We start from the raw sequence: 57,671 nt of genomic DNA, 5'->3' as shown, positions 1-57,671 counted from the left end.
TGTTTAGCTGCTTGAGCAGCAATACGTCCGAAATCTTTTGGTGTAACTTTCACTTCAATAACATCGCCTAATTCATAATTCGGATCAATTGATTGTGCTTCTTCAAGAGTCACTTCTTGTTGTTCATCCTCTACTTCTTCTACAACAGTTTTGCGAGAAAATATTTGCATAGTGCCCTTTTCCTCATCTAATTCTACGCGTACATTTGTTGCTGATTTAAAATTTTTCTTATATGCAGAAATCAATGCGGCTTCTAATGCTTCTAATAAAGTTTCCTTTTCAATTCCTTTTTCTTTTGCTAACGCATCGATTGCATCAAACAGTTGACTATTCACTCGTTTATTCCCCCTTAAAATACAACTGCTAATCTCGCTTGAGCGATTTTATTAAATGGTATGTCAACTTTTTTTGTTCTCGTCATCACTTTATATTCCAGTGTGACTATATCATCTTCAAAATGTGTTAATATACCTTCATACTCTTTTTCCCCTTCTATCGGTGCATATAAAGAGACAAAAATATTTTTATTTATATGTTTCTTAAAATCAGCCTTAGTCTTTAATGGGCGTTCTGCACCTGGTGAAGAGACTTCTAAAAAATAGGCACTTTTAATTGGATCATGTTTATCTAATTGTTCACTGAGCTGTTCGGATACGAGTTCACATTCGTTCAATCCGACACCGCCTTCTTTATCGATATAAACACGGAGAAAGAAATCTTTTCCTTCCCTGACATATTCAATATCAACTAATTCTAATTTTTCTTCTTCTAAAATAGGCATAACAATGTCTTGTGTCATATTAATAATGTCTTGATGGCGCAATGGTCTTCCTCCTTCTACAATATAGTTGTTTGTATTATTATGTACGATTCCAATTCTTCTACACGAATCACATTTAAATCATTCAATATAAAACCCTTGCCTGTTGAAGAGTGGCAAGGGAAGCTGATGTAAGCACATTGTATGAAGAAAGAGTGGGATTTCCCCACTCTTTTCACGAAAACTCCTTAGCTACAAAGGAATTATAACATAGTATAAATAAACATGCAAATATCGTCACCATATGACCCACTTAAAATAACGATAATTGATTTTGGTCTGGCATCCCTTCCAAACATCCATGTTGATCGAGATATTCTAAAACAGTCTTTGAAATCTTGCTTCTTTCACGTAAATCCTCTTTTGAAAGGAATTCTCCTTCTTCTCTTGCTTTTACGATATTCAGTGCTGCATTTGTCCCTAGTCCATCAACTGCATTAAACGGAGGGATAAGTGAATGGCCATCAACGATAAAATCTGTTGCACTTGACCGATACAAATCAACTTTACTGAAAGAAAAACCACGCTCGCACATCTCAAGTGCAACTTCTAATACAGTTAGTAAGTTTTTTTCTTTTGGAGAAGCATCATTTCCTTTTTGGTCTATTTCAATCACACGTTGTCTAATGGCATCTGCTCCCTTTATCATTGTATCTAAATCAAAGTCATTCGCACGTACTGAAAAATAAGCCGCATAAAAATAAATAGGGTAATGAACTTTGAAATAAGCAATGCGTACCGCCATTAATACATAAGCAGCAGCATGTGCTTTAGGGAACATATATTTAATCTTTTTACATGATTCAATATACCAATCTGGAACACCGTGTTTTTTCATTTCTTCAATCCATTCATCTGTTAGACCTCGTCCTTTTCGAACCGATTCCATAATCTTAAAAGCTGTCGATGCTTCTAAGCCTTTCTGCATCAAATAGACCATAATATCATCACGACAACCGATAACGTCAGGCAACTCACAAATGCCTTCATTAATTAGTTCTTGAGCATTACCTAACCACACATCTGTTCCATGTGATAAACCAGAAATAATTACAAGTTCAGAAAAAGTCGTTGGCTTTGTGTCTTCTAACATTTGCCGAACAAATCTTGTTCCAAATTCTGGAACACCAAGCGTTCCTGTATGGCAATTATTTATCTGTTCAGGCGTAACTCCGAGAGGTTCAGGGCCTGAAAATATCTTCATGACTTCCGGATCATCCACCGGAATTGTTTTCGGATTAATTCCTGATAAATCTTGAAGCATACGAATAACTGTCGGATCATCATGACCAAGAATATCGAGCTTTAATAAATTATCTTCGATTGAATGGAAATCAAAATGTGTTGTTCGCCATTCACTTGTTCTATCATCGGCTGGATATTGTATCGGTGTAAAATCAAAAATTTCTTTATCATCAGGTACAACAATGATGCCACCCGGATGTTGACCGGTTGTTCGCTTCACACCTGCACAACCTTGCACGAGTCGATCAATTTCTGCTCCTTTTAAAACAAGTGAATGATCTGAAGCATATCCTTTTACATATCCATAAGCTGTTTTTTCAGCTATCGTACCAATTGTTCCAGCTCGATAGACATTATCTTCTCCAAATAATACTTTTGTATAATTATGAGCTTTTGGCTGATATTCTCCTGAAAAATTAAGATCGATATCTGGTACTTTATCTCCTTTAAAGCCTAAAAATGTCTCAAACGGAATATCTTGCCCATCTTTTTTCAATTCAGCTCCACAATTCGGGCAAGCTTTATCTGGTAAATCAAACCCACTACCGTAGGAACCGTCTGTAATGAATTCGTTATAATGACACGACAAACAAACATAATGTGGTGGTAAAGGGTTAACTTCAGTTATTTCTGTCATTGTAGCAACTAATGATGAGCCAACTGACCCCCGTGATCCTACAAGATACCCGTCATCAAGTGATTTTTTTACTAATTTATGGGAAATTAAATAGATAACGGCAAAACCATGATTAATAATGCTCCACAACTCTTTTTCTAATCGTTTTTCTACTATTTCTGGTAACGGATCACCATAAATAGATTTAGCTCTTGTATAACATAAATCACGTATTTCCTGATCTGCTCCTTCAATAGTTGGTGTATAGAGATCTTCCTTAATTGGCGAAATATGATCTATCATACTAGAAATGATATGAGTATTCTCAACGACAATTTTTTGTGCTAATGTATCTCCAAGAAAATGAAATTCAGTAAGCATCTCGTCAGTCGTACGGAATGGTGTATCTGGTAAACGATGTCGATTTAACGGATTCCCAGCTTGTGAAGCAATTAATATTTGTCTGTATTGTTTCTCATGTTCTTCAATATAATGGACATTTCCTGTTGCAACGACCGGTTTATTTATTTTTTCACCTAATTCGACGAGTTTACGAATAATATCTAATATTTGTGCCTCATTTTGAACCAATTCCTTTTCTATGAGATGTACGTAATTGCTAGGTGGTTGAACTTCAATATAATCATAAAACTCAGCTACACGTTCAGCATCGTCAAGCGACTGTTGCATCATCGTTTCAAATACTTCACCTTGATCACAAGCTGAACCAATTAATAGACCTTCACGGTGTTTTTCAAGTAAAGAACGTGGTATCCTTGGCACTCGATAAAAGTAATCAATATGTGAGTATGATACAAGTTTATAAAGATTCTTTAATCCTGTTTCATTTTTAGCGAGAATGGTACAGTGAAATGGTCGAGAGCGTTTATAAGCATCCCCCTTACCCATATGGTTATTCAGTTGATTATGGTTTACAATCTCCAATTCTAATAATTTTTCAACGAATTTCCACAATAAATAGCCAGTTGCTTCAGCGTCATATATCGCACGATGATGTTGGGTAAGTTCAATATTTAAATGTTTACACAACGTGTTTAAGCGATGGTTTCTTAATTCTGGAAATAGAAAACGTGCTAATTCTAACGTATCAATAACTGGCTGGGTAATTTTATCATAGTTGATCCGTTTATATCCTTGATTTATAAAACCAATATCAAAACTCGCATTATGAGCAACAAGGATGCTATCGCCAACCCAAGCATGGAAATCTTTTAAAACTTCATCTATTTCTGGTGCATCCTTCACCATATCGTCTGTTATGCCAGTCAAATCAATAGTTGTTTGTGATAACGGATGATGTGGATTAGCAAACGATTCAAAGCGATCAATGATTTCTCCACGATGTATTTTTACACCAGCAAGCTCGATAATTGTATCGTAAACAGCTGATAACCCTGTTGTTTCAACATCAAATACAACATATGTTGCATTTTGAAGGTCTATATCTTTCTCATTATAAGCAATCGGGATGCCGTCATCGACAAGGTTCGCTTCAACACCGTAAATGACTTTAATATGATGTTCTTCACTTGCATGATGTGCTTCTGGAAACCCTTGTACTGCAGCGTGATCTGTTATTGCAATTGCTGGGTGTCCCCATTTTGCCGCTTGTTCAATCAGGCGACTAGGAGACACAACTGCATCTAATTGACTCATTGTCGTATGTGCATGTAATTCGACTCTTTTTTTATCTTTCGGTGCTGTATCGACTCGAGCGGCTACCTTAATCTCATTCATATCATTAGCCATCATCGTTAATTCATTCGTATACATATCTGTTTGAATACTTCCACGTGCTTTAATCCAAATACCTTTTTTTAATTGTTTGAAATTCTCAGCATCTTCATCTCCTCTAGAAAACATTTTGATCGTTAATGAATCTGTATAATCGGTTGCTTTAACAATGAGTAAACTACGTCCTGAACGTAATTTTCGAATATCGACTGCAAAAACGTATCCTTGTACAGTAACTCGCCGTTCCTCTTCGGTAATATTTTCCATTTGTATCGGTTCATCGTTAATCTGATAACCAATCGTAAACATACGATTTTTCTCTAAATTTTGTTTATCTTTTTCACGTTTTTCTTTTTGACGAATCGTTTTAAGCACGATTTCTTGATCCTGTAATGCTTGTTCTTCTTTAAATTTACGAATATTCAAATCTTGATTAGCAACTTGTACATCTAAAGAAAAAATTGGTGCACCAATTTTTTTACAAAACGTCTGAAATTCATTTTCAAGTCTTTTTTTAATTGCTACCGCTTCAGCTTTATTTCGAGCTTGAATTGTAATTTTTTGATTTTCTATTCTTGGTCTTTGATGTAGAATAAGTTCTCTGTAAGCAGGAGATAAGGCTGTCTGTTGTGTGAAATGTTTCCAATATTCCTTTATTTGTTCGACGTCGAACTGATTTGATTTAGTGTAAAAGGTAAATGTAACTTGTGTAAAGCTTTGAAATGACTTTTTAATAGCAGATGAAAAAGTTTCATATATATGAAATGGTAATAGACGCTCTATTTCAATGTGAAAATGCCAAAGCTTTTTTTGTTTAAATACATCGAGTCGTTTTAGTTTAGAATGTTTAAAGTATGTTTGTTCTAAATGAGACAAGTCGATTTGCTCTAATAGAATTTTCATTTTATCATTATTCGATATACTCATGTTTTTTCCCCCTGTGCTTTAAATAGGTGAACCCTTGTCTTCTAATTGACAAGGGTGTCCTAAACACATGAACATTATAAAAATAATCTTTGAATATCATTCCATGTTACGATAATCATCAATAACATAAGCATAGCAAAGCCTATGAAATGAACAAGTCCCTCTTTTTGAGGATCGATTGGTTTTCCTCTAACAGCTTCAATAGCAATAAAAAGTAGCCTACCACCATCCAAAGCTGGAAGTGGTACGAGATTAATAATTCCTAAATTAATACTTAAAATAGCCGTCCACATAAAAAAGTTAGATATACCTGATTTAACGACTTGATCTGTTGCATCATAGATGCCGACAGGTCCTGACAACATATCAATAGAATATTGCCCTGTAATTAACTTTCCCAAGTTCGTTAAGATTAATGTTGTTATTTCATATGTTTTTGTAAAGCCATATTTAACGGTGCCGACAGCAGATTTATGAAATGCTTGATAAACGCCAATCTGTCCGAATTCTTCATCAATTTCTTCAATATAGACAGCGTTAGGAGTAACAGATAGTTCAATTTGTTCATCGTCTCGTTGAACAGTCATCGCTAATTCTGTTTCTGGATTTTCACGTACAATGATTTGAAATTCGGTAAAGCTTTCAATTGTTGTACCGTTGATTTTAATTATTTCATCACCATTTTTAAATCCGGCTTGTTCAGCTGGACTCCCTGGCTGTATTTGGTCTATCTTTGCTTGTTCTACAGGTACACCTTGTGTAAAACCTAGAACGAAGAAAATGACAATTGCTAAAAGGAAGTTCATCATTGGACCTGCAAATAGTTGCATAGCACGTTGTCCAACTGTTTTTGATGCGAATTGTCGATCATATGGTGCAATTTGTGTTTCATTTTCATCCATGATAAAAAATGCTTTCTCATCTACTGAAAATACATGTTTTTCTTCATGATCATCTAATTCATAGCCTTCAATGACTAGGCGATGATCTAAATCAACATGTTCAACTTCAATCACGCGAGCATTCGGATGTTTTTCTTTATGATTAACAATTATTTTATTTACTTTACCTTCATGATTAAATTCTAGCCCGATATGATGACCAGGCTTTAATTCGATAATTTCTGGATCTTCTCCTGCAACTCTTACATATCCTCCCATTGGAAGAAGACGAATTGTATAGACGGTTTCATTTTTTTTAAAGGAAAATATTTTTGGCCCAAACCCTATCGCAAATTCACGTACAAGCATTCCTGCACGTTTTGCAAAAATCATATGGCCAAACTCATGAATAAAAACGAGTAGACCAAACATGAAAATAAAAGCCAATATCGTTTTCAATGCCGGCACCTTCCTTTTGCAATCATTGATATTTAATACATCTTTTGTTTGAATTATCGAGAACACATTATTGTTCAACGATAATCTCTTACTATTTTACAGCAAAACATAAATAATATGAAATATAGGAAACACAAATAATAAACTATCCATTCGGTCAAGAATTCCTCCATGACCTGGTAGTAATTTTCCTGAATCTTTTACATCATAATGCCTTTTATAAGCTGAAGCAACTAAATCACCAATTTGGCCTGCCATAGATAAAAATACTGTTGCAGTTAACATCAAATGTTTCGGTATAGGTAATGGGTGAATAACTTGGAAAATATAACCAAACACACAAGCAAATAGGATACCACCTATAGCACCTGCAACTGTTTTATTTGGACTAATATCTGGCCACAGTTTACGCTTACCTAAAGCACGTCCGGTAAAATATGCTCCTGTATCCGTTGACCATACAACAATCAATAGATAAAAAACGTAAGCTAGACTTTGTAAACGGGTTTCCATAAAAAAGAAAAAGCCAATTGTCAAGTAAAGCATCGCTATTAATGTAAAGCCCACTTCATCGAATGTAAAGCGATTCTTAGAAAGAACCGTGTAAAACAGCATAATAATAATATATACAATAACAATATCTATTTTAGTTAAGTGTAATTCGACCGTATTTGGCAACAATAAAAACCATAAAAAAACTAAAGTTATAATCGCTGGAAATGTACCTAGCGATATGTTACGCATCCGTAGTAATTCATACAAACCAATAGATGCCATCAAATAGGTCAAAATGATAAAAGGAAGCTTTCCGTAAATTAATATTGGGACGAATATAAGTAATGCAATAATCGCTGTAATAATCCGTTTTTTCATCTTTATGACACAACCTTAAATTCCGCCGTAGCGCCTTTTTCTTTTTTGATAATCAAGCAATGCATTGTAAAATACCTCTTCTGTAAAATCAGGCCATAATACATCTGTAAAATAAAACTCTGAATATGCACACTGCCATAGTAAAAAGTTACTTAATCGCTGTTCTCCACTTGTACGTATAAGTAAGTCTGGATCATTCAATCCATTTGTATACAAATATTTGGAAAATATATCTTCATCTAAATCAGCTATTTTGTTCATCATATCGTTATCTTGATAATCTTTGACTAATTGTTTTACGGCACGCACGATTTCCAATCGTGAACCATAATTTATTGCAAAATTAAGTAACATGCCATCATTATCTTTTGATTGTTCTTTAGCACTTTCAACTGCTTCTCGTGTATGTTTTGGTAAATGAGCTAAATCACCAATTGTATCAATACGAACATTCTTTTCCAGTAACTCAGGTAAATATATATGTAAATATTCTTTAGGGAGACGCATTAAAAAATCCACTTCAGAAGTCGGTCGTTTCCAATTCTCCGTTGAAAATGCAAATAATGTTAAAATCTTAACGTTAAATTTCGTCGCTGCACGCACTGCACGCTGTGTCGCCTCCATACCTTCTTTATGTCCTGCGACTCGGGGAAATCCCCGTCTTTTTGCCCATCTCCCATTTCCGTCCATAATAATAGCAACATGGAAAGGGATATTTTTAAGTTGATCCACTTTATATAATTGTTCTCTATCTTTCTTTTTTAAAAAAGGAAGTCTAATTGACATAATTTGTCCTCCGATTATTATTGAATTAAATGCGGAATACATCTTATAACATTTGATATGATTTAATGAATCGTTATATACATCTTATTATAGTACATTACGAATTAAGTTTGTATGATAAATTTGTAATTAAATGATATCATCTATTTGTTTTAATCTCCGCTAGCCAATAATAACACAAAAGCCCCCTTATACAAAGAGGGCTCTATTAAAAACAGAAGATATTCAAATTAAACTTCCATAATATCTGCTTCTTTTTCTTTCAATAATTCATCGATTTTAGCAATGTATTTGTCTGTCTCTTTTTGAACATCATCTTGATAAGTTCGTAATTCGTCTTCAGTAATATCGCCGCTCTTTTCTAATTTTTTCAATTCGTCATTCGCTTCTCGGCGGAAATTACGGATTTGAATACGACTTTCTTCTGCGTACTTTCCTACAATCTTAACCAATTCTTTTCTACGTTCCTCTGTTAATGCGGGAATATTAATGCGAATAACATGACCGTCACTAGATGGTGATAAGCCTAGGTCGGCTTTTTGAATCGCTTTTTCTATGTCGCTGATAACAGATTTATCATAGGGTGTAATAGATAAAAGTCTTGCTTCAGGCGTCGAAATCGTTGCTAATTGATTAAGAGGCGTGGCTGCTCCATAATAATCAACAAGGACATTATCAAGAATACTTGGATTAGCTCTTCCGGTACGTACAGTAGCAATGTTTCTTGTAAATGCTTGAATCGCTTGCTCCATTTTTTCACGCATTGATTTAAAAATTTCCGAACTCATTTTAATTCCCCCTTATCGTTGTTCCAATTGTTTCGCCTTGAACGACACGTTTAATATTCCCTTCTTCTGTAATCGAAAAGACAATTAAAGGTATATCATTATCCATACAAAGCGTAGACGCTGTTGAATCCATGACACCTAATCCTTCATTCAACATGTCTAAATATGATAAGTTATCGTATTTCTGTGCGTTTTTATTGGTTTTTGGATCATCAGTATAGACACCATCAACATTATTTTTAGCCATTAAAATAACTTCTGCTTCGATCTCCGCCGCTCGTAATGCAGCTGTCGTATCTGTAGAAAAATATGGGTTTCCAGTACCTGCAGCGAATATGACAACACGCTTTTTTTCTAAGTGACGTATAGCTTTTCTTCTTATATATGGTTCAGCTACTTGACGCATTTCAATAGATGTCTGAACACGTGTTGGAATACCGATCTTTTCCAATGCATCTTGTAAAGCTAAAGAATTCATAACAGTAGCAAGCATTCCCATATAATCCGCAGTAGCACGATCCATCCCCATTTCACTACCGACTTTTCCACGCCAAATATTTCCACCGCCCACGACGATGGCAACTTCAACACCTAAATCAGCCACTTCTTTAACTTGATTGGCGATTGATTGAATCACTTTTGGCTCAATTCCATATCCTTGATTGCCACTTAGGGCTTCTCCACTTAATTTCAATACAATTCTGCGGTAACAAGCTGTTGTCATAATAACCTCCATAGCAATATTATAATAGATGTAATACAAGAATAGGGAACATCGTGTTCCCTATAACTTATTTTTTAATTTGACTCATAACCTCTTCGGCAAAGTTTTCTTCACGTTTCTCCATACCTTCACCAACTTCATAGCGAACAAATGCTTTTACAGTTCCGCCATGATTGGCAACATGCTTCTTAACTTTAACATCAGGATCTTTAACAAATGGTTGATCAAGAACACAAATTTCTTCAAAAAATTTACCTAGACGGCCTTCAACCATTTTTTCTACAATATGCTCTGGTTTACCTTCGTTTAATGCTTGTGTTTTTAAAATTTCACGTTCGTGGTTCACTTCTTCTTCTGGAACATCATCACGAGATACGTAACGTGGGTTAGAAGCTGCTACATGCATAGCGATATCTTTCGCAACTTCATCATCTTTAGTACCTTCAATAAGCGTTAATACACCAATACGTCCTCCCATATGGAGATATGAACCAAATACATCGTTATCTGTTTTGTTCATAATTTCAAAGCGACGAAGAGAAATTTTCTCACCAATTGTTGCAATCATTGAGTTGATATACGTCTCAACCGTATCCCCTTCACCGTGAAGTTTTTGCTGTAAAGCCTCTTCAACAGTTGCTGGCTTTTGGGAAACGATATGTTTTCCGAGTTCTGCTAGTAGTTTTTGGAATTGATCATTTTTTGTAACGAAATCTGTCTCACAGTTTACTTCTAATAGTGCAGCTGTATTGTTATCAACTTCCACATATGTAGCCCCTTCAGCAGCAATACGATCTGCTTTCTTTGCTGCCTTTGCGATACCTTTCTCACGTAGATAATCAACAGCAGCATCAATATTTCCGTCTGTCTCAACAAGTGCTTTTTTGCAGTCCATCATACCTGCACCTGTTTTTTCACGTAATTCTTTAACCATTTTAGCTGTTATTGCCATTTGTTAAATCCTCCCTTGTTATTATCCTGTTCCATTTTTTAAAAAGGAATCATATCTTTAAAAAAAGTGATAAAAGGTATTCCCCCTTATCACCTTTCATCATTACTCTTGTGTTGTTTCTACTTTTTCTTCTGTATTAACTACTTCTTCAACTACTTCTTCCTCAGTAGTTTTAGCTTCCACTTCATCTAATTCTTCGCCCTGTTTCACTTCAAGAATAGCATCTGCCATCTTAGATGTTAATAATTTAACAGCACGAATTGCATCATCGTTTGCTGGGATAACGTAATCCACTTCGTCAGGATCACAGTTTGTATCAACAATACCGATAATCGGGATATTTAGCTTGCGTGCTTCCGCTATGGCGATACGCTCTTTACGTGTATCAATGACAAAAATAGCATCTGGAAGTTTTTTCATATCTTTAATGCCGCCGAGAAATTTCTCAAGACGTGCTTTTTCTTTTAATAAATCAACAACTTCTTTCTTAGGTAGAACATCAAACGTGCCGTCTTCTTCCATTCGTTCAATTGATTTTAAGCGATTAATGCTTTTGCGGATTGTTTTAAAGTTTGTTAAAGTACCACCTAACCAACGTTGGTTAACATAGTACATTCCAGAACGAATCGCTTCTTCTTTGACAGTATTTTGTGCTTGCTTTTTTGTACCGACAAATAAGACTGTACCTCCATTAGCTGCAATATCTTTAACAAAGTTATACGCCTGTTCTACTTTTTTGACTGTTTTTTGTAAGTCAATAATGTAAATACCATTACGTTCAGTGAAAATATACTTCTTCATTTTCGGATTCCAACGGCGTGTTTGGTGTCCGAAATGAACGCCAGCTTCTAACAGCTGTTTCATTGAAATAATTGACATTGTAATCCTCCTAATTGGTTTTATTCCTCCGTCTACATCCTGTTTGTTAACCGACCAGTTACCTGGCACCGAGTAACAAATCCGTAAACGTGTGTATTTATAAATGTCTATGAAAGATACTAGACATTGCGTTACACCAAAAATACTATACCATAACAAATGACGTCAAGCAAGCATTAAATCGTCATTAACTATAAAACTTAATAATTAATTCTGCCTCTGTCTTACCACAATTCAATTTTTTAGCAATCTCTTCAACATCCATACCACTTTGATAGAGCGCCAATACTTTTGCATGTATTGAAGTTTCTACTGAATCATTCGTTTTATTATTATTTATTAAATCAGTTAAATGATTTGAGTCTGTTTTAGGTTGTAACAGATGATTACTTTTATACGTTAACTGTTCCTGTTCTTTGTTAGCTTCAACAGTCTCACCTTGACGTTCTTTGTGATATGATAAAAGTCGATTATTTTCATCTTTTATTTCTTGTAAGTAAGTATCAAATACTTGAGTAATTTTATTATAATCTTTATGTTCCTTTTGTTTATTTGTTACATATAGATGGTAGATTAAATAAAACGAAATCACATGTAACAAAAAACTAATCGTTAACAGAAAAAAGGTCATTGTCTTCTCCTTACTTCATTAAATCGATCTTGTTTCCCAAATAGGGATGCTTAGTAAATGATTGTTTTAGACGTTTGAGATGTTGCTTTTTTGACGATTGTTTGTCTTTTGGATTCTGCTTTTCTTCATCTTTTGTGACCGGATTACGAACTTTACTAGAGGTTTGTACTTGTTTTTGCTTTAACTTTTCTTTTTTTAGTTGACTTTGTGCTAATGTGTCTTGAAATTGTTGGTGTTGCTTTTGCATATGATCTAATGATTTTCCTGCGTTTTGAGTACGTGGTAAAGCGACTTGCATCTCAATCGATTTTAAACTCATTTCAATCACACCCTTTATAAAGGTTGGAATTTAAATTCGTTATGATCCCACGTTACTTTCACATGTTCATAATTTTTATCAACGGTATGCCTGTATTTTCCGTAAATTAACATCGTATTTGCGTAAAGCTTATTTCTTACAATAACTTCTTTGTTAATGGTATCTTCTGTTGGTGTTAATTCAACTATTTTCTTATTCATATCATCTATCTGTTGTTTCGTTTTTTTAAGTGAATGTTGTTGTTTGCTTAACATGAGTTTAAGCTGTTTAGGATTCATTTGATCTTTTGACTGAATGATCTTTTGACCTATCAGCTCGAGTTGTTTAACGGTCGCTTCTGCTTTTTTTCGCTTAGATAATAATGTCTTTAAATCTAATTCCGATGTCTGTGGTCCTAAATATATAACAGTCTTAGTATTCATTCGATTTCCGACATCATTTACTTCTATTTTTCGCTCAGCACTGACATGACCACCTATAATGTTTCCTTGTTTACAATAAACAGTATTTTTAGCTAAACAATGGCTATGTAGAATAGAATTTTCAACAAATAAATCTCGCCCACATTTAACTTGTCCTTGATTAACATATCCAATATGAACATCCTCTGCTGCTTCGATCTTTCCAGTTTTGAGTCCGGCTATGCCTTCTGAAATATAAATTGAGCCACCGCTAACAATCTCTGCTGCTTCAACCATACCGTATATTTTAATATCACCTGCCGCTCGAACTGTATAGCCTGATGGGACATCACCATGTATAATAATAGAACCATTAAAATCAAGATTACCAATTTTCATTGATAATGATTCGTGTACTTCGTATACTTCATGAACATGGATTGAGTTACTCGCTACATTAACTTGTCCGGAAGCAGTTGCATAAAAAGATAGATTTTCTTCATTAAAGGTAACGTTTTTCCCAGCGCGACATAAAACAGGCTTACCCATTTTTGCTGGAACGAGATTACCAAATATATCCATACCATTTTTCCCTTTTGTAGGTAGCGTTATAACAGCTAATTGATCACCCTTTTTAACCATTGGAATTTGCATCACATCGCGAAAGTTCCATTCATCACGTTCCTTGATTTGTTCTGTTGTCGGACATGTATAGGTAATTGTTCCATCTTTTCCATGTTCAGGATACGTTCCTTTTGCAATTAATATAGGAAAGTTGATGCTAGATATGTCTTCAATGAGTTGTTTCACATGTTTTTCAATCACACCATGTTTGATTTGATTTTTATTTAGAAACTGCATTAATTCAGTTTCAGTTATTCGCTTAGGATGGTTTGTAAAATCTTGTTTACAATGGAGTTCAGCTTGCATGCGGTCACGTGTATATTTAATAAAGAAATGAGATTTCATATCCTCCATGCCATTTTGCTCCTTTATAATAATGTGTTAACCGTGTTCAATTACTTTTAAAAGGACTTTATTTAATTTAAAAATCGCTTTCTTATGGATTTGGGAAATACGTGACGTCGTTAAATCTAATATTTTACCTATCTCAGTAAACGTCAATTCATGATGATAAAAGAGATTAATAATTAATTGCTCATTTTTATTTAATGTTTGCAAAGCTTTTTCAAGGTCATCAAGTAACTCATCCATTAAGAGCTTTTCTTCTGGTTGAATGACTTTGTTATCAGGTATTGCATATCCAATACCTTCTTTTTGATCCGTATAATGATCATTTGGTTGTTCATCAATCGACATGATATTAGAAAAGAGTGTATCACGCATGACCGTTTCAACTTCATCAACGGTCATGTTGACCTCTTTAGCTATTTCTTCTGCGGTTGGCTCTCTCTCATATTTTTGCTCTAATATGCGTGATGTCTCATCGATTTTTTTCATTTTTTCTCGCATAGATCGTGGAACCCAGTCCTCTTTTCGCAATCCATCAATAATAGCTCCTCTGATCCGGAAAGAAGCATATGTATCAAATTTTAAGCCACGCTTACGTTCAAATTTCTTAATCGCATCATATAAACCAACCATTCCATAACTGATTAAATCATCTTTTAAAACGTTAGGTGGTAAATGAGTTGCAATTCTCTCTACGTGAAAATGGACGAGATACATATAATTATCTATTAACCGACTTGCTGCATCGCCATTCTTATTTGCTAAGAAATTATCCCACAGTTTTTCCTCTAGAGAAGATAAATGAGTTGACACGATAATGATACTCCTCTCTATATATAGAACTTATATAAAAGTTTCACCTTTATTTACCGTTCGTATTTTCAATTGCTTCGTTTCTGGATCAAATTCAATTGTTCTACCACTACTACCGCCAACATCAGCAGCTATAATTGGTATTCGATACTTGGCTAATGTTTGTTTTACAGCTTCAATATTTCTTGGACCAATTCGCATCATGTCATTTCCATTATTAAACTTAAACATCTGCGCTCCACCAGCGATCTTAGCTCGTAATCTATACGGCATTGCTCCCTGTAAAACCATTTTTTCAACTAGTATCTTAATGGCTGTATCGGCATACTTATAATTGTTTTTATTTACCAATTTCGCTTGCTGTGAATCTGGCAACATGATGTGAGCTAGCCCACCAAGCTTCATTTTTTCATCGTAAATGACAACTCCTACACATGATCCTAATCCAGAGGTGCGAATTTTATCCGGAGCTTTAACGATATTTAAATCGGCTATACCGACTTTAATAATTTGCTGGTACTTACTCATACTCGTTAATCCCCAATGATGTAAAGAGCTTATTAAATGAGTCAGCATCTGGAATAAAGAAAAACTGTCCCTTAATCCCATTAGTCGGTTCATGACTGCTTATTTTCGTGTCAATAATTAATGCATAGTCAATAACGTGAGATAATTCTAATAAGCCGTCAACTATTACCGCGCCAGCCATATCAATGCCTAAGTAAGGAATTGATGGACGCATATCAAGTCTAGTAAAGTCAGATAACGCCGAAAGATACGCACCAGTTAAAATATTTCCAATTTCTTTTAATACCGAGATAGCCATTTCATTTTGTCGCATCGTTTCAGGATCAAAAATTGCTATATCATCTTGTAATATTTCATGGACTAAATTTTCCGCTTCTTTTAATGCCATGATGAAATAAACGGTACCAGGAGCATCTCCTTCTACTCGAAAGACCGTGGCAGCAATAATTTGTTCAGGTCCACCTATCTGTTCAATCAGTTCGTTAAGTGCAACAATCCGAATTGATGGCACTTCCATATCTATTTTCTTTCGCAATAGTTGTGACAAAGAAGTTGCTGCATTACCCGCTCCTATATTACCAATTTCACGTAATATATCTTCTTGAATCGAAGTTAAAAATGTATCCATATTTCTAACCTTCCATCCGAGATATTTGTTGCGTTCTTTCGATATCTTGTTCTGTCAAGATTTTTTCTAAATCTAATAAGATTAGTAAACGTTCATTTAGATTGGCAACACCTCGAATATAATCATATACTTCTGTTCCAATAACGTCTGGAGATGGTTCGATCGCTTCATCTGGTAAATCAATCACATCATTTGCACCATCGACAATAAAGCCTACTTCTATTTCATTCACATGAACAATGATGATTCTAGTAGCTTCATTATATTGAATAGATTCCATACCGAAGCGAGTCCTTAAATCAATAATCGGTGTAACAACCCCACGTAAATTAATAACGCCTTTAATATAGTTGGCTGTTCCTGGTACTCTAGTAATAGGATGCAAACGCTCAATTCCACCAACATGGCGTACCGGTATGACATATTCTTCTTCACCTAACTGGAAGACGATAACTTTTCTATCTTCTAACTCTGTATACTCCATCAACAATATCTCCTCTCACGATTTATTTTACTAAAGCATTCGTATCAATTATGAGTGCTACTTGACCATCACCTAATATCGTTGCTCCTGAAATAGCAAAGACATCTTGTAAATATTTTCCTAATGATTTTAATACGATTTCTTGTTGTCCAATAAAAGAATCAACGACAAGAGCTGCCATTTTATCACCTTTTTTGACAATGACAATAGATTCATACTCATCTTCTTCATAATCAGAGTATTTTGGTACATTAAAAATGTCCTTTAAAAATACGAGTGGGACAACATTACCCCGAAAATCAATCACTTTCTTATGATGAGCAGATAAAATCTGTTTTTTCTCAATGATTGCTGTTTCAATAATTGAAGATAATGGAATGGCGTATGTTTCATTTTCTATTTCTATTAATAAAACAGACATAATAGATAAAGTTAATGGAAGTTGGATTGAAAAAATGGATCCTTTATCTTGCTCTGAATCTATTGATACGCGACCACCTAACGATTCTATTTTAGTCCTAACGACATCTAGACCGACACCACGTCCAGATACATCTGATACAACTTCAGCCGTTGAAAAGCCACTAGCTAAAATTAATTCATATACTTCTTGGTCTTTTAAAGAATGTGCTTGGCTTTCATGTATGATGCCATTCTCTATCGCTTTCTTTAATACTTTCTCTCGGTTAATTCCAGCTCCATCATCTGTGATTTCAATGAATACGTGGTTTCCACTATGGTAAGCCTTCAGTTGAATCGTTCCTTGTTCTGGCTTTCCTTTTCTTCTTCTTTCTTCTGGTTTTTCTATTCCGTGATCTACTGCATTACGTAATAAATGAACCAACGGATCTCCAATTTCATCAATAACTGTTCGATCTAGTTCCGTTTCCGCTCCAATAATATCAATTGCGATATCTTTTTCCATTTCTCGACTTAATTTGCGAATCATACGTGGAAAGCGGCTAAATACTTGTTCAATAGGTACCATTCGCATTGTTAAAATAATATTTTGTAAATCGCCTGACACTCTTGTCATACGCTCAACCGTTTCCTGTAACTCTTGATGATTTAATTCACTTGCGATTTGTTCTAAACGTCCGCGGTCAATAACGAGTTCTTCAAATAAATTCATCAAAATATCAAGACGTTCAATATTAACACGAATCGTCTTAGAAACTTGTCTACCTGAACGATTAGGTATTGACTTTTCGTCCGTTTTATTCCTTTCCTTTATCGCCTTATTATCCGTTTCAAGTTTTTCTTGCGCTTTTTTATACGTTTTCGTTGAAAATGGATTGATAATGATATGACTAACTTCAGAAATCTTCTTCAATTTTTTCTTCAATTCATCTTTAGGATACTTTGTAATAAATAGCACTTTAAACTGAAAATCAAAATTCTCTTCTTCTAAATCATTAACAGGTGGATCTGACTTTATGATCTCTCCATGCTTTTCAAGAACTTCAAATACCATAAATGTTCGTGCTGCTTTAAGTAAACAATCTTCATTCAGTTGCACAGTTATTTCATAGTTACTAAATCCTCGTTCAGAAGCCTCGTTTAGAATGGATAGTTCAAATTCATCTAAATTACTCATCGATCGTTCATTTTGCACCTTCGCATTTCCTTTTTCTCCTTGTGCTGATGATTCTGAAGATGTATCGACTTGCGCTCCTTTTTCTAATTTATCTAATTTATTTACTAAATGTGAAATATCTTGTTCACCTGTGCCGCCACTTGCAATATCTTCAACCATTGCTAATAATTGTTCATGCACTTCAAATAATACGTCCATCATGTCAACTTGCACACTTAACTTATCATAGCGAATGGCATCAAAAACATTCTCGAGTTTATGAGTTAAGTCAGCCATATCATTATATCCCATTGTAGCTGACATCCCTTTTAATGTATGAGCAGCGCGAAAGATTTCTTCAATGATTGATTTATCAGATGGATTTTTTTCTAACTCCAACATATAATCAGACATTGTGTTAAGATGTTCAGTACTTTCATCAATAAATATAGCTAAATATTGGTTTGTATCCATTTTTAATTCCCCCCAATTTTTTTAACTAACTGAACGAGCATTCGACTAATTTGATTAAGTGGCACGGTATAATCAACAAGATTTGTTTCAATCGCTGCTTTTGGCATCCCATAAACAGTTGAACTTTCTTTTGATTGACTGATGATAATGGATTGTGCATCATGCTTTTTTAATTGAACAATGCCTTCACTACCATCCTTACCCATTCCAGTAAGAATGACAGCAATTTTATTCACTTTCTCTATATGAGCTACTGAAGTAAATAAGACATCAACTGACGGACGGTGTACACAATCCAATGGCTCATCTGTTAGCTGGACAATTTGTTTTGTACCAATTGATTGGATTACCATATGCTGTCCACCAGGGGCTATATAAGCTGTCTGTTCTTTAATCTCCTCACCATCTTCAGCTTCTTTTACATGAATTGAAGACAGATGATTAAGACGCTTTGCTAACGATCTCGTAAATCCTTGTGGCATATGTTGAACAATTAAAATAGGTGTATGAAAGTCATCTGGTAAATTCGTTAAAATGTTTTGTAGTGCTCGCGGGCCTCCTGTTGATGTACCAATGACAATAAGTGATTGACTCCGTTTATTGTTTTCCTTCATGTTTGGTGTATAGTTCGATTTAGCTACATCCGTGTTTCTCTCTTTTAGCATTGATTCATTACATGATAGAACATGCTTTATCAGTTCCGTCTGAAACATTTCAAATGTATGCCGATTTGTTTCAATAGGTTTTTTAACATAGTTCATAGCCCCTGCGTCCAATGCCTGTTCTATCGCTATACGACCATTTGACGTGTCGTTACCTAATACGATGATTGGACAAAACTGTTTAGCTAATATATTCTCTACGACGTATTTACCATCCATTGCTGGAATATCTAAATCAAGTAAAACAACATCAGGTGAATATGTCATCACTTTGTTAAACCCTTCAACACCATTAGAAGCAACAGTAACAACTTCCACTTCTTGTTTTGAAAGAGATTTTAAAACCATATGTAATACTTCCGTTGAATGTATAATAAGTACAACCTTAATGGATGTCATAGAGGTTACCTCTTTCTTATAAACGTTTTTAGTTTATCGATAAATGTAAGGGAACTATTTTTTTCTTGATCTATCGTTCCATTTGATGTGTACAAGTTAACAAGCCTTTTAATGGCTTGTGATGCTCGAGCTCTTTCATTTAATAATATATATGGTATTTGTTTAACGACAGCTTTTGTGACAAGTGGATCATATGGAATAACACCCTTAATAGCAACCTTATAGTTTAAAAACCTATCGACGACGTGTTGAAATTGTTCGGCAATTTTTTCACCTTTTTTAACTTCAGACACCTGATTCATAATGATAGAAATCGGCAATTGTGTATTTCTTTGAAGTAAATGTTTAATCATACTATAAGCATCCGTTATCGCAGTTGGTTCAGGTGTCGTAACGACAATACATTCATCTGAAGCTAAAATAAACGACACGCTCCATTCATTTATTCCTGCACCCATATCGAACAAAATATAGTCGAATTGTTTAATCGCATCATTATATTGTTCATAAAAGAAAGAAAAATCATGTTCATTCATCGTAAAAATATCTATCAAGCTAGACCCACCAGCTATATAAGACAATCCATTTGGTCCGGGATGTATAATATCTTGAAACCGATATTGCGACTCTATAAGATCAACAATAGAATACGGAGCATGTGAGCCTAACATGACTTCTATATTCCCCATTCCGATGTCTAAATCAACGAGTAGGACCTTCTTCTTTCTATTCTGTAATTCTAATGCGATATTAAGTGCGATATTTGATTTACCTACGCCCCCCTTGCCACTTACAAAGGAAATAGTCTTTGCTATTGGCTGTTGTTTAGCCGAATCGAGTTGTTGACGTAGATTTTCAGCTTGATCATGCATTCATGTAATCCTCCATAATGAGCTTGCCCATCTGTCTTGCGGTTGGCTCCAGTATATCGTCTGGGACAGCTTGTCCATCTGTTATATAGGCTATTTTTTTCTTTTGTTTTAAAGCAAATGAAATCATACTACCATATTGCCGTGTTTCATCTAATTTCGTAAAAATTAATTCCTTGATAGGAACATCAGCAAATTGCTCACCGATATATCGTAAATCACTCGATTTAGCAGTTAAAGACAACACAAGATAAACATCAATATCTTGATAGAAGTTTATTCTACTTTTTAATTCTTTAATATATTTGTCCTCACGAAAATTTCGTCCAGCTGTATCAACTAATACCAAATCGTACGTTCTAAATTTATCTAGTGCTCTCTTATAATCCTCTACAGTGTATGCAACTTCTAACGGAGCATCTAAAATTTTTGCATATGTTTTTAACTGTTCAACAGCAGCAATTCGGTAAGTATCTGTTGTAATAAATGCGACCTTTTTTTTATGCTCTAGGATGCTTGTTGCTGCAACTTTAGCTAATGTTGTCGTTTTGCCGACACCTGTTGGACCTACAAAATGAACAACTTTTTTATCATAGTTAATTCCTTCACCAATATATGGGTGAACGATTTGTTCTATTTCATTGATAACTTCTTCTCCTATGATATCTCTGGAAATGTCTGTTTGTTTAAGATGATATTTTTCCAATATTGCTTTTAAAATATTTTCTGCATGAAGATGATCCATTTCTTGATAAATTAAATATTCATAGACTGATTGATATGGATCTGGAAAAATCACTGATTGAGATTTCGGTTGATCTTGAACATAATTTTTTAGTTGCCTAATCTCCTTTAAAATATCATGCTCTATCGAGCCAGATTGTTTGAGTGGAATTTTCTGATTGACTGTCTGTTTCGTTTGATGATGTTGAATCGGATGCGGATCCCGACCAGCAATAACTTCTAGTTTCTTTTTTTGAAATAAGCCGAAAAAGCCACCTTTTTTAACCTCTTTTGACTTTAAGATGACCGCATCAGGTCCGAGCTCTTTCCGGATGAGTTGTATCGCTTCTGGCATATTATCGACAACAAATTTTTTTAATTTCAATTCATATCCACCACCCCTATGCTTTGTACTTCGACATGTGGTTCTAATTCGTTATATGACAAAACAACAACTTGAGGAAGAAAGCGTTCTAAAAGTTGTCTTAAATACATTCGAATTGGCGGTGAACATAGGATAATTGGTGTTTCTTGTTGGATTGATAGCTGCTCAACCTGTTCTTTCACTGAGTGTAAAATTTGCTCCTGAATATCCGTGTCCATAGCCAAATAATTCCCATGCTCTGTTCGCTGTATACTTTCAGCAAAGACTTTTTCAACCTTACCAGATACGGTTACAACTTTTAATGGTTCATTGTCTGTTACTAATTGTGAAGTAATTTGTGGTGCCAACGATTGTCTTACATATTCAGTTAATAAATCTGGATCATTTGTCATTTTCCCGTAGTCTGCCAATGTTTCAAAAATTACAGGTAAATTACGTATTGATATGTTTTCTTTTAGTAATTTACTTAAAACTTTTTGAATATCTCCAACTGCTAATGGCTCTGGAGTAACCTCTTCAACCAAAATTGGATAAGTTTCATTGAGATGGTCAATGAGTTGTTTTGTTTCTTGTCGCCCTAACAATTGATGGGCGTGCTTTTTAATCATCTCCGTTAAATGGGTCGAAACGACAGATGGTGGATCAACCACTGTATAGCCTAACATTTCAGCTTCATCTTTTAATTCTTCGTTAATCCACTTAGCAGGTAATCCAAATGCCGGTTCTCTCGTATCAATTCCATCAATACTATCATCTTCTAAGTCAGGTGTCATAGCTAAATAGTGATTCAATAATAATTCCCCTCTATCTACTTCATTACCTCTTATTTTAATTCGATATTCATTAGGATTTAACTGTATATTATCTCTAATCCTAACGACTGGAATGACAAGACCGAGTTCGATAGCCAATTGCCTTCGAATCATGACGACACGATCTAATAAGTCTCCGCCTTGTTTTTTATCTACTAATGGAATGAGTGCATATCCAAATTCAAATTCAATCGGATCCATACTAATGAGTTCAACGACATTCTCTGGTGCTTTCATAGCTTCAGACTCTAATTGTTCCTCTTCTTCTATCGTATCTTCTATCATTTTTTCCGGTTTTTTCATTAATAAATAACCTGAAAAAGCTAAAATACTAGCAATTGATGTCGTTAAGAAAAAGTTAATCGGTGTTAAACCGAGTAAAAAAATAGTCCCTGCTGCGATAAACAAAAGACGCGGATATTGTAAAAGTTGTTCTGTCACATCACTACCTAAATTTCCTTCGGTAGATATTCTTGTTACAACAATACCGGTGGCAGTGGATATAAGTAATGCCGGAATTTGGCTCACTAATCCATCACCTACTGTTAATCTCATAAATGTATTTATGGATTCTTGAAATGATAAATCCATTTGTACCATACCAATAATAATTCCAAAAACAATGTTAATTAAAACGATGATAATTCCAGCTATTGCATCTCCTTTAACGAACTTACTTGCACCGTCCATTGAACCGTGAAAATCAGCCTCTTTTTCAACTTTTTCTCGTCTTTCTCTTGCTTCATGCTCTGAAATAAGACCGGCATTTAAATCAGCGTCAATACTCATTTGTTTCCCGGGCATCGCATCTAACGTGAACCGTGCCGACACTTCTGAAACACGTTCTGCCCCTTTTGTAATAACTAAAAACTGAATAATGACTAATATGATAAAAACAACAAAACCGACAAGTGGATTATCGCCGATAACAAAACTTCCAAATGTATCAACGACACCGCCAGCATCAGCTTTAGATAAAATCGATCTTGTTGTTGATACGTTTAACCCTAACCGAAACAACGTTAAAAGCAACAAGAGAGAAGGAAAAATAGAAAATTGTAACGGTTCTTGTGTATTCATTGAAACTAGAATGACAATAAGTGCTAATGAGATATTGCATAAAATTAAAACACTTAATAACCATCCTGGTAACGGAATAACAAGCATAATAATAATTAAAATAACACCTAGTAATACTGATAAATCTTTAGCCTTCATCAATTTCTCCCCTTATTGCCTAGCTTTTGATCAACACGATAAACATAGGCTAACACTTCAGCAACGGCTTGAAAAAATTGTTCTGGAATACATTCACCAATATCTGTTTGATGGTATAAAGAACGTGCCAGTGGCCGATTTTCAACTGTGATCACACGATGGGCTTTTGCAATTTCCTTAATTTTTTGCGCTAAGTAATCTGTACCCTTGGCTACCACATATGGAGCTGGTGCTTTCTCTTCATCATACTTAAGTGCAATAGCATAATGCGTTGGGTTAGTAATTATCACATCTGCCTCTGGAACATCACTCATCATCCGTTGCATCGCCATTTGTCGTTGTTTTTCCTTAATTTTTGATTGAATTAATGGATCTCCCTCAATGTTTTTGTGTTCATCTTTAATATCTTGCTTTGACATTCGCATATTCTTCTCATAATCATAGCGTTGATAGGCATAGTCAAATACTGATAATACTAAAAGACCGATGGAAGCAGAGATACCCATGATGATCGTTGTTTTTCCAAAAAACGCCGTCGCACCGTATACGTCTTTAAAAGCGAGCATCATCATATCATCCTTATAGATCCAAATAACCGTAAAGGTAATGGCGGCGATGATAATGATTTTAAATAATGATTTTAGCAATTCGACAAACGCACGAACTGAAAAAATTCGCTTTGCTCCCTGAATAGGATCAATTTTTTTTAAGTCGAATTTCAATGGTTCTGTCGTAAATAAAAAACCAATTTGTAATAAATTCGCAGCTACACCGGCGATAATTGCAATCACCATAATCGGAAGTAACCATTTAGCTACCATAAACGTTAAGTTAGTGAAAATCTCATGAATCGATTGTTCTGTAATATCTCGATGAATGTTCTCAGTGAAAGCATGATGATACAAGGACATCATCCCATCAACAATATGTGGACCAAATACGAACAAAATAATGAATGAAAACAGTAGTAAAATACCTGTATTGACGTCCTGACTTTTAGCAACTTTACCTTTTTTACGTTCATCCTGCCTTTTTTTCGGAGTTGCTTTTTCGGTTTTTTCTCCTGCAAAAAATTGTAAATCGAGTCTTATCAGCTTAGACACCTCCGATGAGCTGCATCAAACCGTGTAATGTTTCAAACATCGTCTGAAAGAGCTTTTTAGACAGTGATATGTATAGTGACATAAATAGAAAGAGCACGATAAAACTCACAAAGATTTTTAATGGTAATCCAACAACGAAAACATTCATTTGCGGTACAGTCCTTGCAATAATCCCCAATGCCAAATCGACTAAAAATAAACAACCTACAATCGGTATAGCGATTTGAAAAGCAATAATAAACATTTGGCCAAACGTTTGAATGACAAACATCACTATAGACTCTTGATTGAATGTAATCATTTGATCAATTGGTATCATTTGAAAGCTTCCATAGATACCGTCAATTAACAAATGATGACCATCGATCGATAATAAAAATAAGAGCGCAATCATATAAAAATATTGTCCAATGATTGGACTTTGGGCACCTGTTTGCGGATCAACAACATTTGCAATGGCAAATCCCATCTGAAAATCAATGAACCCGCCCGCTATTTGCACAGCAGATACGACCATATAACTAAACCAACCAAGCATTAGACCTATAACAATTTCCTTTAAAAGGAGTAGAACGTATGAAAATTCGAAATCAAGCGTGGTGGTTGGTAGTGTCATCACTAAGACTAACGTTAAAAAAAAGCTCATCCCTATTTTAAAAGGTGTCGGAATCGTTCGATATGAAAGCAATGGTATGACGATAAAAAATGCCAAAATCCGGACAAATACTAATAAAAACACAGGTAATAATGATATATTTATAAATTCTATCATCTTATCTTACCCTACAAATAAATTCATATTTTTATAGAGTTCAATTGTAAATTCAACCATTTTAGATAGCATCCATGGACCAAAAAATACCATTCCTATTAATACTGCGATAATTTTTGGTATAAATGCTAATGTTTGTTCCTGTATTTGTGTTGTAGCCTGTAAAATACTTACTAATAATCCAATAGATAAGGCAAGGATTAAAAGCGGTCCAGTAATTTGAATGATTGTCCAAATCCCCTTTTCAGCTAATCCTAATACAAATTCAGTTGTCACCGTGTACACCTTCTTTATATATGTTAAAAACCGGATAAGATAGAATGGGTAATTAAATACCAACCATCAACAAGAACAAACAATAGTATCTTAAATGGTAATGAAATCATAACAGGTGGTAACATCATCATTCCCATTGACATTAGAACACTGGCAACTGCCATATCAATAATTAAAAATGGAACAAAAATCATAAAACCCATTTGAAAAGCCGTCTTCAACTCACTAATCGCAAATGCAGGTACGAGTGCTGTAAGTGGAATATCTTGAATTGATTCCGGTTTTTCCATTTGACGATAATTCATAAATAATGCCAAATCTTTTTGACGTGTATGATGGGCCATAAATTCTTTCATCGGTTCACTTGCCCGACTATAAGCTTCATCAAGTGTCAATTCATCATCAAATAATGGCTTTAAAGCGTCATCATATATATTTGAAAATGTTGGCGCCATAATAAAAAATGTCATAAATAGCGCCAACCCAATAAGCACTTGATTCGGCGGCATTTGTTGCGTTGCAAGAGATGTACGAACAAACGATAGAACAACAACAATTCTCGTAAAGCTTGTCATTAAAATTAAAATAGCCGGTGCAAGTGATAATACTGTTAATAATAATAAAAGTTTAATAGATGTCGCAATAGATTCTGGATTCGAACTAGAAAAGAGTTCTATCATATCATTCATTTATATCTTTCCCTTGAGCTTGCTGCTGTTTAATCGTTTCTCTCTGTTGTTTCATTTTTTTAAATTCTTCCTGAAACATCGTGGAGAAAAGACTGTTATCTTTTATTCTAGATTGCTTTTTTATATTCTTAAACATATTAACTGGTAATTCGGGGCGTTGTTCATTAGCACGATCAAGCAATTCTTTTCGTGTTGCTTCATCGTTAATTTCTTGTAGTAATTGAACATTATTCCCTATACCAATGAGATATATTTTTTGACCGACTCGAATAATTTGAATCGATTTATTTTGACCGAGTGATAAACCGCCAAGATTTTCTAATGTATTTGAATTTTGAAATAAGCGATTTTTCTTATTGATTAATTGAAGCGACAGATAAATGAGAACGAGTATCATGCCAAGTAGAAAAACTGTTTTTAAAATACCAGCGAGCAAGCTTTTCGAACTTGCTTTCCCTTTTGTTGCATCAACTTTTTCAGACGTTTCTGTTTGTGGTGAATCATCTACTTTATCCTCATTTATCCATTCCTCTACATTCGTTTCTGCAAGAGTAATCATTGGAAATAGGCTAAATATGATCGTTCCTAGAATGGTGATAATCGTACATCTTCTATGGCTCACGTTCTTCACTCGTTTCTATTCTAAAACTTTCTGAACAGCTTCAATAACACGCTCTGCTTGAAATGGCTTTACAATAAAATCTTTCGCACCTGCTTGAATAGCATCAATTACCATTGCCTGTTGTCCCATAGCTGAACACATAATGACTTTCGCAGCAGGATCTTTTTCCCTAATTTTCTTTAATGCGGTAATACCGTCCATTTCTGGCATCGTAATATCCATCGTCACTAAATCCGGTGATAGCTCTTCATATTTCTCAACAGCTTGTGCACCATCTTGTGCTTCTCCTACAACTTCAAAACCATTCTTCGTTAAAATATCTTTAATCATCATACGCATAAAAGCAGCATCGTCTACAATTAGAATTCTATTACCCATGAAAGACTCCCCCTATTTCAAATTCATAATTCGTTCTGATTGATTCATAATATCTGTAATTCTAACTCCGAAGTTTTCATCAATAACGACAACTTCACCTTTAGCAATTAATTTTTCATTTACTAAAATATCAACTGGTTCACCTGCTAGCTTATCAAGCTCAACAATAGAACCTGATGTTAATCCTAATATATCTTTAACTGTTCTTTTTGTACGACCAAGTTCAACGGTCACTCTTAAAGGAATATCTAATAGCATATCTAAATTTCTCTGTTCTTGTTGCTCTAATTGAACATTTGGAAATTCTGAGAGCACAGCTTTTTCGACTTGTGCATTCTCTGTATAAACAGGTTGTCCAATAAACTGAGTTGATTGTTGGACTTTTTTCTCCATTTGTCTCATTGGTCGTTCTTCAATTTTGACAGGTTCCTTTTTGTCTACCACAGTTTTTGTTTCACTGACTTCCTGTTTCGCTTGCGACATTTCTAGTAATTCATTTGCCATTTCTTTTGCAAATGGAAGAGGAATGACTTGCATAATTTTTGAGTCAACTAAATCACCCACTTTTAGTTGAAAAGCCACTTTGACTAATGATTCGGTATCACCAAGTGAATCCGTTTTTTCTAACTCATCCATTGTTTTTGTTTCTATTTTTGGTGGAGAGATATCAATTTTCTTCTCAAAAACAGTTGACATACTTGTTGCCGCTGTACCCATCATTTGATTCATTGCTTCTTGAACAGCACTTAAATGGATTTCGTTTAATTCGGATTCTGGATTTTCTCCTGTCCCGCCAAGCATAATATCTGCAATAACTGCCGCGTCTTTTGTCTTAATAACAAATAAATTATCTCCTGAAAATCCGTCTACATATTGTACTGAGACGCATACATGCTCAAAGTTAAACGTCGCATCAATCTCCGAACGACTCACGATTGAAACTTTAGGAGTCGTTATTTCAACTTTTTGACCTAATAATGTAGATAATGTTGTTGCTGAACTTCCAAATGATATATTACCTATTTCTCCAATTGTGTCTTCTTCAATACTCGTTAACACTTGGTCAATATTTTCTTCATGATCATCCGATCCTACATTTAAAAGTGCATCAATCTCGTCTTGAGAAAGCATACCATCATCCATCATGCTCTTCTCCCCCTTCTATTTCTTCCAATATCTGAACAGACACATGATGACCTACTTTACCAATCTGTACATTAAATTTAGATACATCATTTAATTTCAGCTCAATTGGTTCTTCTATTGAACGATTTAACGTAATGAAATCTCCAGTGTCTAGTTTTAGAAACTGTTGTATATTAATTGAAGTCTCTCCCAAAACTGCTTTTAATTCTAAAGTTGATTGTTTAAGATTTTCTGATATTTTCGCATAAGCTTCTGGATCTCTTGCTTTTGTTTCCGTCTGCATCTGATAATGTACAGATAACTTCGGTATGATTGGCTCTAGAACCATGTGTGGAATACAGATATTAATCATTCCACTTACGTCTCCAATTGTCGTATTAAAAGAAACAACGACAACCGTTTCATTTGGTGAAACCATTTGAAGAAATTGTGGATTATTTTCAAATTCTTCTAAGTTAGGATCAATCTCAACGAGAGAAGACCATGCTTCTTTCATAATATTGCTTGTCTTTTCAAATAACTGTGTCATAATAATCGTTTCAATTTCTGTCAACGAATCTACCTTAGCCTTATCCGTTCCCTGTCCTCCTAACATACGATCAAGCATTGTGTATGCTATATTTGGATTGACTTCCATAATAACTTTTCCGTCTAATGGTTCCATACTAAAAACATTTAAAATAGTCATCTTAGGAATTGAACGAATAAATTCTTCATATGGTAATTGATCGACAGATGCCACTGCAATATGTACATACGTTCTTAACTGACCTGACAAATACGTTGTTAACAGTCGAGCATAGTTTTCATAAATACGCCCTATACTTCGAATTTGATCCTTGGAAAAACGCAAAGCACGTTTAAAATCATAAACGCGAACTTTTTTATTTTCTTCTTCTTGCTTTAACTCTTCTGCATCCATTTCACCAGTAGATAGTGCAGATAAAAGTGCATCAATTTCGTTTTGTGATAATACTTCATCAACCAAAATCCCACCTCCAATATGGAGAAAGTAACGATTTAAATATGTATCTATTGTGTGATTTTACTAATTGTATAAACATCAGTAATTTTGCCATCAATCATTACTTCATTTAATTTCTCTTTTAATAAACCTTCGATATCTGATAAGCCTTCTTTAAAATGTGCTTCGTCCATATGAGATAGCTCTTTTATTAGTATATTTTTTATTTGAAATTCACGTTTTTCTAATTCTTCTTTCGCTTTTTTTCCATCAGTTAAAATTTGAAATTGAATTTTTACAAAAGTTCCGTCATCCAAATCAGTTGTCACTTCTGGCGTTTCATATGAATATTCAACAATTTCATTGATGGACATTTCATCTTCCTTTGTTTCTTCTTTGTCAAGAATGTATAAAACGATGACGACAGCTACACCTACTACAAAAATTAACCCAATGAATGATGTTAACATTATCTTTAAAAATTTATTCATCCGAATCACCAGCCTTCTCAATAAATGGAGCTAGTCCAATCTGTTTATAAAATGCAGTTGTCAACTGTATGACTTCTAGTTCTGATTCTTTAACAACTATTTTTTTTCCATTGATAAGCGTGATTGTCGTATCTGGAAGCGACTGAATTTGTTCAATCATACAAGCATTTAGTGTAAATAGATCATCATTGAGGCGTGTCAATTGAATCATATTTAGTTGGTTAGACCGGGACAAAATAATCAACATAACATAGTCAACAAAACAGTTCGATATATAATATCTGAAATTTCTGCATTTATCGTTAATATGTAAAAAACAAGTTATTTTGTATCATACGTCTATACTGAACTTTACCTTTTATATCAATTATCCCGGTCCACTACCTCCTTATTTATCATTTATCGTTTTAAATTAACCAATTCTTGTAAAATTTCATCAGACGTTGTAATAATTCGAGTATTCGCCTGGAAACCGCGCTGTGCTGTAATCATTTCTGTAAATTCTTCAGCTAAATCGACATTAGACATCTCTAATGCACCACTAATTAATGATCCAGCTGTATTCTCTTCAGGATTCGTTAAATTAGGAGCACCAGAGTTTGTTGATTCTAAATATAAATTTCCACCGATTTTTTCTAATCCACTCGGATTTGAAAAGACTGCTAGACCTATTGTTCCAATATTTTCAGGCTGGTTTTGGTCATTTGTAATAATAATTGAACCATTCTTTTCAATACTAATACTCGTTGCGTTATTAATGGTAATTTGTTGACCATTTGAATCTAACACATAATATCCATCAGCCGAAACGAGATTATTATCTTGATCTAAATTGAAATTTCCTGCCCGTGTATAGGCTCTTCCGTTCGGCGTTTGTAAAACAAAATAGCCGTCTCCTTCTATTTGTAAATCTAGTGGATGATTCGTTGTTTGGCGAAAGCCTTGTGTATGCAGTGTATCTATCGTACCAATTTGAGAACCTAATCCAACTTGAACAGGATTTACACCACCACGATTTCCTGTAGGTGCCATTGCTCCTGATGATGTTTGGCTTAATAAATCTTGAAATGTAATACGGCCTTTTTTATATCCAACTGTATTCACATTCGCAATATTATTTCCGATGACATCTAGTTTTGTTTGAAAGTTTTTCATTCCTGAAATTCCAGCATACATTGAACGTAACATATTATCCGTCTCCTTCTTCATTATTTTCACTGTTTCTGTCATTTTAAAGTAGATGATCTTCCCAGTTAAGTCCAGACACTTTATTCATAAATAACAATTGTTTCAATAAAATTTGTAAAGATTCGATCATTTACTTAATATATTCTAATGAAGTTACAACTTTTCGTACTAAAAGGTAGCATCTTAATTATTAAAACAACTAACGAATGGGTCATTCCTTGTTGTTTTGCCCATTACATATGCTGTGCTATTTTTCCCACTGTATATCTCTTTCAAATAACCTTTTCTATGAAAGATTAAATGCTGTTTTATTCACTTCCTTTAATGGAATCTCTCACTTCTATGACAGCATCCGCATAAACCCGGTCTCCATTTTTCAATTCTAAAATAGCCCATCCATCTTTTTGACTGACAGCAACGACTTGGCTTGATTTTTCGCCAATTAGTTGACCTGTCTGATCGTCATATTGTTGATATGTTACAATTTTTTCTATCATATGGCTATATTGGATAACTGGAGAGATGAGTTGACTTTGAACAAGTTTATCAATTGAGTTAGCCATATTGATCGTTTGTTCTAAAGTTGTGAAAGTTGCCATTTGCGATATGAATTCTCTATCTTCCATTGGGTTTAAGGGATCTTGGTTTTGTAATTGAGTCATCAATATTTTTAAAAACTCATCTTTTCCTAATTCTGGACTTGGCACACGTTCTTTTTGTTGACTATTTAAATATAAAGATGGTTCATTTATTGTGTTCATTGTGACACCTACACTTTCTCATTCAGAAATTGTTCTAATTCTTTTTCAAAATGATGGTTTGATTTTTCACGACGATCTTTTGATTGGTTATGTTGTTGTTCGTGATCATTTTGCTCAAAATCTTCTGCATCTTGATTCATATCAACGCCTTGGTTGATCGTTAAATCTTGTCTTTCAATAACCACTTGATGAGGCATAAACAGATGTTTTAATTGGTTAATATTCGCTTCAAGCGCTTTTTGTGCTACTTGTGTTGTAACAACGATCTTTACAACTGTTTCATCATTTATTTGTGAAAATCGAAGCATCATTTCTCCTAATTGTTCTGGTCTAAATGAGATAGATAGTTGAGTTTGTCCAGGTTTTGTCATGAACTGACTTACTTGAATGATTTTTTCTAATTGTTTTGTGATTTCTCCACCGTTATGTTGCTTCGAACTATGATTAACATGAACAATATATTGCTCAACGTTTGACATAGGTATAGTTGGTAAAGGTTGAATTGGTTGTTCGATAGAGCTTTTGTGTCTCATAACCTTATGGCTTTCACCTAGATTCGGATCAAATGTATCAACTTTATATTCTTCATTGTTATCCAAATTATGAGAGAGAAATGAAGTGAGCCATCTAGAAATTTCAGATATTGTAATACGTGATTCAACTCCGTATCCTTTTGTAATCAGCTGATGGTTTCTTTGTTTCACACGTTTAACAAGTTTATCCCAAATATCTAAAGCTTCCGTATCGATCGTTTCGGATAAAATCTTCTGATCTGAATGAACCTCTCCTTTTGCAAGCCATTCTTGAAATCGTACGACTGTTTCTTTCATCAACTGTTTATCATTCGGCCGTTTCAGTAACTGCTCAATTTTTTCAATAACATGATATATGACATGATTTTGTGATTCTGGCATATGATTGTCTACTGTGACTTGCTGTACGTATGTTATTGGGATCTGTTGTTTCAATGGCATAGTTAAGCTTGGATTCATGTCTGTTAACCATTCAAGTGCCAACTCAGGATTTGGCTTTTGTTGAAAATCATCCACGAGTGGCACAAGTAAATCGTCTAACCCTTCCGTTTCGAAAGTTAAATCCTCATCCATTCTATCGAAAATCTTCTCATCTGTTTCAATAATGGGTTGCTTTTGCACACTATTTTTTAGAATATTCTTTCGATGAAGCTGTTCAGTCAAATCGATTGCTTGAATCGATTGAATAATCGTTTGATGCACTTCTTGAAGTGTATCTCTAAACATAGCGTCATGACCATGTGTTCCTGTATTAGCTTTATGATTCATTGTTTGTTGTTGATGTGTTTTAGGATGATTCGTAAATAATTTTTCTATCATGTCACTCACCTCCTTAAAAGACATATCATTCATCAGATTGAATCAAATGCTGAGTAAATTCGGCTGCTTTTTTAGGATCCATCGCCTCTAAAATCTTCCCACGTACTTTGTTGGGCATTTCTTTTAACAAGGCACGTGCAGATGCTTCGTTCATATTTTCAATAATCTGTGCTGCCTGTTTTGCATCCATATCTTTAAAAGACCCAACAAATTGCTCTACTTGATTATCTTCGGTTTCTTTCATTTTCTCTGTATTACGGGTTGTCTTAAGTGATTTTTCAAGTTTTGCCTGTTTTTGTTCCATTTGCTTTATTTGAGCCTTCAGCTCATCATTATCTGCTAACAAATCTTCAATTTCCCGTTCTTTTTCTTTTAAAGCTAATTCGGCTCGTTCCTTCTCAATTGCTTCTTGCTTCTCAGATTCATCAGCAGGCAATAATGATGATATGACTGGAATATTTTTTCCTGTTGATTTTATCCAACCCCACGCATCGAAACCTGTAACGGTAATGATGATAAAAGCTAATGTAATAGCTACAATCAAAGGAACGATTATTGCAAAGAAAAACCATAGAAACGGGTTCATTTTATTTTCTTTTTCATTATATTGATTTCTCATATACTTCACCTAGTTAATAAATATTGGCGGATTGAGATATCATCCATCTTTTGATTTTCTGTTTTTTTAAGTTGTTCCTTTTCTTCTTTTTGACGGAATTCAATCATTTTTTCATACTTTTTTACTTCTATATATGCGTCTGTTAATTTGCTTTGGTTCGTTTCCATTTCTTGTCGTGCTTTCTGTACGTCATTCTGAACCGCTCTAATTTTCTTTGTCAATGTATCGATATAATGATTTTGCTTTCTAATTTCTTCAATTGTCATATGACCTTGAATGGATACATCGTATGTTGCCTCTAAATCTTCCTTCTTTTTTAATAATGTATATAGATTCATAGCGACATCTTCAAAGTTCTCCAGAGACTGATAATAGGCTTTTTGTGCGATTTTTCTTTCTCTTTGTTTTATATCTAGCAGTTTGGCAAATACGTTATTCGTGGTCATTCACGATTCCTCCCATGAATCAAATCTTCCATCATTCGCACTGTTTCTGAAAACGCATAATAATCATTCATGTCTTGTTTTAGAAACGTTGCTATTTTGGGTTGCAAATGAATCGCTTGATCGACATTACGATTAGTTCCTTTTTTATACGCCCCAATTTGAATAAGTTCCCTATTTTCTTCAAAAGTTGCTAAATATGACCGTAATTGTTGAGCAATTTTAATATGATTTCTATCAACAATTTGATTCATAACCCGACTGATTGACTTCAATATATTAATTGCTGGAAAATGACCACGCTCGGCTAATTTACGATCTAATATAAAATGTCCATCTAAAATACCTCTAACAGCATCAGCAATGGGATCATTCATATCATCCCCATCAACAAGCACTGTATAAAAGGCAGTGATCGTTCCATGTTCACTTGTGCCTGTGCGTTCTAAGAGTTTTGGTAAAATATTAAAAACGGATGGGGTATATCCTTTCGTCGTAGGAGGCTCCCCAGTTGCTAGCCCAATTTCCCTTTGCGCCATTGCCACACGAGTGATTGAGTCCATAAGTAAATTGACATCATATCCTAAGTTACGAAAATACTCACTAATTGCTGTAGCAGTATATGCACCTTTAATTCGCATGAGTGCAGGTTGATCTGAAGTTGCAACGACGACAATAGATTTCTTTAATCCACTCTGGCCCAGTTCTTTTTCCAGAAACTCTCGAACCTCTCGACCACGTTCACCAATTAAGGCAATCACATTAATATCTGCATTGCTATTTCTTGCAATCATACCTAATAACGTACTTTTTCCAACACCACTACCTGCAAATAGCCCAATCCGTTGGCCTTTTCCTACGGTCAATAACGAATCTATTGATTTTACACCAGTTTGAATCGGCTCTTGTATTGGGGGTCTTAGCATTGGGTTGGGTGGGGCTTGATCAGTCACATAATCATGTAATCCATTAGGTAGATGGGTTTGATCTAAGCTTCTCCCTAAAGGATCAATAACATGACCTAATAAGCTTCTCCCTACTTTAATCGTTAGTGGCTTTCCTGTTGCTTCCACTAAACATCCCGGGGCAATTTCACTTACCTCTGTATAAGGCATTAAAATGATGTTATCTCCTTTAAAGCCGACCACTTCTGCCATAACAGTTTTTTTCTGTTCATTCGTTGTATGAATATAACAGACTTCACCGATATGGGTACGTGGACCTAATGATTCAATCATAAGCCCGATGACTTGAATGACTTTTCCATATGATTTATACGTTGATGTCTCTTCAATTAATGACATGATTGCTCCGATATTCATTGACTATTCTCCATTACAAATTCATTTAAAACATGTCGTATTTCATTTAACTGGGTGTCAATTCCGACATCCAACATGCCTGATTGATGTTCAATTTGACAGCCGAATTCTGGCAAGTCCTTATTAAGCTTAATCAAGAGTTTACTATCTTGATCTAATATGCGCATAAGTTCTTCCTTTTGTTTTAACATCATCTCATACTGCTGTTCTTGAACATAAATCGTAATGATTTGCTTGTTCTCAATATTAGTAATCGCTTCTTTTACAAGTTTATGGAATAAGTGAACATCGTTTTTCAATGTGTGATGTATGATTTTTTCAGCTATGTTAACAGCGATCTGCAAGATATCTGGTTCTGCTTGAGCAATGGTCTGATGATAGTCTTCTAAGGCTTTATGACTTAAGTCATTTATATGTTCTATCGCACTATCATATTGCTCTAGACCTTTTTGTTCACCTTGGACAAATCCTACTTTATAACCTTCTTTTTGTGCTTGTTCTATAAGCTTCTTTTTCTCTATTGACCAACGTTTCTTATCTTCTTCAATCATCTGTTTTGTTGAGTCAATAAGTTGTTTTTTTTGCTGTTTTAACTGCATTAAGTCTGTTTTCGCCCGTTCTATCTGTTCAAATATGTTGTTTGATTCGTTTATAGTCGGTTCTTTCATTTGAATATCTTGTTGGGGTGGGTAAATCGGTTTAATTTTAATCTGTCTTTGCGATATGTTAGACAATGATATCGTCTCCTCCACCACGAGCAATAATGATTTCTCCTATTTCTTCTAAACGACGTATGACAGATACAATACGCGTCTGTGCTTCTTCAACATCACGCAAACGCACAGGTCCCATAAATTCCATTTCCTCTCTAAATGTTTCTGCCATTCGTTTAGACATATTTTGAAAGATAAGCTCTTTTACTTCTTCACTAGAGACTTTTAATGCCAACTGTAAATCTTCATTATCAACTTCTCGTATCACACGTTGAATGGCTCGATTATCCAATATAACAATATCTTCAAAGACAAACATCCGTTTTTTAATTTCCTCTGCTAATTCAGGGTCTTGAATTTCCAATGCATCTAAAATTGTTCTCTCTGTGCTTCGATCAACACCGTTAAGCACCTCAACAACAGCTTGAATACCACCAGCATGCGTATAATCTTCCGTGTAAGATGAAGAAATGTGACGTTCGAGCACATTCTCTACTTGACTTATAATTTCTGGTGATGTTGAGTCCATTGTTGCAATTCGTTTCGCTACATCTGCTTGCATTTCTTGTGGTAATTCAGACAAAATTTGTCCTGCTTGTTCAGGGTCTAAATAGGACAATACGAGTGCTATTGTTTGCGGATGTTCATTCTGGATAAAATTAAGTACTTGTTGCGGATCTGCTTTTCTAGCAAAATCAAATGGGCGCACTTGTAAAGATTGGGTTAACCGATTAATAATATTTGACGCCTCTTGTTTTCCAAACGCTTTTTCTAAAACCGTTTTAGCATAACCAATACCGCCTTGAGATATATAGTCCTGAGCCTGGACGATTTGATGAAATTGGTCAATAACTTCATCTTTTATTTCAGAATCCACCTTTTTCACGGATGATATTTCTAAGCTTAATTTTTCTATTTCTTCGTCCGTTAAATATTTGTATATTTGAGCAGAAATATCAGGACCGAGGGATATTAATAAAATTGCTGCTTTCTGTCGACCGGTTAGTTGACTTCGTTTTCTTGCCATGATATCCCTCCTATTCTTCACCTATCCAACTTCTTAAAAGTTTTGCGAATTCTTCTGGTTTTTCTTTCGCCATTTTTTCTAATTGTTTTCTACGTACGACTTGATCAGAATCCTCATCAATTTCAATCTCACTTATATCTTTTTCTTCATTTTTTGAAGGCGGTATATCTTCAACGTAGTTTATGTCCATCTCTGATTCTCGTTTATTACGAATGAAAAGGATGATCAAGACGATGACAAGTAATAATAAACCGGCGCCTATGAAGTAAACCCACGTTGGTATTGATTGTCTCGGTTCATCTTCTAAAAGCTTTCCTGAAAACTCTTGAAACACTACGGAAATATTGCCTTCATCCATTAAATCCTCGTCAACATCAACAGCCTCATCTTCATATGTTTTATCAATTGTCGTTTGGACCATTGATTCAAGAATGCTAGCAATCCCTTCTTCAACTACATTTTGTTCTTGGGCAGTTAAATATTCTACTTCATCTCCGTCAATCATTTTTATATTATTAACCGCTACTTGAATGCCAAGATCTCTAATCTTATAAGGACTCTCGACGATTTCTTTTTTAATCCGGTTAAATTCATTGTTAATCGTTTCTTTTACTAATTCATAATCGCCATCATCTGCTTCTTCGACACCTTGATAACCAGCGATATCTTCTTCACCTACACCAGCAATACCGCCTACTTCATTTGGATTTCCACTGTATGTTTCTTGAATCCGTTCGATACTTACGGGTAAACCTTCCATATTTTCTTCATCTATTGGTTCAACAATTTCTTCCACGCGATTTTCTTGTGTGAAGTCAATATCTGCAGTAACTGAAACAATCACATTATCATTTCCGACCATTGCTGCAATCATTTGCTGTACACGGCGTTGTATATCACGCTCAATATCTTTTTTAACCGATTGTTGATATGTGTGTGTATCTTGTGTCGTTTGTGACTTACTTTCATCAAGATCAAAGTATTCGAAATACTGATTCATAATAGCAATATTTTCTTGTTCTAAATTCGGTACAGCTTTTGAAACGAGTGTATACAAAGCATTAATTTGATTCGCTTCAAATTGGTAACCTGGTTCCGTATGTAAAACGATTGATGCACTTGCTGGCTCTACCTCTTCATTTACAAACAATGGCTCTTTCGGTATATTAATCATCACCTTGGCATCTTGTATCCCGTCAATCCCTTTAATGAGATTTGCTAACTCTGTTTGCATCGCATCAAGCTTTAACATATTGAATTCATTGTCAGTAATTCCCCATGACGTATTTTCTGAGAAGAAAGAGTAATCTATATTTCCACTACTAGGTATCCCTTGTCCAGCTAATTCAACAAGTAAATCATCAACTTTTTCTTCTGGAACATTAATTGTTTTACCACCGTTTTCTAACTCATATGGGACATCCCGTGCATCCAATTCCGCTTTAACCTGATTAGCTTCCTGCATCGATAAGTTGTTATAAAGCGGTGTAAAGTTCGTTTTCGTAGAAAAAAATATAATCGTAATCATTAGTACAATGGCCGCTATAGTTGAGCCAATTAACATCGCTTTTTGATTTTTCGTTCGCTTCTGCCAGAATGCTTGTATGTTACTGGCATATTCTTTTAATTTTTCTTTCATACAACAAAAACCCCCGCCAAATTCAAGCCGTGCTGGAAACAGTCATTGATTGACCGTAATTTTTTCCATATATCTTTATGTTCTTTTGAATTTATAGTTTTATTAAACTTGCATTCTCATGATTTCATTGTAGGCATCAATTACTTTCCGTTGAATTTGGACAGTCGTTTCTAAGGCAATGCTCGCCTTTTGTGCCGTAATCATTACATCATGCAAATGTTCAATCTTTCCTTTCGCCAATGCTTCAGTTTTCGCATCAGACGCCAGTTGAGCTTGATTTACTTTCTCAATAGTAGACTTTAATACTTGGGAAAAATGAGTTGAACTATGATGTTTATTTTTTGTTTCTGTCTGAATTGGATGATTTAAAGTTTGTATGTGATTTGAATATATATTCATAGTGATAACTCCAATCTATTTTCCAATTTCTAATGTTTTCATTAACATCGCTTTATTTGCATTTAGTGCTGTAATATTTGCTTCGTATGAACGTGTTGCACTCATTAGATCTACCATTTCTTTTAAAGGATCTATATTAGGCATCTGAACATAGCCATTCTCGTTGGCATCTGGATGATCGGGATTGTAAACCTCTTTAAAAGGTGTTTGATCAGTTACAATCCGTTGAACACGAACACCTTGAGTTGGCTCTTTAGAATGTGCTCGTTGTAGGTAAGATTTAAATGATTTAGTCGGTATCATATGGACCATCTTTCGCCGATATGGTTCATATTCTCCTTGGGCGTTAACTGTCGCTCGAGTCGTATGACTATTAGCAAGATTAGATGATACAACATCCATTCTTAATCTCTGTGCTGTAAGAGCACTTGCGCTCGCATTAAATCCAGTAAAAATACTCATTTACTACCTACCTCCTCTAATCACAGTTTGTAAGTCTGTAAACTTGCCATTCATTCTGTCTACTAGACTTTGATAATAGATTTGGTTTTTTGCTAAGTTGGCCATTTCTTTATCGATATCTACATTATTACCATTATGATTGTATTGTAAATTCTTTTTTAGAAATGTGTGATATGTACGTGTTTCTATTTGAAACGGAAGGTGTTTCTCATGTGTTCGTTTTGCTTGTAAAGACGTTCTAAGCTTTTCATTAAGAATATCCTTAAATGCTATGTCTTTTGCTTTGTAATTCGGCGTATCAACGTTAGCAATATTCGTAGCGATTTGCTCATTTCTTCGAATGGCATAATCTAAGGAGCTTCCGAGTGTTTTTATCGTGTTCCCATATAACATCTTATACACCCCTTTTTCCACTTCTTTTAAAAATTACTTTAAATAGTCGTTTTGTCACAGTTTTGTGACGTTATTACCATTAAATACAAAATTAGACAAAATATGTACTTATTCTACGTTTATTGTAGATTATAATGAGAATAAAGTCTATTTTATTATAGTAAAATAACATCTTTTTTAGTAAATAGTCATTTTGTACTGTTACTTAAGTACTATTTATTTAACCGAATACTTTTATGATCAATTGTAAAATTTTATATATAATACATTATAACTAAAAATTGTGACGCAATTATTATAAATAATCATTAATATTTAACATTTTTGTGAAGTAAACCGTAATTATTCGTATATTTAGTAAGATTTTACCAGCTGATTTGTTATCGCTTACAACATGGTAGGTCTATTTACTTAGTTCAAAACTACCACATAAAAAAGCCGATTGACATGATTTACATGTCAATCGGCTTTTTACCTTGTATTAACGAGAACGTAACTTATCTAATTCTACTAGGAACTTGTCATTTAATACTTTAATATAAGTTCCTTTCATTCCAAGTGATCTTGATTCAATCACACCTGCACTTTCTAATTTACGAAGTGCATTAACGATTACTGAACGTGTAATGCCTACGCGGTCAGCAATTTTACTGGCTACTAGAAGACCTTCTTTACCATTTAATTCTTCAAAGATGTGGTCTATTGCTTCTAGCTCACTATAAGATAATGAGCTAATTGCCATTTGTACAACAGCTTTAGAACGTGCTTCCATTTCAATTTCTTCTGTTTTCTCATGAAGAATTTCCATACCAACTACAGTTGCACCATATTCAGCAAGCAATAAATCATCATCATTAAATTCTTCTGTTAAGCTACCTAAAATAAGGGTACCTAGACGTTCACCACCACCAATAATAGGTACAATTGTAGTTAAACCATTTTTAAATAGATCACGATTCTCCACAGGGAATACAGTGTATGGGCTATCAATGTCTAAATTTGATGTTGTTTCATGAATATTAAACAGACTATCTGTATAATCTTGTGGAAACTGTCTTTCTTCTAACATTTGTTTCATTCTTTCGTTTTCGATTTCTTGATTAATGGCAAATCCTAATAGTTTACCACGTCTGGAAACGATAAACACATTCCCTTTAATGACATCACGTAATAAAGCTGCCATATTATTAAAATCGACTGATTTTCCTGTAGCCTTCTGTAACATTGAATTAATTTTTCTTGCACGAGTTAATAAATCCATAATGATCCTCCATCCTCTTTTTAAAAATTTTTATAGGGTTTATAAGATAAATTGACTTAAGTCTTTATTTGTAGCTATATCATTTAGCTTTTCGTTAACGTATTCAGCGGTAATTTCAACGGTATCCATATTGATATCCGGCGCTTCAAAAGATAAATCTTCTAAAAGTTTTTCTAAAATGGTATGAAGTCTTCTCGCTCCAATATTATCTGTATCTTGATTTACTTGATACGCAATTTTTGCAATGGTTTCAATAGCTTCGTCATTAAAAACAAGATTTATACCTTCTGTTTTTAATAATGCCTGATACTGTTTCAAAAGAGCATTTGAAGGCTCTTTTAATATACGCTTGAAATCTTCAATAGAAAGCTTTTCTAGTTCAACTCTTATAGGGAATCTACCTTGTAATTCAGGGATTAAATCAGATGGCTTTGCCATATGAAAAGCGCCTGCTGCGATAAATAACATATGATCTGTCTTAACTGGACCATGTTTTGTTATGACGGTAGAACCCTCAACAATCGGTAGTATATCCCTTTGAACACCTTCACGCGAAACATTTGGTGAATGTTCCTCTTTTCCAGCGATTTTATCAATTTCATCGATAAAGATAATCCCTGATTGTTCTGCACGTTCAATCGCATCACGTGCTACTTCATCCATATCGATTAATTTTTGCGCTTCTTGTTGGGTTAAAATTTTTCTTGCTTCAGATACAGGAAGTTTTCGTTTTCTTGTTTGTTTCGGCATAAATTTACTAAATGCATCTTGCATATTCATCCCCATTTGCTCCATTCCGGAGCCTTGTAACATATCAAATAAGGATGGTGGTGATTCTTCTATTTCCACTGTAACAATTGAATCTTCCATCTCTCCTAAAGCAAGTAAGCGCTTGACTTGTTCTCTTTTACTAAGTATTTGTGAATCAATTTCCGCATCATCTTCATCATTGTTCTCTTGTCCAGATGCAAAAAGCATTTCAAATGGGTTTTTAATTTGACTTTGTTTCTTTGCTTGTGGAACAAGTAGAGAAACCAACTTCTCATTGGCTTTTTGCTCCGCTTGTTCTTTTACTTCTGCCATTTTTTCATCTTTTACCATACGGATTGACATTTCTACAAGATCGCGAACCATTGATTCAACATCACGACCAACATAACCAACTTCGGTAAATTTTGTGGCCTCAACTTTAATGAATGGGGCACTGACTAGAGTAGCTAATCGTCTGGCAATTTCAGTCTTACCTACACCAGTAGGACCAATCATTAAAATGTTCTTCGGAAATACTTCTTCTCGCATTTGATCTTCAAGCTTCATACGTCGGTAACGATTACGCAGTGCAACAGCAACAGATCTTTTCGCGTGCTTTTGTCCGATAATATATCGATCAAGGTGTTCTACGATTTGCCTTGGAGTATAGTTTTTGACCATCTTGTTTAACCCCCTCATGAATCGAGAACTTCTAATGTCAATTGATCATTTGTATACACACAAATTTCGCTAGCAATCTCCATCGCCTTTACAGCGATTTCCTTAGCAGAAAGGTGTGTAGCATGACGAGCCAATGCTCTCCCTGCACTTAAAGCATAATGACCACCTGAGCCAATTGCGAGAATTCCATCGTCTGGTTGTATAACTTCCCCAGTTCCCGATAATAGAAACATTTCTTTCTTGTTCATGACAATTAATAAAGCTTCTAACTTTCGAAGAACTTTATCACTGCGCCATTCTTTCGCAAGCTCGACAGCTGCTCTAGATAAATTTCCATCGTAGGTAACTAATTTAGCTTCAAAATTCTCATATAATGTGAAAGCATCGGCAACAGAGCCAGCAAATCCAGCTAAAACTTCACCATTAAATAACTTTCTTACTTTTTTAGCTGTATGTTTCATAACAACGGTATTTCCCATTGTCACTTGACCATCTCCACACATTGCGGCTTCCCCATTATGATGAATGGCAAAGATTGTCGTCGCATGCATGTCATGCATGTCATTCACCCCTTTTATTTGCTACTTCTTTTTTGCTCTCGGGTGGCTGTTCATATAAACATGACGCAAATAATCTTTTGTTACATGTGTATAAATCTGTGTTGTCGATAAATGTTCATGTCCCAGCAATTCTTGAACTGTTCGTAAATCTGCTCCTGCATTTAACATGTGAGTTGCAAATGTATGTCTAAGTTTATGTGGATAGATGTTGACAGTTAATGATGTCTTTTCTACCATTTTATTTAAAATGAAGCGAATACCACGATCTGTTAATGGTTGTCCTCTAACATTAAGAAATAGACAATTAGTTTGCGATTCCGTTTTTTCTAATAGGGAATTTCTGCCATCTTCTATATAGGTTTTTAAAGCAGTGGCAGCAAACGAACCAAATGGCACATAACGTTCTTTATTACCTTTACCAGTAACAAATACAGTCCCAATATCAAAATCAATATCACTAACTCGAATCTTCACACACTCTCCTACCCGGATACCCGTTGCGTATAGCAACTCTAAAAGCGCTTGATTACGCTGTCCCAATGGAGTTGTCATATCGCTAACATGAAATAGTTTCTCAAGTTCTTCCTGATACAAAAAACTTGGAAGTTTCTTTTCTGATTTGGGTAAAGAAATATGCATGAATGGATTTTGATTTACAAATTCTTCCCTTTGTAAAAAACGATAAAAACTTCGTAAACAAGATAAGATTCTCGAAACTGTTCTTCTGCTCAATTGGTTTTTATATAAATTGGTCAAAAATATCCGAATATCACGTTCATTAAGATGATTTAAATCTTGAATTTGTTCTTCTTCAAGAAATGTAAAAAACGTATTTAAATCATCTGTGTAAAATTTCAATGTATACGGGGAAGCGTTTTTCTCTATTTGCAAGTATTTCATAAACATTATGCGACATGTTTGATAATTGACCAAATTCTCACCTCTTAGAACAGCGACTAAATAATAACACAGATTAATTAAAAATGCAATATATTTAACATAATTGTAACAAAATTCAGAACCGAACTTGCACTACTTTTAGATAGAAAACCAATTAAATTTAGGTTATCTTTGATAAATCATCCGAACAGTTCATGGTGTCAAGTGTTTTCACATGGCACCAATGAAAAATTATATATGTTTATTAACCATTAGTCAACTAAAAAAGTCTAATAATTTTAAAAGCGTGTATTAGCAAAATGTTTAATCATTATTATTTAAATTAAAGAGGCTAGGACAAAACCTCTGAAAGAAAAAACTATTTTTGTTCACTTTTTCCTTATGTCCCAATCTCCTTCTCCTAATGATCATGACAGTACGTGAATGATCAATAGAGCGAGCTGAGGTTTGTTTATATAATGAAGAGATACTACAAACTATTGTTGGGTATTATTCGCTACGGCCAGTGGAAAATCAAAAGTAGAAAATAAATGAGCATTTGCATTAATCGCGGTAGACTTAAAAGTATATCGCCAAAATTCGAAACAAAATAAGAAATTCAGGAAACAACATTTCAATGTTGGTTCCTGAATTTTCTCATTTAAAACTAGTTTTGTCTTAGCTCCTAATTAATTCTCAGGATCTTCAATATAATCACATGATGTACATTTGATTTGTGTTTGTTTTTTAGTTCGTTTTTCAACTAGTAAATTATCACATTTTGGACACGAACGAACGATAGGTTTATCCCAGGATACAAAGTCGCATTCTGGAAATTGATCACAGCCGTAAAAGAGACGGCGCTTCTTAGAACGACGCTCTACAATATCACCTTTTTGACACTTTGGACATTTGACACCAATTTTCTTTAAGATCGGCTTTGTATTACGGCATTCAGGAAAATTTGAACAAGCGATGAACTTTCCGTAACGTCCCATTTTATATACCATCGCATGACCACATTTTTCACAGTCGATACCAGCTGGTTCGTCTTTAATCTCAACTTTTGCCATTTCATTTTCTGCAACTTTTAAACGCTTTTCAAAATCCTTATAAAAATCATCAATAATATCGACCCAATGATGCTTTCCTTCTTCAATCGAGTCTAAGTCTGTTTCCATTTTGGCAGTAAAATCAACATCAATAATCTCTGGGAAAAACTCTTTCAATAAATCAACAACAATTTCTCCGAGTTCAGTTGGGAAAAATCGTCTCTGATCAATGGTGACATAACCACGTTTTTGAATGGTATCTAATGTTGGTGCATATGTTGATGGACGTCCGATTCCTTTTTCTTCCATTGTCCTTACGAGCCTTGCCTCTGTATAACGAGGTGGTGGCTGTGTAAAATGTTGATTTGGTGTTATATCTTTAGCATCAATTACCATGCCTTCTTCTAAATCAGGCAGAAATTTATTTTCTTCTTTCTTTTGATCATCTTTACTCTCTATATAAACTTTCATAAACCCAGGAAATTTCACTTTTGAACCAGAAGCTCTAAATTCAACATTATTATTAAGCATATGGACTGTCATCGTGTCCAAAACAGCGGGAGACATTTGACTAGCTAAAAAACGTTCCCAAATTAATTTATATAACCGATATTGATCACGCGATAATATGTCTTTAAGTGTATCGGGATGTCTCATAATGGAAGTTGGCCGAATAGCCTCATGAGCATCTTGTGCGCCTTTGCTTTGAGAGGTTTTTCGGTTGTTTCCGACATAATTTGAACCAAATGTATTATTGATATATTCATTGGCCTCTTGTACAGCTACATTTGAAACTCTTGTTGAGTCAGTTCTCATATAAGTGATTAAACCAGTTATTCCACCTGTTTTTTTTCCTAAGTCAATTCCTTCGTATAGCTGCTGTGCGATCATCATCGTTTTTTTTGCACGGAAGTTAAGTTTCCGTGCTGCTTCTTGTTGTAGTGACGATGTTGTGAACGGTTTTGCTGGATTTCGACGTCGCTCACGTTTATTTACCTTACTTATAGTGAATTTTTTTCCTTCTAATTGATTCAATACATGATTTACATCACTTTCATTTGCTAGTTCTTTCTTCTTCCCATTAATCCCGTAAAATTTACCTTCAAAAGCTTCTTTATCTTTTTCAAAATCAGCGGTAATTGACCAATATTCTTCTGGCTTGAAATTCTTTATTTCATTTTCTCGATCAATAATCATTTTCAACGCAACAGACTGGACACGACCCGCACTAAGTCCTTTTTTTACCTTTTTCCATAATAAAGGACTTATATTGTATCCGACAAGTCGATCTAATATACGCCTCGCTTGTTGTGCATCAACTAAATCCATATTAATTGGACGTGGATGTTTAAACGATTCTTTAATGGCATCTTTTGTAATCTCATTAAAAACGACACGACAATCAGAGTCTTCATCAATCTTTAAAGCATGTGCTAAATGCCAAGCAATTGCTTCTCCTTCACGATCAGGGTCAGCTGCTAAATAAACTTTTTTCGCTTTTTTCGCTGAAGATTTTAAGTCTTTTAAAATACTACCTTTACCTCGAATTGTAATATATTTTGGTTGATAATTGTTCTCCGTATCAACAGCCATTTGACTTTTTGGGAGATCACGTACATGCCCCATTGATGCTTTAACTGTATATTTTTTTCCTAAATAACGTTCGATTGTTTTTGCTTTCGCTGGGGATTCTACAATTACAAGATATTCTGACATGTTATTCCTCCTAGAATAAGACAGTACTGTCTATAACAAAAACATTCATATAAAAATCATTAATTTTTTGTATCATTAATTGTGTATTGAAATCTTCACTAATATATATATTTATATCACTTTTGTCAAACAAGTCCATATCCATTTTGCATGAATACCGTCACGGTTGCAACCATTTCTTTCCATATTCCTCCCAATCCATCTCAATATCTAACGAATTTTTTACAAGTTTAGCACCTTCTTGAATTAATTTATGACAGCCTAATGTTTCAGCTAAATAAGGAGAACCTGGAACCGCATAAACTTCTCTTCCTTGATCCAAAGCTTGATCAACGGTAATTAATGTGCCACTTTTTTCTGTTGCTTCGATAACTAACGTTGCATAGCTTAAGCCACTTATAATACGATTTCTTTCTGGAAATTGATAAGGCTTTGGTTTTGTATCCGGTAAATATTCTGTCATAACTAATCCTTGCTTCGCAATAGAGTTATAAAGTGGGCGATTTCGTATTGGATAAATATGATTTAAACCACTACCTAGTACGGCTATTGTCATTCCATTTTCTTCTAGTGCAGCTTGATGTGCCATACTATCTATGCCAATTGCCATCCCACTAACAATAACCCAATCATTTAATATTAGAGGTTTTACGATATGTTCTATCTTTTGACCTGCTTCCTTTGAAGGGTGTCTCGTACCGATAACACTTATTATTTGATGATACCTTAAAAGATGTAAATTACCTATAGCAAATAAAACAAGCGGTGAGTCAGGGATTTTTCTCAATTGGATTGGATAATGTTGATCAAAAATTGTTATGATGTGGAATTTTTTTTCATCTATTAAAATTCTTCTCATTATTTGACGCTGGTGCAGTTTAATATATAATCTTTCTGCCTTTTCTAATGGAATTGACAATGCTTGATGTATTTCTCGAGGAGTTAAGAAATAGATGTGAGACATCGTAGGATCATATTGAAGAATACGCCTAATCATTTTTCTTGATATGCCACAATAATATAAATACAACAGACGATACCGTCTTTTTTTATACAATCATCCATCACATCCTTTATAAAAAGACAAGGAATCTGTACTAGCGCAGATTCCTTTGTCAATCCGTTATTAATGTGTTTTACATTTCTCAGCTAGTCCTTTTTCTTTTAGAACCTTAATCATCGTTTCTCCAATGACAGCTGGTGTTTCAGCTACTGTGATTCCACATTCATTCATAACACGAATTTTCTCTTGAGCTGTTCCTTGTCCACCTGAAATTATCGCACCAGCATGACCCATACGTTTTCCTGGAGGAGCTGTTACCCCACCAATAAATCCGACGACAGGCTTTGTCATATTCTCTTTCACCCAACGAGCTGCTTCTTCTTCAGCAGTCCCACCAATTTCTCCAATCATGATAACAGCCTCTGTCTCTGGGTCATTGTTAAACGCTTCAAGTACATCAATAAAATTCGTACCATTAACAGGGTCTCCACCGATACCAACAGCTGATGTTTGACCATAACCAGCCTGTGTTAATTGGTGAACAGCTTCATACGTTAATGTACCTGAACGGGATACAACACCAATATGTCCTTTCTTATGAATATAACCTGGCATAATACCTACTTTACACTCATCTGCCGAAATGACACCTGGACAGTTTGGCCCTATTAGACGTGTCTTTTTACCTTCCATATATCGTTTAACTTTAACCATATCTAAAATTGGAATATGTTCTGTAATACAAATGACTAGATCAAGCTCAGCATCAACCGCTTCAATGATCGCATCTGCAGCAAAAGGAGCTGGTACATAAATAACTGAAACATCCGCGCCAGTTTTTTCTACAGCTTCTTGTACGGTATCAAATACAGGAACTCCTTCAACTTCTGTTCCACCTTTTTTAGGTGTGACACCACCAACAATCTTTGTTCCGTATTCTAGCATTTGCTTCGTGTGAAATCTTGCTGTACTTCCAGTAATTCCTTGAACAATGACTTTGGAATCTTTATTTACGAATACACTCATGGATTAACCGTCCTTTCCTGAATACATAAAATTTACCGAATTTAATTTAACATGGATACGATTTTTTCTGCACCATCTGCCATCGAATCTGCAGACGTAATGTTTAAACCTGATTCATTTAAGATTTTCTTACCTAATTCAACATTTGTTCCCTCTAAGCGAACAACTAATGGAATCTCTAATCCTACTTCTTTTGTTGCTTGTACAACACCTTCAGCAATGATGTCACATTTCATAATACCACCAAAAATGTTGACAAAGATTCCTTTTACATTCGGATCAGATAAGATTATTTTGAATGCCTCAGTCACTTTATCTGCTGTAGCACCACCGCCAACATCTAAGAAGTTTGCAGGTTCTCCACCATAATGTTTTATAATATCCATTGTCGCCATTGCCAGGCCAGCACCATTAACCATACAGCCAATATTACCGTCTAATGCAATGTAACTTAAATCGTATTTAGAAGCTTCGATTTCTTTCTCATCTTCCTCAGCTAAATCACGTAATTCAAGAACATCTTTTTGACGGAATAATGCGTTATCATCGAAGTTCATTTTAGCATCAAGAGCTAACACGTCACCTTCACCAGTTACGACGAGAGGATTAATTTCAGCAATTGAACAATCTTTATCAACATAAGCATTATAAAGTCCCATCATAAATTTAACTGCCTTTGAAATCGATTCTTCAGGTATATTAATATTGAATGCTAGTCTTCTAGCCTGATAAGGCATTAAACCAACAACAGGATCTATAACTTCCTTAAAAATCTTTTCAGGTGTTTCGGCCGCGACTTCTTCGATCTCCATACCACCTTCTTCAGATGCCATTAATACGACACGAGACGTAGCACGGTCTAAAACGATACCAACATAATATTCCTTCTTTATGTCGCATCCTTCCTCGATATACAACCGTTTTACCTCTCTACCTTCAGGTCCTGTTTGTGGTGTCACCAATACTTTACCAAGTATTTCTTCTGCATATGTACGCACTTCATCAATGCTTTTGGCTACCTTTACACCACCTGCTTTTCCACGGCCACCTGCGTGGATTTGTGCTTTGACAACGGTTACAGAACTATCAAGTTTTTTTGCAGCTTCTACTGCTTCATCGACAGTATACGCAACGTAACCATTTGGAACTACTACGCCATAGTTTCGTAAGATTTCTTTCGCTTGATACTCATGAATGTTCATCTTATAGCCTCCAATCTAATTCACTGCACCTCTATTGTAGTAAATAATTGTGGAATAAACAAGAATATGAGCTAAAAAGCGACATTTTTCTTTAAAAATCATCATTCAATGTTTTTTTACGTTTAACTTTATCATCTATTTGATAAATAAAAGCGAAGACTTCCGCAACCACTTCATATAGAGTCGGTGGAATTGTTTCGTTAATATTTATTTCAGAAAGTAACTCCACGAGTGAAGCATCTTCAATAATAGGAACATTATTTTCCTTTGCTTTTTTGATGATGTTATCTGCTACGACACCTTTTCCTTTAGCTGAAACAATTGGTGCAGATTCTTGTTCTTTTTTATACGAAAGTGCTGCTGCTTGCTTTCTTTTTTGATTCATATTCGATAATCCACCTCTGTCATTTTTTTCGGGAGGACATTTTCTTGTTTAAATTGATGATGATTTACTTTTTGATTTAAAGACTTATAGGCGATATGAGATAGTTGATAATCAAGTTTTTTCAGTGCTTTTTTTAATAAGACTTCAAAAGACGAAGCAATATGAGAAATTTTTTTATGATTATAAATCGTTAATGTAATGGTTCGCTGTTGGATAAACATATCGATAACGGTCGTATGTAATGATGGTAAATTAAGATAAAATAATATCCGGCAAAACTCTTCATCAAGCTTTCCATCTGCTTTTTTATTTCCAGTTATATCAAGCTTCAATGAGCCAATTAAACCAAGCTTTTCAGCTGGTACCTGTAATAAAATGTTAACGATTTGATTCGTTTCATGCAATGATAATATTTGGGTGCCATGAATCATATTTAGTAGATTTTGATAAAGTTCTTTGTTTCCGATTCCACTTTCGATAATTTTTAATAGAAGACCTTTTACAGTTTGATGCTTCATTTGACCAGACGTCACGAATTGATGCTCATACGTTAACCCTAAATGATGAATAACCTGGTTCATATGATTCATAAAACGTTTTTGTTGAGAAAGTGCTAAAAACATGTCATCATTCGGGTAAAGCTGTGTCATTTTCTTTAACCGATTATATAGACCATCATTAGATAACATCTGTCGTATCGTTTGAACATCTTGTTCACTATGAGAATGATGAGTTAAATTCATCCATAATGATTGAATCGTCTTGCTCATATGTTTTGGAAAGTAATATGACGCTGATTCATTTATCTGGACAATGTTTTGCATGGTTTGTTGTATTTCTTCCTTATGTTGAACAATGAAATCTATTTTTTTAAAAATCGCTTCTTCATTCAATCTGAAAGGTATGTTCGATAATGCTTGCTGTTTAGAAAAGAAACGCAACCATTCATATTGCCACTTCTGAAAAGAAGTGTCCTTATTTATGACACCTAGTACTTTTAAAAGGAGAAACATTTGTTTATTATTTGTATTTGTATCTACTCTTATTTCCTCAACCAATTTTTCCATTCGGGTTTTCGTAACTGGATACTCAACAATGCCTTTTAGCATTTTTATTAATTCTCTTTCTTTTCGTACAAGAGCATGCTCAGGTTGGTTAATAATTAATTTTATCATATCATTCATGTCCCTGGTAGCATGCGTTTTTAATGCTTGAAAAATGGTTGGTTTAATCGGTAGTTGTCTAATAATCATCTGTTTTAAGATATTCATTGTAAGACGTTTATTTGCTGATTGACTTAACAAATAATGAGCTTTAATGAGCATTTGCTTTTGTATCGGAATGTTTGAGTTAAATAAGAAACTTGCTAAACGTACCATTTCTTTCGTTGGTGTGATTCCTAACTGACGCAAGAAATCTTGTACAGACTTTCCCGTTATTTGTGACGTATCTGTAAGATGGAATACTTTTAAATGAAAAGGATAAGTTGCTTGTTCAACTTGGAAAAAATATGGCTTTCCACTTACTAATGGGGCTTCAAGTCGAGCCATAATGGAATGTGACCCAATTTGGATTTTAGCCATTTGGTTTGGAAATAGTTGGATAATTCTCCCGCGTATAATATCTCCTTTGTTAAATTGTATCGTATGTTCTCTTATTTGCTGCAGATGAGTCACTTGATTAATTTTATGTATGCTCAACCTATTGTCTCTCCTTTTAAACTATTCGGATTTCAGATACTTTTTTACTGGAGAAAATGATTTTCTGTGATAGGGTGAAATTCCATACTTTTCGAGTGCATTTAAATGTTGCTTTGTTCCATAGCCCATGTTTGAGGCGAATTCATACATTGGGTATTCTTGATGAATCTTTCTCATCCATTGATCTCTTGTCACTTTAGCTAGTATACTAGCCGCAGCAATTGAAATGCTTCGTTCATCACCTTTATTAATAGATTGGTGTGGTATCGGTAAATTGGATAATGTAACAGCATCAATTAGAACATAATCAGCTGCTGGCTTCAATGAGAATAGAGCTTGCTTCATAGCCTGTTTAGTGGCCTGTAATATGTTTAAAGTATCAATTTGCTCATGCCCCACTATACCAATACCATAAGATACCGCATTTTGTTTAATATAGGTCGCATATTCTAATCGTTTTGCTTCTGACAACTGTTTTGAGTCGTTGAGACCGAGTAACTCAAATGTCGGTGGCAATATTACAGCAGCTGCTACAACTGGTCCAGCCAGAGGACCACGCCCTACCTCATCCACTCCAGCAATCATATGATAACCCTCTTGTCGACATCTTCTCTCGTATTGTGTCATAGCCGCAAAGCGTTCTTTTAAGTCTTTTTCTTTTTTCTGTTGTTTACGAAATGACTGTAAAAGTTTTTGAACACCTTTACGTTTATCATTCTGTAATGAATTTATAACAGTTGGATCAACCTGTTGTTCATATATTAATGACTTTATTTGTGCTATTGTTAGCTTTTTCATTGATTTGTTTCTCCTCTTTCTTATATCGGTTTACAGTGACGTTTCTTGAAATAAAAAAGACATCCATCCGAAGATAAATGCCTACTCTTTTACTTGTTCGAATGTTATTTTACCAATTCGACCAGTTCTTAAATCGTTTAATACAATTTCTGCAACCCGATCAAAATTAATATGTCCACCACTTTCTAAAGCACCTTGTTTTTTACCTATTTTTTGAAATACTTCCCACATATCATCCATGTTTGGCTCGATTCCATAGCGTTGTTTAATCAATGCAGGATAATGATTTTGTAAATATGTAATCACAAAAGCAGCAATATCTTGCAATGATAAAAGATTGTCTTTAATAGTACCAATCGCAGCTAAGCGATAGCCAACTATTTGTTCTTCAAATTTCGGCCATAGAATGCCCGGCGTATCTAATAGTTCAAAGTCATTTTTTACTTTAATCCATGTTTGGTGTTTTGTTATACCTGGACGATCACCTGTCTTGGCAATCTTTTTATTCGCAAGACGATTAATTAATGTTGATTTTCCAACATTCGGAATACCGATAATCATAGCACGAGCTGGTCTTGTTTGTATCCCGCGTTGCTGCATTATATTTATTTTTTGTTGTCCTAGTAATTTTGCTTGTTCGATGACTTTTTGTATATCTGGTTTATGGTTGACATTAATAGCTACTGCTGGTATATGTTTATGCGTAAAGTACCGTAGCCATTTTTCCGTTTGATAATCATCTGCCAAATCCTTTTTCATGAGGATGATCATTTTAGGCTTATTTTGTAATATATCATGTAATAATGGATTTTGTGATGAATGTGGTGCGCGTGCATCAACTAATTCCATCACAAAGTCGACTAATTTTAATTTTTCTTGTACTTCCCTTTTCGCTTTAGCCATATGGCCTGGAAACCATTGTATCGTCATATTTATTCCTACTTTCCTACAATTTGTATACGATCCATTGGCCAGTATATAAGACTCGTTTTCCCGACAATTTGATCCATGGATATAAGTCCAATTGAGCGGCTATCTACAGAGTTACTTCTATTATCACCGAGAACAAGGACATGATTTTCTGGAATAGCAGCATAGCCACCAGGTAAATTTTCCAATTGGAAATCCTCTGTTAAAATTTGATATGGTTTCATATTCTCCTTTAATTCTGATAAAAACGGTTCTTCAACAGGTTCATGATCTATGTATAAAATATTATCTTTGACAGCGACATGTTCACCGGGTAACCCTATCACACGCTTAATGAAATCCTTTTTATCAGATGCATGGAAGACGACGATATCAAAACGTTCAGGTTTTTTTATCCGATAAACAAATTTATTTACAATCATTTGATCACGATCATGTAATGTTGGTAGCATCGACGGGCCATCAACAATAATTGGAATGAAAAAAAAGGTGCGGATGACAAAAGCAACCGCTACAGCTATTAATAAAGCCTTTATCCAGTCAAACCAGTCACTCTTTTGTTTTTTCATGAATTTACCTCCGACTATTACACTCCCTACAATCATATTGTAGTCTACTCAGACGATTGATTTCAACTATTTATTGCCATTTTTTAAGCTTTCAAGTATAAAAAAAGAGCTAGCAATGGTGCTAAGCTCTTTTTTGTACCATGTTTTCATAGTCTGCTCGTCATTAAAGCGACGCCAATTATGAAAGACGTTCTCTAATACGTGCGGCTTTACCACGTAAATTACGTAAGTAGTAAAGTTTAGCACGGCGAACAGTTCCACGACGTACAACTTCAATTTTGTCAATGCGTGGTGAATGTAATGGGAATGTACGTTCAACACCTACACCGTAAGAAATCTTTCTTACTGTAAATGTCTCACTAATTCCGCCGTTTTGACGCTTAATTACAACGCCTTCAAAAACTTGAATACGTTCGCGACTTCCTTCAACGACTTTAACATGCACTCTAACTGTATCTCCAGCACGGAAATCAGGATGATCTGTACGAAGTTGTTCTTTCGTAATCTCTTCAATTAATTGTTGCATCCTGCTTCACTCCTTCCAAACCAAATGTTCATCATTCACTAAGGAACAGCGGAACATCGTTTTTCAACTTGAGTATAGAACTCAAGCACACAGATTAATATATCACATCATACTACTGAATTCAACTACATTTTATTATTTTTTAATTCCTTCAAAAACTGTTTCTCTCTCTCTGTTAGTTGAACTTGCGTTAATAACTCTGGTCTTCTCTCGTATGTACGTTTAAGGGACTGTTCTCGCCGCCAAGTTGCTATTTTCTCATGATGTCCTGATAGCAATACACCAGGCACTTTCATACCACGAAAGTTGGCGGGACGAGTATAATGAGGATGTTCTAATAAACCTGTCGTAAAAGAGTCTTCTGTTATTGATTGTGTATTTCCTAAAACACCAGGTAGAAGTCGAATGACACTATCAATTACAACCATCGCCCCTAGCTCTCCACCTGTTAAGACATAATCACCAATAGAAATTTCATCTGTTACAAGATGTTCTCTAATCCGTTCATCATACCCCTCATAGTGGCCACATATAAATAATAAGTGTTCTTCCTTAGCAAGTTCTTCCGCTTTTTTTTGTGTATATGGCTCCCCTTGAGGACACATAAGGATAATACGCGGTTTAGTATTCTTATCTACGGTATTAGCCTGTACAGCATCAAAAATAGGTTGCGGTGTGAGCACCATACCAGCTCCACCACCATATGGATAATCATCCACTTTTTGGTGTTTATCTTCTGTATATTCACGGAAATCAATAAGGTTATACGTAAACTTTTTCTTTTCTAATGCTTTTTGTAAAATAGAAGATTGAAATACACCTGTAAACATATTCGGAAATAATGTTAATATATCAATATGCATTAATCTAACAATCCTTCCATCGGATCAATTTCAATTTTCTTCTTGTTTATATCCACCGTCTTAACGACATCATCAATATACGGAATAAGTATTTCCTTTTGATTTATCCCTTTAACGACCCATACGTCGTTAGCCCCTGTAGCAAATATATCAATTACGACTCCAATTTTCTCATCTAATAAAGTAAACACTTCACAGCCAATAATATCGTGATAATAATAAGCTCCTTCTTCTAGTTCTTCCATCTGATCTGCAGTAATTTTTAATAAGCCCTCTTTAAACGGTTCAACTTCACTCATGTGATTGTACCCAGAAAACTTTAATAAATGATAATTTTTATGAAGACGTTGCTGCTCAATTATTACTTCTTGTACAGGGCCTTGTTTAGGAAATAAATATAATTGTGTACCAGGGGCAAAACGCTCACTATAATCAGAAAGCTTTAAAACTTTCAGTTCTCCTTTTATGCCATGTGTATTCACAATTTCACCGACTACAAAGAATTGCTTATCCATTTTTTCACCTACTACTTATCAATTCGAATAACAATATCGTCTTGTAAAACAATCGCTTGCTCTTTCATAAACTCTTTCCAATGCGTTCCTTCTTTAACCTCAACAAGAGCTTCAACTTCATCTTCTATCATTTCACTACCTATTGCAATCATTTTTAATTGTTCTAGTTTAAAATCAATTAATGCCATCTCTTCTTTACGCTTAGATATTTCTTGTTGAAATCGTTCTTTAATTTCTCCTTTAGATAAGAACGCTTTATTTTCAAGTTTTCTTTGTTCGAATAACAACTGTTGGCACTCTTGTTCAAGTCGCATTTTCTGATGATAAAATCGCTCTTTTAATTTATTTTTACTCTTTTCAGTAACGATTTGTTTCACTTGGACTTTTTTAATAATCTTCACTTAACAAAGCCCCTTTCAAACAAAATACGATATTAAAAAGAGAAAGGGAATCTTCCCTCTCCCTTACATAATATCAAGATAAATGCGTTTGTTTGTATTGGTTTTATTCGCATAGACAAGCGTACGAATTGCTTTAGCTATCCGACCGTTTTTTCCAATAACTTTCCCTACATCCTTTTCATTGACTGTTAGATGATAAACGATTTTCCGATCTTCTTCCGATTTCGTCACAGAAATATGTTCTGGATAATCAACTAAAGGCGTCACAATCGTTTCAATCAGGGCTTTCATGATATCACACTCTTATTTTTGATTTTTTTGCTCGTGGAATTTTTTCATGATGCCTTGCTTAGAGAAAAGGTTACGAACTGTGTCACTCGGTTGCGCACCATTCATAAGCCATTTTAAAGCTTTCTCTTCGTCAATTTGCACTTCAACTGGGTCGCTAACAGGATTGTACGTTCCAATCTGTTCAATGGAGCGACCATCACGTGGT

Annotated in this window: 63 protein-coding genes (2 of these 63 cut by a window edge); all 63 read right to left on the bottom strand. The window is 34.7% G+C overall.

The window, feature by feature from the left end:
- On the bottom strand, positions 1-335 hold the beginning of the coding sequence (nusA, locus tag HNQ35_RS05405) for a transcription termination factor NusA (RefSeq protein WP_146935749.1). It extends 760 nt beyond the left edge of the window; the window shows 335 of its 1,095 coding nt (coding positions 1-335); its start codon is at positions 333-335; its stop codon lies off the left edge, out of view.
- Positions 336-349: 14 nt separating this feature from the next.
- Positions 350-823 (bottom strand): ribosome maturation factor RimP, encoded by a 474-nt coding sequence (rimP, locus tag HNQ35_RS05400; protein WP_260173502.1) that lies wholly within the window; start codon positions 821-823, stop codon positions 350-352.
- A 250-nt stretch (positions 824-1,073) separates the two neighbouring features.
- The gene (locus tag HNQ35_RS05395; protein ID WP_146935747.1) at positions 1,074-5,363 is read right to left on the bottom strand and encodes a PolC-type DNA polymerase III; all 4,290 of its coding nucleotides are present in this window, start codon (positions 5,361-5,363) and stop codon (positions 1,074-1,076) included.
- Positions 5,364-5,437: 74 nt separating this feature from the next.
- On the bottom strand, positions 5,438-6,703 hold the full coding sequence (gene rseP / locus HNQ35_RS05390; protein ID WP_146935745.1) for an RIP metalloprotease RseP: 1,266 nt from the start codon (positions 6,701-6,703) through the stop codon (positions 5,438-5,440).
- Positions 6,704-6,799: 96 nt separating this feature from the next.
- Positions 6,800-7,576, bottom strand: coding sequence for a phosphatidate cytidylyltransferase (locus HNQ35_RS05385; RefSeq protein ID WP_146935743.1), 777 nt, complete (start codon positions 7,574-7,576; stop codon positions 6,800-6,802).
- 15 nt (positions 7,577-7,591) lie between these two features.
- Positions 7,592-8,362 (bottom strand): undecaprenyl pyrophosphate synthase, encoded by a 771-nt coding sequence (uppS, locus tag HNQ35_RS05380; protein WP_146935741.1) that lies wholly within the window; start codon positions 8,360-8,362, stop codon positions 7,592-7,594.
- A gap of 230 nt (positions 8,363-8,592) precedes the next feature.
- On the bottom strand, positions 8,593-9,150 hold the full coding sequence (gene frr / locus HNQ35_RS05375; RefSeq protein WP_146935739.1) for a ribosome recycling factor: 558 nt from the start codon (positions 9,148-9,150) through the stop codon (positions 8,593-8,595).
- A gap of 1 nt (position 9,151) precedes the next feature.
- On the bottom strand, positions 9,152-9,874 hold the full coding sequence (gene pyrH / locus HNQ35_RS05370; protein ID WP_146935736.1) for a UMP kinase: 723 nt from the start codon (positions 9,872-9,874) through the stop codon (positions 9,152-9,154).
- Between the two features lie 67 nt (positions 9,875-9,941).
- The gene (gene tsf, locus HNQ35_RS05365) at positions 9,942-10,826 is read right to left on the bottom strand and encodes a translation elongation factor Ts (protein ID WP_146935734.1); all 885 of its coding nucleotides are present in this window, start codon (positions 10,824-10,826) and stop codon (positions 9,942-9,944) included.
- 102 nt (positions 10,827-10,928) lie between these two features.
- Entirely contained in the window at positions 10,929-11,705 is a 777-nt protein-coding gene (gene rpsB, locus HNQ35_RS05360) for a 30S ribosomal protein S2 (RefSeq protein ID WP_146935732.1), read from the bottom strand.
- Positions 11,706-11,892: 187 nt separating this feature from the next.
- On the bottom strand, positions 11,893-12,336 hold the full coding sequence (locus HNQ35_RS05355; RefSeq protein ID WP_146935730.1) for a DUF6115 domain-containing protein: 444 nt from the start codon (positions 12,334-12,336) through the stop codon (positions 11,893-11,895).
- Between the two features lie 10 nt (positions 12,337-12,346).
- Positions 12,347-12,655 (bottom strand): hypothetical protein, encoded by a 309-nt coding sequence (locus HNQ35_RS05350; RefSeq protein WP_146935728.1) that lies wholly within the window; start codon positions 12,653-12,655, stop codon positions 12,347-12,349.
- Positions 12,656-12,669: 14 nt separating this feature from the next.
- Positions 12,670-14,034, bottom strand: coding sequence for a flagellar assembly protein A (locus tag HNQ35_RS05345; RefSeq protein WP_146935726.1), 1,365 nt, complete (start codon positions 14,032-14,034; stop codon positions 12,670-12,672).
- Positions 14,035-14,061: 27 nt separating this feature from the next.
- A complete protein-coding gene (locus HNQ35_RS05340) occupies positions 14,062-14,841 on the bottom strand; it encodes a FliA/WhiG family RNA polymerase sigma factor (RefSeq protein ID WP_146935724.1) in 780 nt (259 codons plus the stop codon).
- Between the two features lie 30 nt (positions 14,842-14,871).
- Positions 14,872-15,369, bottom strand: a complete 498-nt coding sequence (locus HNQ35_RS05335) for a chemotaxis protein CheD (RefSeq protein ID WP_146935722.1) — start codon at positions 15,367-15,369, stop codon at positions 14,872-14,874.
- Positions 15,362-15,997, bottom strand: a complete 636-nt coding sequence (locus HNQ35_RS05330; protein ID WP_146935720.1) for a chemotaxis protein CheC — start codon at positions 15,995-15,997, stop codon at positions 15,362-15,364. Before HNQ35_RS05330 ends, HNQ35_RS05335 begins: the two co-directional genes overlap by 8 nt.
- Positions 15,998-16,001: 4 nt before the next feature.
- Positions 16,002-16,481: a chemotaxis protein CheW gene (locus HNQ35_RS05325; protein ID WP_146935718.1), complete on the bottom strand. Its 480-nt coding sequence runs from the start codon at positions 16,479-16,481 to the stop codon at positions 16,002-16,004.
- 22 nt (positions 16,482-16,503) lie between these two features.
- Positions 16,504-18,531, bottom strand: coding sequence for a chemotaxis protein CheA (locus HNQ35_RS05320; RefSeq protein WP_146935716.1), 2,028 nt, complete (start codon positions 18,529-18,531; stop codon positions 16,504-16,506).
- Between the two features lie 2 nt (positions 18,532-18,533).
- The gene (cheB, locus tag HNQ35_RS05315) at positions 18,534-19,592 is read right to left on the bottom strand and encodes a chemotaxis-specific protein-glutamate methyltransferase CheB (RefSeq protein ID WP_146935714.1); all 1,059 of its coding nucleotides are present in this window, start codon (positions 19,590-19,592) and stop codon (positions 18,534-18,536) included.
- A gap of 5 nt (positions 19,593-19,597) precedes the next feature.
- Positions 19,598-20,464, bottom strand: a complete 867-nt coding sequence (locus HNQ35_RS05310; protein ID WP_146935712.1) for a MinD/ParA family protein — start codon at positions 20,462-20,464, stop codon at positions 19,598-19,600.
- A complete protein-coding gene (gene flhF, locus HNQ35_RS05305) occupies positions 20,457-21,569 on the bottom strand; it encodes a flagellar biosynthesis GTPase FlhF (RefSeq protein WP_221261427.1) in 1,113 nt (370 codons plus the stop codon). The genes HNQ35_RS05310 and flhF overlap by 8 nt, the downstream gene beginning before the upstream one ends.
- The gene (flhA, locus tag HNQ35_RS05300; protein WP_146935710.1) at positions 21,566-23,599 is read right to left on the bottom strand and encodes a flagellar biosynthesis protein FlhA; all 2,034 of its coding nucleotides are present in this window, start codon (positions 23,597-23,599) and stop codon (positions 21,566-21,568) included. Before flhA ends, flhF begins: the two co-directional genes overlap by 4 nt.
- On the bottom strand, positions 23,599-24,702 hold the full coding sequence (flhB, locus tag HNQ35_RS05295; RefSeq protein WP_246118037.1) for a flagellar biosynthesis protein FlhB: 1,104 nt from the start codon (positions 24,700-24,702) through the stop codon (positions 23,599-23,601). The genes flhA and flhB overlap by 1 nt, the downstream gene beginning before the upstream one ends.
- On the bottom strand, positions 24,695-25,474 hold the full coding sequence (gene fliR, locus HNQ35_RS05290) for a flagellar biosynthetic protein FliR (RefSeq protein ID WP_146935708.1): 780 nt from the start codon (positions 25,472-25,474) through the stop codon (positions 24,695-24,697). The genes flhB and fliR overlap by 8 nt, the downstream gene beginning before the upstream one ends.
- Before the next feature lie 6 nt (positions 25,475-25,480).
- The gene (fliQ, locus tag HNQ35_RS05285) at positions 25,481-25,750 is read right to left on the bottom strand and encodes a flagellar biosynthesis protein FliQ (protein ID WP_146935706.1); all 270 of its coding nucleotides are present in this window, start codon (positions 25,748-25,750) and stop codon (positions 25,481-25,483) included.
- A gap of 23 nt (positions 25,751-25,773) precedes the next feature.
- Entirely contained in the window at positions 25,774-26,439 is a 666-nt protein-coding gene (fliP, locus tag HNQ35_RS05280) for a flagellar type III secretion system pore protein FliP (RefSeq protein ID WP_146935704.1), read from the bottom strand.
- Positions 26,432-27,061: a flagellar biosynthetic protein FliO gene (locus HNQ35_RS14405; protein ID WP_146935702.1), complete on the bottom strand. Its 630-nt coding sequence runs from the start codon at positions 27,059-27,061 to the stop codon at positions 26,432-26,434. The genes fliP and HNQ35_RS14405 overlap by 8 nt, the downstream gene beginning before the upstream one ends.
- 15 nt (positions 27,062-27,076) lie before the next feature.
- A complete protein-coding gene (locus tag HNQ35_RS05270; RefSeq protein ID WP_146935700.1) occupies positions 27,077-27,439 on the bottom strand; it encodes a response regulator in 363 nt (120 codons plus the stop codon).
- A gap of 12 nt (positions 27,440-27,451) precedes the next feature.
- Entirely contained in the window at positions 27,452-28,585 is a 1,134-nt protein-coding gene (gene fliY / locus HNQ35_RS05265) for a flagellar motor switch phosphatase FliY (RefSeq protein WP_146935698.1), read from the bottom strand.
- A complete protein-coding gene (gene fliM / locus HNQ35_RS05260) occupies positions 28,575-29,573 on the bottom strand; it encodes a flagellar motor switch protein FliM (protein WP_146935696.1) in 999 nt (332 codons plus the stop codon). The genes fliY and fliM overlap by 11 nt, the downstream gene beginning before the upstream one ends.
- A gap of 44 nt (positions 29,574-29,617) precedes the next feature.
- Entirely contained in the window at positions 29,618-30,040 is a 423-nt protein-coding gene (fliL, locus tag HNQ35_RS05255) for a flagellar basal body-associated protein FliL (RefSeq protein WP_146935694.1), read from the bottom strand.
- Positions 30,033-30,251, bottom strand: coding sequence for a flagellar FlbD family protein (locus tag HNQ35_RS05250; RefSeq protein ID WP_146935972.1), 219 nt, complete (start codon positions 30,249-30,251; stop codon positions 30,033-30,035). Before HNQ35_RS05250 ends, fliL begins: the two co-directional genes overlap by 8 nt.
- A gap of 188 nt (positions 30,252-30,439) precedes the next feature.
- Positions 30,440-31,228, bottom strand: a complete 789-nt coding sequence (gene flgG, locus HNQ35_RS05245; RefSeq protein ID WP_146935692.1) for a flagellar basal body rod protein FlgG — start codon at positions 31,226-31,228, stop codon at positions 30,440-30,442.
- A 308-nt stretch (positions 31,229-31,536) separates the two neighbouring features.
- Positions 31,537-31,989, bottom strand: a complete 453-nt coding sequence (flgD, locus tag HNQ35_RS05240) for a flagellar hook assembly protein FlgD (RefSeq protein ID WP_146935690.1) — start codon at positions 31,987-31,989, stop codon at positions 31,537-31,539.
- A gap of 8 nt (positions 31,990-31,997) precedes the next feature.
- On the bottom strand, positions 31,998-33,341 hold the full coding sequence (locus HNQ35_RS05235) for a flagellar hook-length control protein FliK (RefSeq protein WP_170226596.1): 1,344 nt from the start codon (positions 33,339-33,341) through the stop codon (positions 31,998-32,000).
- Between the two features lie 25 nt (positions 33,342-33,366).
- On the bottom strand, positions 33,367-33,960 hold the full coding sequence (locus tag HNQ35_RS05230; protein ID WP_146935686.1) for a MotE family protein: 594 nt from the start codon (positions 33,958-33,960) through the stop codon (positions 33,367-33,369).
- A 5-nt stretch (positions 33,961-33,965) separates the two neighbouring features.
- Positions 33,966-34,406 carry a flagellar export protein FliJ gene (fliJ, locus tag HNQ35_RS05225; protein WP_146935684.1) on the bottom strand — a complete coding sequence of 147 codons (441 nt, stop codon included), beginning with the start codon at positions 34,404-34,406 and terminating at the stop codon, positions 33,966-33,968.
- Positions 34,403-35,725: a flagellar protein export ATPase FliI gene (gene fliI, locus HNQ35_RS05220; protein ID WP_146935682.1), complete on the bottom strand. Its 1,323-nt coding sequence runs from the start codon at positions 35,723-35,725 to the stop codon at positions 34,403-34,405. The genes fliJ and fliI overlap by 4 nt, the downstream gene beginning before the upstream one ends.
- Complete coding sequence (fliH, locus tag HNQ35_RS05215; RefSeq protein WP_170226595.1) at positions 35,722-36,459, bottom strand: flagellar assembly protein FliH; 738 nt, start codon at positions 36,457-36,459, stop codon at positions 35,722-35,724. The genes fliI and fliH overlap by 4 nt, the downstream gene beginning before the upstream one ends.
- Positions 36,452-37,465: a flagellar motor switch protein FliG gene (gene fliG, locus HNQ35_RS05210; protein ID WP_146935680.1), complete on the bottom strand. Its 1,014-nt coding sequence runs from the start codon at positions 37,463-37,465 to the stop codon at positions 36,452-36,454. The genes fliH and fliG overlap by 8 nt, the downstream gene beginning before the upstream one ends.
- Before the next feature lie 10 nt (positions 37,466-37,475).
- A complete protein-coding gene (gene fliF, locus HNQ35_RS05205) occupies positions 37,476-39,104 on the bottom strand; it encodes a flagellar basal-body MS-ring/collar protein FliF (protein WP_146935679.1) in 1,629 nt (542 codons plus the stop codon).
- A gap of 102 nt (positions 39,105-39,206) precedes the next feature.
- The gene (gene fliE, locus HNQ35_RS05200; protein ID WP_146935677.1) at positions 39,207-39,503 is read right to left on the bottom strand and encodes a flagellar hook-basal body complex protein FliE; all 297 of its coding nucleotides are present in this window, start codon (positions 39,501-39,503) and stop codon (positions 39,207-39,209) included.
- Positions 39,504-39,518: 15 nt separating this feature from the next.
- On the bottom strand, positions 39,519-39,965 hold the full coding sequence (gene flgC / locus HNQ35_RS05195; RefSeq protein ID WP_146935675.1) for a flagellar basal body rod protein FlgC: 447 nt from the start codon (positions 39,963-39,965) through the stop codon (positions 39,519-39,521).
- A gap of 3 nt (positions 39,966-39,968) precedes the next feature.
- A complete protein-coding gene (flgB, locus tag HNQ35_RS05190) occupies positions 39,969-40,358 on the bottom strand; it encodes a flagellar basal body rod protein FlgB (protein ID WP_146935673.1) in 390 nt (129 codons plus the stop codon).
- A 481-nt stretch (positions 40,359-40,839) separates the two neighbouring features.
- A complete protein-coding gene (gene codY / locus HNQ35_RS05185; RefSeq protein ID WP_146935671.1) occupies positions 40,840-41,619 on the bottom strand; it encodes a GTP-sensing pleiotropic transcriptional regulator CodY in 780 nt (259 codons plus the stop codon).
- A gap of 39 nt (positions 41,620-41,658) precedes the next feature.
- Positions 41,659-43,050 (bottom strand): ATP-dependent protease ATPase subunit HslU, encoded by a 1,392-nt coding sequence (gene hslU / locus HNQ35_RS05180; RefSeq protein ID WP_146935668.1) that lies wholly within the window; start codon positions 43,048-43,050, stop codon positions 41,659-41,661.
- Between the two features lie 14 nt (positions 43,051-43,064).
- Positions 43,065-43,610: an ATP-dependent protease subunit HslV gene (gene hslV, locus HNQ35_RS05175; protein WP_146935666.1), complete on the bottom strand. Its 546-nt coding sequence runs from the start codon at positions 43,608-43,610 to the stop codon at positions 43,065-43,067.
- 21 nt (positions 43,611-43,631) lie between these two features.
- Positions 43,632-44,516, bottom strand: a complete 885-nt coding sequence (gene xerC, locus HNQ35_RS05170; RefSeq protein ID WP_146935970.1) for a tyrosine recombinase XerC — start codon at positions 44,514-44,516, stop codon at positions 43,632-43,634.
- A 662-nt stretch (positions 44,517-45,178) separates the two neighbouring features.
- Positions 45,179-47,257, bottom strand: a complete 2,079-nt coding sequence (topA, locus tag HNQ35_RS05165; RefSeq protein ID WP_146935664.1) for a type I DNA topoisomerase — start codon at positions 47,255-47,257, stop codon at positions 45,179-45,181.
- A gap of 160 nt (positions 47,258-47,417) precedes the next feature.
- Complete coding sequence (gene dprA, locus HNQ35_RS05160) at positions 47,418-48,314, bottom strand: DNA-processing protein DprA (protein WP_246118036.1); 897 nt, start codon at positions 48,312-48,314, stop codon at positions 47,418-47,420.
- Positions 48,315-48,383: 69 nt separating this feature from the next.
- Positions 48,384-49,286, bottom strand: a complete 903-nt coding sequence (gene sucD, locus HNQ35_RS05155; protein WP_146935661.1) for a succinate--CoA ligase subunit alpha — start codon at positions 49,284-49,286, stop codon at positions 48,384-48,386.
- Positions 49,287-49,327: 41 nt separating this feature from the next.
- Positions 49,328-50,488 carry an ADP-forming succinate--CoA ligase subunit beta gene (sucC, locus tag HNQ35_RS05150; protein WP_146935659.1) on the bottom strand — a complete coding sequence of 387 codons (1,161 nt, stop codon included), beginning with the start codon at positions 50,486-50,488 and terminating at the stop codon, positions 49,328-49,330.
- A 91-nt stretch (positions 50,489-50,579) separates the two neighbouring features.
- The gene (locus HNQ35_RS05145) at positions 50,580-50,873 is read right to left on the bottom strand and encodes an EscU/YscU/HrcU family type III secretion system export apparatus switch protein (RefSeq protein ID WP_146935657.1); all 294 of its coding nucleotides are present in this window, start codon (positions 50,871-50,873) and stop codon (positions 50,580-50,582) included.
- Positions 50,870-52,573 (bottom strand): TP0910 N-terminal domain-containing protein, encoded by a 1,704-nt coding sequence (locus HNQ35_RS05140; protein WP_146935655.1) that lies wholly within the window; start codon positions 52,571-52,573, stop codon positions 50,870-50,872. The genes HNQ35_RS05145 and HNQ35_RS05140 overlap by 4 nt, the downstream gene beginning before the upstream one ends.
- A 21-nt stretch (positions 52,574-52,594) precedes the next feature.
- Complete coding sequence (gene rnhB, locus HNQ35_RS05135) at positions 52,595-53,371, bottom strand: ribonuclease HII (RefSeq protein WP_146935653.1); 777 nt, start codon at positions 53,369-53,371, stop codon at positions 52,595-52,597.
- A gap of 81 nt (positions 53,372-53,452) precedes the next feature.
- Positions 53,453-54,301 carry a ribosome biogenesis GTPase YlqF gene (ylqF, locus tag HNQ35_RS05130; RefSeq protein WP_146935651.1) on the bottom strand — a complete coding sequence of 283 codons (849 nt, stop codon included), beginning with the start codon at positions 54,299-54,301 and terminating at the stop codon, positions 53,453-53,455.
- An 8-nt stretch (positions 54,302-54,309) separates the two neighbouring features.
- Entirely contained in the window at positions 54,310-54,870 is a 561-nt protein-coding gene (gene lepB / locus HNQ35_RS05125) for a signal peptidase I (RefSeq protein ID WP_146935649.1), read from the bottom strand.
- Positions 54,871-55,048: 178 nt separating this feature from the next.
- The gene (gene rplS, locus HNQ35_RS05120) at positions 55,049-55,396 is read right to left on the bottom strand and encodes a 50S ribosomal protein L19 (protein ID WP_146935647.1); all 348 of its coding nucleotides are present in this window, start codon (positions 55,394-55,396) and stop codon (positions 55,049-55,051) included.
- 125 nt (positions 55,397-55,521) lie between these two features.
- Entirely contained in the window at positions 55,522-56,259 is a 738-nt protein-coding gene (gene trmD / locus HNQ35_RS05115) for a tRNA (guanosine(37)-N1)-methyltransferase TrmD (protein WP_146935645.1), read from the bottom strand.
- Positions 56,259-56,774, bottom strand: a complete 516-nt coding sequence (gene rimM / locus HNQ35_RS05110; RefSeq protein ID WP_146935643.1) for a ribosome maturation factor RimM — start codon at positions 56,772-56,774, stop codon at positions 56,259-56,261. The genes trmD and rimM overlap by 1 nt, the downstream gene beginning before the upstream one ends.
- 11 nt (positions 56,775-56,785) lie before the next feature.
- Positions 56,786-57,175, bottom strand: a complete 390-nt coding sequence (locus HNQ35_RS05105) for a YlqD family protein (protein WP_146935641.1) — start codon at positions 57,173-57,175, stop codon at positions 56,786-56,788.
- A 63-nt stretch (positions 57,176-57,238) separates the two neighbouring features.
- Positions 57,239-57,466, bottom strand: coding sequence for a KH domain-containing protein (locus tag HNQ35_RS05100; RefSeq protein WP_146935639.1), 228 nt, complete (start codon positions 57,464-57,466; stop codon positions 57,239-57,241).
- A 12-nt stretch (positions 57,467-57,478) separates the two neighbouring features.
- Positions 57,479-57,671: the 3' portion of a 30S ribosomal protein S16 gene (gene rpsP / locus HNQ35_RS05095; RefSeq protein WP_146935637.1), read on the bottom strand. It continues 80 nt past the right edge of the window; only the last 193 of its 273 coding nucleotides appear in the window; its start codon lies beyond the right edge, outside the window; the stop codon is at positions 57,479-57,481.

Source organism: Cerasibacillus quisquiliarum (assembly GCF_014202495.1).
GTDB lineage: Bacteria > Bacillota > Bacilli > Bacillales > Amphibacillaceae > Cerasibacillus > Cerasibacillus quisquiliarum.
This window is presented reverse-complemented; position numbering and strand designations above follow the sequence as displayed.

Bases quoted from the DNA above. Each gene is read 5' to 3' on its own strand.
- xerC (WP_146935970.1), bottom strand. From the start codon at position 44,516: ATGTTTATGAAATACTTGCAAATAGAGAAAAACGCTTCCCCGTATACA.
- HNQ35_RS05270 (WP_146935700.1), bottom strand. From the start codon at position 27,439: ATGGGTAATAGAATTCTAATTGTAGACGATGCTGCTTTTATGCGTATG.
- HNQ35_RS05395 (WP_146935747.1), bottom strand. From the start codon at position 5,363: ATGAGTATATCGAATAATGATAAAATGAAAATTCTATTAGAGCAAATC.
- HNQ35_RS05250 (WP_146935972.1), bottom strand. From the start codon at position 30,251: ATGATTCAATTGACACGCCTCAATGATGATCTATTTACACTAAATGCT.
- ylqF (WP_146935651.1), bottom strand. From the start codon at position 54,301: ATGACGATACAATGGTTTCCAGGCCATATGGCTAAAGCGAAAAGGGAA.
- HNQ35_RS05350 (WP_146935728.1), bottom strand. From the start codon at position 12,655: ATGAGTTTAAAATCGATTGAGATGCAAGTCGCTTTACCACGTACTCAA.
- HNQ35_RS05320 (WP_146935716.1), bottom strand. From the start codon at position 18,531: ATGGATACAAACCAATATTTAGCTATATTTATTGATGAAAGTACTGAA.
- tsf (WP_146935734.1), bottom strand. From the start codon at position 10,826: ATGGCAATAACAGCTAAAATGGTTAAAGAATTACGTGAAAAAACAGGT.
- hslV (WP_146935666.1), bottom strand. From the start codon at position 43,610: ATGCATGACATGCATGCGACGACAATCTTTGCCATTCATCATAATGGG.
- HNQ35_RS05145 (WP_146935657.1), bottom strand. From the start codon at position 50,873: ATGAATCAAAAAAGAAAGCAAGCAGCAGCACTTTCGTATAAAAAAGAA.
- HNQ35_RS05310 (WP_146935712.1), bottom strand. From the start codon at position 20,464: ATGCATGATCAAGCTGAAAATCTACGTCAACAACTCGATTCGGCTAAA.
- fliJ (WP_146935684.1), bottom strand. From the start codon at position 34,406: ATGACCACGAATAACGTATTTGCCAAACTGCTAGATATAAAACAAAGA.
- trmD (WP_146935645.1), bottom strand. From the start codon at position 56,259: ATGCATATTGATATATTAACATTATTTCCGAATATGTTTACAGGTGTA.
- rimM (WP_146935643.1), bottom strand. From the start codon at position 56,774: ATGGATAAGCAATTCTTTGTAGTCGGTGAAATTGTGAATACACATGGC.
- fliI (WP_146935682.1), bottom strand. From the start codon at position 35,725: ATGAATATCGGAGCAATCATGTCATTAATTGAAGAGACATCAACGTAT.
- HNQ35_RS05335 (WP_146935722.1), bottom strand. From the start codon at position 15,369: ATGAGTAAGTACCAGCAAATTATTAAAGTCGGTATAGCCGATTTAAAT.
- cheB (WP_146935714.1), bottom strand. From the start codon at position 19,592: ATGACATCCATTAAGGTTGTACTTATTATACATTCAACGGAAGTATTA.
- HNQ35_RS05345 (WP_146935726.1), bottom strand. From the start codon at position 14,034: ATGGAGGATATGAAATCTCATTTCTTTATTAAATATACACGTGACCGC.
- fliG (WP_146935680.1), bottom strand. From the start codon at position 37,465: ATGGCAAGAAAACGAAGTCAACTAACCGGTCGACAGAAAGCAGCAATT.
- HNQ35_RS05230 (WP_146935686.1), bottom strand. From the start codon at position 33,960: ATGAGAAATCAATATAATGAAAAAGAAAATAAAATGAACCCGTTTCTA.
- rplS (WP_146935647.1), bottom strand. From the start codon at position 55,396: ATGCAACAATTAATTGAAGAGATTACGAAAGAACAACTTCGTACAGAT.
- HNQ35_RS05100 (WP_146935639.1), bottom strand. From the start codon at position 57,466: ATGAAAGCCCTGATTGAAACGATTGTGACGCCTTTAGTTGATTATCCA.
- fliP (WP_146935704.1), bottom strand. From the start codon at position 26,439: ATGAATGATATGATAGAACTCTTTTCTAGTTCGAATCCAGAATCTATT.
- frr (WP_146935739.1), bottom strand. From the start codon at position 9,150: ATGAGTTCGGAAATTTTTAAATCAATGCGTGAAAAAATGGAGCAAGCG.
- sucD (WP_146935661.1), bottom strand. From the start codon at position 49,286: ATGAGTGTATTCGTAAATAAAGATTCCAAAGTCATTGTTCAAGGAATT.
- fliY (WP_146935698.1), bottom strand. From the start codon at position 28,585: ATGATGGATGATGGTATGCTTTCTCAAGACGAGATTGATGCACTTTTA.
- rnhB (WP_146935653.1), bottom strand. From the start codon at position 53,371: ATGAAAAAGCTAACAATAGCACAAATAAAGTCATTAATATATGAACAA.
- topA (WP_146935664.1), bottom strand. From the start codon at position 47,257: ATGTCAGAATATCTTGTAATTGTAGAATCCCCAGCGAAAGCAAAAACA.
- lepB (WP_146935649.1), bottom strand. From the start codon at position 54,870: ATGAAAAAACAAAAGAGTGACTGGTTTGACTGGATAAAGGCTTTATTA.
- HNQ35_RS05385 (WP_146935743.1), bottom strand. From the start codon at position 7,576: ATGAAAAAACGGATTATTACAGCGATTATTGCATTACTTATATTCGTC.
- flgG (WP_146935692.1), bottom strand. From the start codon at position 31,228: ATGTTACGTTCAATGTATGCTGGAATTTCAGGAATGAAAAACTTTCAA.
- flgD (WP_146935690.1), bottom strand. From the start codon at position 31,989: ATGAACACAATAAATGAACCATCTTTATATTTAAATAGTCAACAAAAA.
- HNQ35_RS05330 (WP_146935720.1), bottom strand. From the start codon at position 15,997: ATGGATACATTTTTAACTTCGATTCAAGAAGATATATTACGTGAAATT.
- fliL (WP_146935694.1), bottom strand. From the start codon at position 30,040: ATGAATAAATTTTTAAAGATAATGTTAACATCATTCATTGGGTTAATT.
- hslU (WP_146935668.1), bottom strand. From the start codon at position 43,050: ATGGTCAAAAACTATACTCCAAGGCAAATCGTAGAACACCTTGATCGA.
- sucC (WP_146935659.1), bottom strand. From the start codon at position 50,488: ATGAACATTCATGAGTATCAAGCGAAAGAAATCTTACGAAACTATGGC.
- codY (WP_146935671.1), bottom strand. From the start codon at position 41,619: ATGGATTTATTAACTCGTGCAAGAAAAATTAATTCAATGTTACAGAAG.
- flgB (WP_146935673.1), bottom strand. From the start codon at position 40,358: ATGTTATATGGGAACACGATAAAAACACTCGGAAGCTCCTTAGATTAT.
- fliF (WP_146935679.1), bottom strand. From the start codon at position 39,104: ATGAAAGAAAAATTAAAAGAATATGCCAGTAACATACAAGCATTCTGG.
- flgC (WP_146935675.1), bottom strand. From the start codon at position 39,965: ATGAGTATTTTTACTGGATTTAATGCGAGCGCAAGTGCTCTTACAGCA.
- fliE (WP_146935677.1), bottom strand. From the start codon at position 39,503: ATGAATATATATTCAAATCACATACAAACTTTAAATCATCCAATTCAG.
- pyrH (WP_146935736.1), bottom strand. From the start codon at position 9,874: ATGACAACAGCTTGTTACCGCAGAATTGTATTGAAATTAAGTGGAGAA.
- uppS (WP_146935741.1), bottom strand. From the start codon at position 8,362: ATGTCAATTAGACTTCCTTTTTTAAAAAAGAAAGATAGAGAACAATTA.
- HNQ35_RS05355 (WP_146935730.1), bottom strand. From the start codon at position 12,336: ATGACCTTTTTTCTGTTAACGATTAGTTTTTTGTTACATGTGATTTCG.
- rpsB (WP_146935732.1), bottom strand. From the start codon at position 11,705: ATGTCAATTATTTCAATGAAACAGCTGTTAGAAGCTGGCGTTCATTTC.
- flhA (WP_146935710.1), bottom strand. From the start codon at position 23,599: ATGAAGGCTAAAGATTTATCAGTATTACTAGGTGTTATTTTAATTATT.
- HNQ35_RS05325 (WP_146935718.1), bottom strand. From the start codon at position 16,481: ATGGAGTATACAGAGTTAGAAGATAGAAAAGTTATCGTCTTCCAGTTA.
- fliR (WP_146935708.1), bottom strand. From the start codon at position 25,474: ATGATAGAATTTATAAATATATCATTATTACCTGTGTTTTTATTAGTA.
- HNQ35_RS05235 (WP_170226596.1), bottom strand. From the start codon at position 33,341: ATGATAGAAAAATTATTTACGAATCATCCTAAAACACATCAACAACAA.